Source organism: Neobacillus sp. NPDC093182 (genome assembly GCF_044754045.1).
This window is the reverse complement of the sequence record NZ_JBIVOI010000009.1, coordinates 115,344-173,014: the sequence shown is the minus strand read 5'-3', so window position 1 is coordinate 173,014 and position 57,671 is coordinate 115,344. Positions and strand designations below refer to the sequence as shown.

45 protein-coding genes and 2 pseudogenes (1 of these 47 only partly in view) are annotated in these 57,671 nt (G+C 37.5%); 38 read left to right on the top strand and 9 right to left on the bottom strand.

From position 1 onward, the window contains the following. Positions 1 to 34 precede the first annotated feature (34 nt). The 4 genes from ACIQAA_RS17580 (at position 35) to ACIQAA_RS17565 (ending at position 8,418) form a co-directional block, all read left to right on the top strand. Complete coding sequence (locus ACIQAA_RS17580) at positions 35 to 2,560, top strand: glycoside hydrolase family 3 N-terminal domain-containing protein (RefSeq protein ID WP_402621856.1); 2,526 nt, start codon at positions 35 to 37, stop codon at positions 2,558 to 2,560. Between the two features lie 26 nt (positions 2,561 to 2,586). Further along, a complete protein-coding gene (locus ACIQAA_RS17575) occupies positions 2,587 to 4,863 on the top strand; it encodes a glycoside hydrolase family 3 protein (RefSeq protein ID WP_402621854.1) in 2,277 nt (758 codons plus the stop codon). A gap of 458 nt (positions 4,864 to 5,321) precedes the next feature. Continuing rightward, entirely contained in the window at positions 5,322 to 7,070 is a 1,749-nt protein-coding gene (locus ACIQAA_RS17570) for a DUF5605 domain-containing protein (protein WP_402621852.1), read from the top strand. A 22-nt stretch (positions 7,071 to 7,092) separates the two neighbouring features. Then, positions 7,093 to 8,418: a prolyl oligopeptidase family serine peptidase gene (locus tag ACIQAA_RS17565; protein WP_402621850.1), complete on the top strand. Its 1,326-nt coding sequence runs from the start codon at positions 7,093 to 7,095 to the stop codon at positions 8,416 to 8,418. A gap of 617 nt (positions 8,419 to 9,035) precedes the next feature. Here ACIQAA_RS17565 and ACIQAA_RS17560 read toward each other — a convergent pair. After that, positions 9,036 to 10,073 (bottom strand): LacI family DNA-binding transcriptional regulator, encoded by a 1,038-nt coding sequence (locus tag ACIQAA_RS17560; protein WP_402621847.1) that lies wholly within the window; start codon positions 10,071 to 10,073, stop codon positions 9,036 to 9,038. Positions 10,074 to 10,396: 323 nt separating this feature from the next. On the opposite strand from ACIQAA_RS17560, the gene ACIQAA_RS17555 reads away from it, so the two are divergent. The 9 genes from ACIQAA_RS17555 to fbp all read left to right on the top strand — a co-directional run bounded on the left by ACIQAA_RS17555 (position 10,397) and on the right by fbp (position 23,564). After that, positions 10,397 to 11,833 (top strand): L-fucose/L-arabinose isomerase family protein, encoded by a 1,437-nt coding sequence (locus ACIQAA_RS17555; RefSeq protein ID WP_402621845.1) that lies wholly within the window; start codon positions 10,397 to 10,399, stop codon positions 11,831 to 11,833. Positions 11,834 to 11,851: 18 nt separating this feature from the next. After that, positions 11,852 to 12,682 carry a transketolase gene (locus ACIQAA_RS17550; RefSeq protein ID WP_402621843.1) on the top strand — a complete coding sequence of 277 codons (831 nt, stop codon included), beginning with the start codon at positions 11,852 to 11,854 and terminating at the stop codon, positions 12,680 to 12,682. Next, complete coding sequence (locus ACIQAA_RS17545; protein ID WP_402621841.1) at positions 12,679 to 13,644, top strand: transketolase family protein; 966 nt, start codon at positions 12,679 to 12,681, stop codon at positions 13,642 to 13,644. The genes ACIQAA_RS17550 and ACIQAA_RS17545 overlap by 4 nt, the downstream gene beginning before the upstream one ends. A gap of 11 nt (positions 13,645 to 13,655) precedes the next feature. Then, entirely contained in the window at positions 13,656 to 15,146 is a 1,491-nt protein-coding gene (gene glpK, locus ACIQAA_RS17540) for a glycerol kinase GlpK (protein WP_402621840.1), read from the top strand. 192 nt (positions 15,147 to 15,338) lie between these two features. Further along, positions 15,339 to 16,823, top strand: a complete 1,485-nt coding sequence (locus ACIQAA_RS17535) for a glycoside hydrolase family 140 protein (RefSeq protein WP_402621838.1) — start codon at positions 15,339 to 15,341, stop codon at positions 16,821 to 16,823. Positions 16,824 to 17,270: 447 nt separating this feature from the next. After that, a complete protein-coding gene (locus tag ACIQAA_RS17530) occupies positions 17,271 to 17,696 on the top strand; it encodes a MarR family winged helix-turn-helix transcriptional regulator (RefSeq protein WP_402621836.1) in 426 nt (141 codons plus the stop codon). 101 nt (positions 17,697 to 17,797) lie between these two features. After that, positions 17,798 to 19,558: an ABC transporter ATP-binding protein gene (locus ACIQAA_RS17525; protein WP_402621834.1), complete on the top strand. Its 1,761-nt coding sequence runs from the start codon at positions 17,798 to 17,800 to the stop codon at positions 19,556 to 19,558. Next, positions 19,551 to 21,383: an ABC transporter ATP-binding protein gene (locus ACIQAA_RS17520; protein ID WP_402621832.1), complete on the top strand. Its 1,833-nt coding sequence runs from the start codon at positions 19,551 to 19,553 to the stop codon at positions 21,381 to 21,383. Before ACIQAA_RS17525 ends, ACIQAA_RS17520 begins: the two co-directional genes overlap by 8 nt. A 249-nt stretch (positions 21,384 to 21,632) precedes the next feature. Continuing rightward, entirely contained in the window at positions 21,633 to 23,564 is a 1,932-nt protein-coding gene (fbp, locus tag ACIQAA_RS17515; protein ID WP_402621830.1) for a fructose-1,6-bisphosphatase, read from the top strand. Positions 23,565 to 23,722: 158 nt separating this feature from the next. On the opposite strand, the gene ACIQAA_RS17510 is transcribed toward fbp, so the two are convergent. The 3 genes from ACIQAA_RS17510 to melA form a co-directional block, all read right to left on the bottom strand. Then, positions 23,723 to 24,463: an SH3 domain-containing protein gene (locus ACIQAA_RS17510; protein ID WP_402621828.1), complete on the bottom strand. Its 741-nt coding sequence runs from the start codon at positions 24,461 to 24,463 to the stop codon at positions 23,723 to 23,725. Positions 24,464 to 24,468: 5 nt separating this feature from the next. Beyond that, positions 24,469 to 25,389 carry a hypothetical protein gene (locus ACIQAA_RS17505; protein ID WP_402621826.1) on the bottom strand — a complete coding sequence of 307 codons (921 nt, stop codon included), beginning with the start codon at positions 25,387 to 25,389 and terminating at the stop codon, positions 24,469 to 24,471. 909 nt (positions 25,390 to 26,298) lie between these two features. Continuing rightward, on the bottom strand, positions 26,299 to 27,624 hold the full coding sequence (melA, locus tag ACIQAA_RS17500; protein ID WP_402621824.1) for an alpha-glucosidase/alpha-galactosidase: 1,326 nt from the start codon (positions 27,622 to 27,624) through the stop codon (positions 26,299 to 26,301). A 178-nt stretch (positions 27,625 to 27,802) separates the two neighbouring features. Between melA and ACIQAA_RS17495 the strand changes: the two genes are divergently transcribed. From ACIQAA_RS17495 to ACIQAA_RS17420, 16 genes and pseudogenes are all read left to right on the top strand, one after another. Further along, positions 27,803 to 28,708, top strand: a complete 906-nt coding sequence (locus ACIQAA_RS17495; protein WP_402621822.1) for an AraC family transcriptional regulator — start codon at positions 27,803 to 27,805, stop codon at positions 28,706 to 28,708. A gap of 737 nt (positions 28,709 to 29,445) precedes the next feature. Continuing rightward, positions 29,446 to 30,474 (top strand): LacI family DNA-binding transcriptional regulator, encoded by a 1,029-nt coding sequence (locus ACIQAA_RS17490; RefSeq protein WP_402621820.1) that lies wholly within the window; start codon positions 29,446 to 29,448, stop codon positions 30,472 to 30,474. Between the two features lie 121 nt (positions 30,475 to 30,595). Continuing rightward, a complete protein-coding gene (locus ACIQAA_RS17485) occupies positions 30,596 to 31,834 on the top strand; it encodes an ABC transporter substrate-binding protein (protein WP_402621818.1) in 1,239 nt (412 codons plus the stop codon). A gap of 140 nt (positions 31,835 to 31,974) precedes the next feature. Then, the gene (locus ACIQAA_RS17480) at positions 31,975 to 32,841 is read left to right on the top strand and encodes a carbohydrate ABC transporter permease (protein WP_402621992.1); all 867 of its coding nucleotides are present in this window, start codon (positions 31,975 to 31,977) and stop codon (positions 32,839 to 32,841) included. Continuing rightward, on the top strand, positions 32,841 to 33,659 hold the full coding sequence (locus tag ACIQAA_RS17475; RefSeq protein ID WP_402621816.1) for a carbohydrate ABC transporter permease: 819 nt from the start codon (positions 32,841 to 32,843) through the stop codon (positions 33,657 to 33,659). Before ACIQAA_RS17480 ends, ACIQAA_RS17475 begins: the two co-directional genes overlap by 1 nt. Before the next feature lie 26 nt (positions 33,660 to 33,685). Then, positions 33,686 to 35,881, top strand: coding sequence for an alpha-galactosidase (locus ACIQAA_RS17470; RefSeq protein ID WP_402621814.1), 2,196 nt, complete (start codon positions 33,686 to 33,688; stop codon positions 35,879 to 35,881). 515 nt (positions 35,882 to 36,396) lie between these two features. Continuing rightward, positions 36,397 to 37,446, top strand: coding sequence for an NAD(P)-dependent alcohol dehydrogenase (locus tag ACIQAA_RS17465; RefSeq protein ID WP_402621813.1), 1,050 nt, complete (start codon positions 36,397 to 36,399; stop codon positions 37,444 to 37,446). A 318-nt stretch (positions 37,447 to 37,764) separates the two neighbouring features. Continuing rightward, positions 37,765 to 37,875, top strand: coding sequence for a hypothetical protein (locus tag ACIQAA_RS17460; RefSeq protein ID WP_402621811.1), 111 nt, complete (start codon positions 37,765 to 37,767; stop codon positions 37,873 to 37,875). Positions 37,876 to 38,157: 282 nt separating this feature from the next. Beyond that, complete coding sequence (locus ACIQAA_RS17455) at positions 38,158 to 39,396, top strand: multidrug effflux MFS transporter (protein WP_402621809.1); 1,239 nt, start codon at positions 38,158 to 38,160, stop codon at positions 39,394 to 39,396. A gap of 427 nt (positions 39,397 to 39,823) precedes the next feature. Continuing rightward, the gene (locus ACIQAA_RS17450) at positions 39,824 to 40,021 is read left to right on the top strand and encodes a hypothetical protein (RefSeq protein ID WP_402621807.1); all 198 of its coding nucleotides are present in this window, start codon (positions 39,824 to 39,826) and stop codon (positions 40,019 to 40,021) included. Positions 40,022 to 40,086: 65 nt separating this feature from the next. Beyond that, positions 40,087 to 40,991: pseudogene (locus ACIQAA_RS17445) on the top strand (NAD(P)/FAD-dependent oxidoreductase). 196 nt (positions 40,992 to 41,187) lie between these two features. Beyond that, complete coding sequence (locus ACIQAA_RS17440; RefSeq protein ID WP_402621805.1) at positions 41,188 to 41,484, top strand: ATP-dependent DNA ligase; 297 nt, start codon at positions 41,188 to 41,190, stop codon at positions 41,482 to 41,484. Positions 41,485 to 41,607: 123 nt separating this feature from the next. Then, positions 41,608 to 41,874, top strand: a complete 267-nt coding sequence (locus tag ACIQAA_RS17435; RefSeq protein WP_402621803.1) for a hypothetical protein — start codon at positions 41,608 to 41,610, stop codon at positions 41,872 to 41,874. A 166-nt stretch (positions 41,875 to 42,040) separates the two neighbouring features. After that, positions 42,041 to 42,829 (top strand): hypothetical protein, encoded by a 789-nt coding sequence (locus ACIQAA_RS17430; protein ID WP_402621801.1) that lies wholly within the window; start codon positions 42,041 to 42,043, stop codon positions 42,827 to 42,829. A gap of 431 nt (positions 42,830 to 43,260) precedes the next feature. Next, positions 43,261 to 43,938, top strand: coding sequence for a GNAT family N-acetyltransferase (locus tag ACIQAA_RS17425; protein WP_402621799.1), 678 nt, complete (start codon positions 43,261 to 43,263; stop codon positions 43,936 to 43,938). Positions 43,939 to 44,093: 155 nt separating this feature from the next. Further along, positions 44,094 to 44,984, top strand: a complete 891-nt coding sequence (locus ACIQAA_RS17420; RefSeq protein ID WP_402621797.1) for an aminoglycoside phosphotransferase family protein — start codon at positions 44,094 to 44,096, stop codon at positions 44,982 to 44,984. A gap of 308 nt (positions 44,985 to 45,292) precedes the next feature. On the opposite strand, the gene ACIQAA_RS17415 is transcribed toward ACIQAA_RS17420, so the two are convergent. After that, on the bottom strand, positions 45,293 to 45,976 hold the full coding sequence (locus ACIQAA_RS17415; RefSeq protein ID WP_402621796.1) for an NAD(P)H-dependent oxidoreductase: 684 nt from the start codon (positions 45,974 to 45,976) through the stop codon (positions 45,293 to 45,295). 255 nt (positions 45,977 to 46,231) lie between these two features. On the opposite strand from ACIQAA_RS17415, the gene ACIQAA_RS17410 reads away from it, so the two are divergent. Next, on the top strand, positions 46,232 to 46,819 hold the full coding sequence (locus ACIQAA_RS17410; RefSeq protein ID WP_402621795.1) for a TetR/AcrR family transcriptional regulator: 588 nt from the start codon (positions 46,232 to 46,234) through the stop codon (positions 46,817 to 46,819). Between the two features lie 822 nt (positions 46,820 to 47,641). On the opposite strand, the gene ACIQAA_RS17405 is transcribed toward ACIQAA_RS17410, so the two are convergent. Then, a complete protein-coding gene (locus ACIQAA_RS17405; RefSeq protein WP_402621793.1) occupies positions 47,642 to 47,845 on the bottom strand; it encodes a TetR/AcrR family transcriptional regulator in 204 nt (67 codons plus the stop codon). Positions 47,846 to 48,077: 232 nt separating this feature from the next. Here ACIQAA_RS17405 and ACIQAA_RS17400 point away from each other — a divergent pair, with 232 nt between their 5' ends. From ACIQAA_RS17400 to ACIQAA_RS17380, 5 genes and pseudogenes are all read left to right on the top strand, one after another. Beyond that, entirely contained in the window at positions 48,078 to 49,559 is a 1,482-nt protein-coding gene (locus tag ACIQAA_RS17400) for a spore germination protein (RefSeq protein WP_402621791.1), read from the top strand. Then, the gene (locus ACIQAA_RS17395) at positions 49,552 to 50,643 is read left to right on the top strand and encodes a Ger(x)C family spore germination protein (protein ID WP_402621789.1); all 1,092 of its coding nucleotides are present in this window, start codon (positions 49,552 to 49,554) and stop codon (positions 50,641 to 50,643) included. The genes ACIQAA_RS17400 and ACIQAA_RS17395 overlap by 8 nt, the downstream gene beginning before the upstream one ends. Beyond that, the gene (locus ACIQAA_RS17390) at positions 50,640 to 51,728 is read left to right on the top strand and encodes a GerAB/ArcD/ProY family transporter (RefSeq protein WP_402621788.1); all 1,089 of its coding nucleotides are present in this window, start codon (positions 50,640 to 50,642) and stop codon (positions 51,726 to 51,728) included. The genes ACIQAA_RS17395 and ACIQAA_RS17390 overlap by 4 nt, the downstream gene beginning before the upstream one ends. 175 nt (positions 51,729 to 51,903) lie before the next feature. Continuing rightward, positions 51,904 to 52,056 (top strand): annotated as a pseudogene (locus ACIQAA_RS17385) (NAD(P)H:quinone oxidoreductase, type IV); the annotation flags it as partial. 129 nt (positions 52,057 to 52,185) lie between these two features. Beyond that, positions 52,186 to 52,674, top strand: a complete 489-nt coding sequence (locus ACIQAA_RS17380) for a CBO0543 family protein (protein ID WP_402621786.1) — start codon at positions 52,186 to 52,188, stop codon at positions 52,672 to 52,674. Positions 52,675 to 53,389: 715 nt separating this feature from the next. On the opposite strand, the gene ACIQAA_RS17375 is transcribed toward ACIQAA_RS17380, so the two are convergent. After that, positions 53,390 to 53,740, bottom strand: coding sequence for a winged helix-turn-helix transcriptional regulator (locus ACIQAA_RS17375; protein WP_402621784.1), 351 nt, complete (start codon positions 53,738 to 53,740; stop codon positions 53,390 to 53,392). 123 nt (positions 53,741 to 53,863) lie between these two features. Here ACIQAA_RS17375 and ACIQAA_RS17370 point away from each other — a divergent pair, with 123 nt between their 5' ends. From ACIQAA_RS17370 to ACIQAA_RS17360, 3 genes are all read left to right on the top strand, one after another. After that, a complete protein-coding gene (locus ACIQAA_RS17370; RefSeq protein WP_402621782.1) occupies positions 53,864 to 54,490 on the top strand; it encodes a nitroreductase family protein in 627 nt (208 codons plus the stop codon). Between the two features lie 340 nt (positions 54,491 to 54,830). Further along, positions 54,831 to 55,247, top strand: a complete 417-nt coding sequence (locus ACIQAA_RS17365) for a VOC family protein (protein WP_307309852.1) — start codon at positions 54,831 to 54,833, stop codon at positions 55,245 to 55,247. A 548-nt stretch (positions 55,248 to 55,795) separates the two neighbouring features. Further along, positions 55,796 to 56,245, top strand: a complete 450-nt coding sequence (locus ACIQAA_RS17360; protein WP_402621781.1) for a hypothetical protein — start codon at positions 55,796 to 55,798, stop codon at positions 56,243 to 56,245. A 110-nt stretch (positions 56,246 to 56,355) separates the two neighbouring features. On the opposite strand, the gene ACIQAA_RS17355 is transcribed toward ACIQAA_RS17360, so the two are convergent. Together ACIQAA_RS17355 and ACIQAA_RS17350 are read right to left on the bottom strand one after the other, a co-directional pair. Continuing rightward, positions 56,356 to 56,925, bottom strand: coding sequence for a recombinase family protein (locus tag ACIQAA_RS17355; protein ID WP_402621779.1), 570 nt, complete (start codon positions 56,923 to 56,925; stop codon positions 56,356 to 56,358). Positions 56,926 to 57,542: 617 nt separating this feature from the next. Beyond that, on the bottom strand, positions 57,543 to 57,671 hold the 3' portion of the coding sequence (locus ACIQAA_RS17350) for a tyrosine-type recombinase/integrase (protein ID WP_402621777.1). 924 nt of this gene lie beyond the right edge of the window; 129 of the gene's 1,053 nt are visible here — the last part of the coding sequence; its start codon lies off the right edge, out of view — the gene reads right to left on this strand; the stop codon is at positions 57,543 to 57,545.

The following is a 57,671-nucleotide window of genomic DNA, read 5'->3' as shown; positions in this document are numbered from 1 at the left end:
GGAAATTACAAGAAACTGAAGGGAGAAACGGAGCATGCTTGGAATTTGGAACACGATAGTAGAAACTCCACTAGCTAAAATGAAGGTTGTTTTTAACATTGATAATAATGAGACATATAGTTTACTAGTTAAAACGGAACCTATTCCTATGAATATTATTTTCGATGCAGTAACAGTAGAAGGAAATCGCCTGCAGGCATCAGGTCGATTTACCTTATTATCAGAAAATAAAGCAGAGATAAACCTTCTGTTTGCGGAAGAAACGTTTACAGGTTCTTTAACTCTCCATCCTTTTGGCGAGCTTAAAATAGAGGGGCAAAGAGGCGAGGGTGTTTCTTTATCCGATGCACTGTTAAAAGAAGTAGAAAAATACCGAAAACCGGATTCGATTAAAGAAAGAACAGAGGATGAAATCCGGGACGAAGTAGAAAAGCTACTTGGAAAAATGACCATCCAGGATAAAGTTGGGCAGATGAGCCAATGTCAGGCTTCGAATTTTTCGTTTGGCGGGGATGTTGAATCAGATCCGCCTCAGAAATTAGTTGCCGAGGGCAAGGCAGGTTCTATATTAGGTGCTTTTGATATTAATAGAGTTTTTGAACTGCAAAAAATTGCCGTTGAACAATCACCACTGGGGATTCCGCTTCTTTTCAACGCAGATATTATCCATGGACATCAAACGATTTTCCCTGTGCCGCTGGCCTGGTCTTCGAGCTGGGATATTGAGGCCATTAAACGAGCTTGTGCGGTTTCTGCAAAAGAGGCGGCTGTATCAGGTATTACATACAACCATGGCCCAATGGTGGATATTACACGAGATGCACGATGGGGCAGGGTAGTGGAAGGTGCGGGCGAAGATCCGTACTTAGGATCCTTAATTGCAAGGGCACAGGTGGAAGGGTTTCAAGGCGACAGCCTTTTTCACGAGGAAACAATCATCGCCTGTTTAAAGCACTTCATTGCCTATGGTGCAGCAGAAGGCGGACGGGACTATAATACCGTTGATATTTCTGAGGGGACATTAAGAAATGTTTATCTGCCACCTTTTAAAGCGGGACTTGAGGCTGGTGCCGGTTCTGTTATGAATGCATTCAACATTTATCAAGGAGTTCCGTTAGCGGGAAATAAAACATTATTAAAAGATTTGTTGCGTGAAGAACTTGGCTTTGATGGCATGATCATTTCCGATTATGGTTCCATCGAGGAAATTGCGATTCATGGAGCAGCAAGGGACAATAAAGAAGCAGTAAAAATGGCCGTTGATGCGACAATGGATATTGAAATGGTTACCACTGCTTATTTAAAACATTTACCTGCCTTGGTTGAAGAAGGAACCGTAAAGGAAGAGCAATTGGATGAGGCTGTAAGAAGGGTTCTCACCTATAAGTTTAAGATTGGGATTATGGATGATCCTTTTCGCTATGTGAGACCAGAGTTGGAGAGTGAGTATCATTTCTCTGCTGAGCATTTACAGGAAAGCCGGGAACTTGCAAAAAAGTCAATTGTCCTACTAAAAAATAATGGTGTCCTCCCTTTGCAAAAGGACCATGGAAAAATTGCTGTTATCGGTCCGTTCGCCAACAGCAAGGATCTTTTGGGCCCATGGCAATTTTCAAAATATGGTGATAAAACGGTAACTTTAATGGAAGGTTTATCGGAAAAATCCTTAAAGAAAGAGAATCTATTATTTGCCGAGGGCTGTATGGCAGATTGTGAAATCGAGGGCGGACTCGAGGAAGCTCTTCGTCAAGCTAAAGCAGCAGATACAATTATTCTTGCTCTTGGAGAATCTAGCGGTATGTCCGGTGAGGCTGCTTCAAGAATGGAAATTGAACTTCCTGAAGTCCAAAAAAGACTGGCTGAAGAAGTTAGTAAATTGGGTAAGCCTACTGTGCTTGTATTGACTAATGGACGGCCGCTGGTTCTGGAATGGTTTGAGAGACATATGGAAGCCATCGTTGAAACATGGTTTTTAGGCTCTGAGGCAGGACATGCCATCGCCGATGTATTGTTTGGGGAGTATAATCCGGCAGGAAAATTGACCATGAGCTTCCCGTACAAAACGGGACAAGTACCAGTTTACTATAATCATTTCAATACCGGCAGGCCATTAACAGTAAAAAATCAACAGGAAAAATTTATCTCCAAGTATTTAGACGGACCCAACCATCCTCTTTATCCATTTGGGTATGGTTTAAGCTATACCACTTTTACTTATTCTGAAATTGAATTGAATCAGAACACCATGAGAAAAGATGATGCCATTCAGGCGAGTGTTACTGTGACTAATAGTGGAAGTATGTCTGGTGAGGAAGTTGTACAGCTTTATTTACAGGACCTTTATGGAAATGTTGTACGTCCGGTTAAAGAATTAAAAGGATTTAAAAAGATACATTTGAACCCTGGAGAATCGGAGAAAGTTACGTTTTCCATTACCGAAGAGGATTTGAAGTATTACACCACAGGGATGAGCTATAAAGCTGAAGAAGGGGAGTTTAAAGTATATATAGGTACTGATTCGAAAGAAGTGAAGGAGGCGGCTTTCGAATTCATTGTTTAAGTGAAAAAGTAGAGGGAGGATTATTAATGGAAGATATTAAAACAACCATCACAACTGAAGAACAGATTAAATATGTATCTAACAACGGGGGGCCTGTGTTAGGATATTCTGAAACATCAGGTGTTACCATTATCGAAAAAGATGGCTTCTACTTTAAAGATCTTAACAAAGATGGAAAAATAGATAAGTATGAAGACTGGAGGTTCTCTCCAGAGGAAAGAGCAAAAGACCTGGCTTCGAAAATGACAATCGAGCAAATAGCAGGACTCATGTTATACAGCAGGCATCAAGCAGTTCCTGCAGGAAGTAAAAGCTGGTTTACGGGTAAATATAATGGTAAGTCCTACGAAGAGAGCGGCGCAAATCCCTGGGATTTAACGGATGAACAAATTGATTTTCTTTCAAACGATCATTTAAGGCATATTCTCATTACGACTGTTGAAAGTCCAGAAACTGCGGCACGCTGGAATAACAATATTCAAGCTTATGCAGAAGGTATGGGGCTTGGGATCCCTGCAAACAACAGCTCGGATCCGCGTCATGGTTCGGATTCAAGTACAGAGTTTAATGCTGGAGCTGGCGGTACAATTTCCATGTGGCCCGAGCCGCTTGGACTTGCGGCAACATTTGATCCGAATATTACAGCTAAATTTGCGGAAATTGCATCAAAGGAATACCGGGCATTAGGGATAACTACTGCACTTTCGCCGCAAATCGATATAGCAACAGATCCACGCTGGTTCCGATTCAATGGATCATTCGGTGAAGATTCACAGCTGTCCGCTGATATGGCCAAAGCATATGTCGACGGTTTTCAGAATTCTGCAGATGAAAAAGAAATTGCAGGGGGCTGGGGCTATGATAGCGTAAATGCAATGGTAAAACATTGGCCGGGAGGCGGCTCCGGTGAAGCTGGAAGGGATGCACATTATGGATATGGAAAATTCGCCGTTTATCCAGGCGGAAACTTTGAAGAGCATTTACTACCCTTTACAAAAGGCGCCTTTAACTTATCTGGTAAAACGGAAATGGCTTCTGCAGTGATGCCCTATTATACGATATCGATTGACCAAGATCAGGTAAATGGAGAAAATGTCGGAAATTCCTACAACACTTATATTATTCATGATTTGCTTCGGAACAAATATGGTTATGACGGTGTGGTTTGTACAGATTGGGGTATAACGGCCGATGAACCGGAGAATATTGATACGTTTATCGGAGGAAAGCCTTGGGGTGTAGAAAATCTGACTGTTCCAGAGCGGCATTATAAACTAATTCTTGCTGGGGTTGACCAATTCGGCGGAAATAATGAAGCCGGACCAATCCTTGAAGCATACCAAATGGGTGTTGCTGAACACGGGGAAGCATTTATGCGGAAGCGCTTTGAGGAATCTGCGATTCGATTGTTAAAAAATATCTTTCGCCTTGGCCTTTTTGAAAATCCTTATGTAACAGCAACGGAAAGTGTTCAAGAAGTTGGCAAGCCAGAGTATATGCAGGCAGGCTATGAAGCGCAGTTGAAGTCGATCGTTATGTTGAAAAACAAGAATGGCGTCCTGCCGCTTAGAAAGGAAAGCGTCGTATACATCCCTAAGAGATATACGCCTGCAGGTAAAGATTGGTTTGGATTTCCAACACCTGAGAAACTTGAATATCCAGTCAATATCGATATAGCTAAAAAATATTTTAAGATAACCGAAAATCCTGAAGACGCGGATTTTGGTCTGGTTTTTATTTCAACTCCGAATTCAGGGACAGGTTATAGTCATGATGATATAAAGGATGGAGGAAATGGATATGTACCAATCAGCCTCCAGTATAAACCATATACTGCGATTGACGCACGTGATGAAAGTCTTGCCGGTGACGCACGTCCGGGTGATGTGTTAAATCGTACCTATAAAGGAAAAACGGTTACCCCGAGTAATACAACGGATCTAGATTCTGTGTTAGAGACTGTTGAGATATTAAAAGGGAAACCAGTTATTGTTTCACTCCTGCTATCAAACCCAACGGTTGTGGAAGAATTCGAAGAGAGTATCGAAGCCATTATTGCAAATTTTGGCGTACAAGATCAAGCTGTATTTGACATCCTGACAGGGAAAGTTGAACCTGCAGGTCTTCTGCCAATGCAAATGCCGGCGAACATGAAAACAGTTGAAGAGCAATTTGAAGATGTTGCGCACGACATGGTATGTCATAGAGATTCTGAAGGAAATGTTTATGACTTTGCTTTTGGCTTAAATTGGGCTGGGATAATTCAGGATGATCGAACAGAAAAATATAAAAAGGAAAAATAGAAAAACAATAATCAGAGCCAGGCCGCAGCTGCCTGGCTTTATCAATTTTTAGGATTTCATTTTGCTTTCCGTTTGTGTGGAAACTACACATGACCAACGTTTCAAAACAAGTATCTAGAACAACGATATTGGGTTGTACACTTGCTACTAGATTAATTTGCTCTGGTGTTAAGTTCATTGAAAATAGAAAAGTCGGATAAACAAAAATAAGAAGTCGTATTTTGGATAGTTTCATTATTACTAGTTTTATAAAATAATGATATAAGTTGAAAGTGAAAAATGTAAGCGGAAACAAAATCTTGTTATAAGGGGTAAAACTTTTTGATTTACTTATAAAAAAGAATTCGTCAAAGGTAATTAAAAAAAGAGAACTGAAAGGATCGTTCTCTTTTTAATTAATGGTATAAATCTAGTCTAATAGAACCAAAAACTCTTTAGTGAAAGGGGATAACAGTTATATGAGTTATTCACCAAAAATGAAAATGGGTAAGATTCTGGCAAATAAAAATGCAAAAGCAGTATTGCAAAAACATATGCCGCTATTATTGGAACCTACTGAATTTCCGATAATGTTTGTTAAATTAAGTACGTTGGAACAACTAATTTCACGCCTGCCTGAGTCCTTACGTACAAAGGAGACTATAGAAAAACTGTATTCTGAGCTGGCTGCTGTAGAAGAGTTGGAAGAAGAAACTGGTTGTATTGCACCGGTTTCTAATTATGAACCTGAAACAGTCATTTTGGGATCGGCGAAAGTTTCTACACTTAGAGAAGTGGAGAAATGGTCCGTATTTGAGGTGGAACTTCATGGCCCAGCACACGGCAACCCTTTTACAGACGTCACTTTGAAAGCAGAATTTATTTTTAATGGAGAGAAACGTCATAAAACTCTTGGATTCTATGACGGAGATGGTATCTATCGAATTAGATTTATGCCGGATGCCGAGGGAATCTGGACATTTCAAACAACGAGCAACGCTAGATCTTTGGAGGGTATAGAAGGTAGGTTTACATGTGTCAGCCCTTCTAAAAATAACCATGGTCCCGTCCGAGTTAAAAATACATATCATTTTTCGTATGAGGATGGAACCCCATATTTTCCTGTAGGAACTACATGCTATGCATGGATTCATCAAGAGGAAGAATTAATCGAACAAACCTTGGAAACTTTGCAGGCATCTCCATTCAATAAGATACGAATGTGCGTGTTTCCTAAATCGTATCAATTCAACTCGAATGAGCCTTTATACTATCCATTTGAAGGTTCTCTTGATGAAGGTATGGACTTTACACGCTTTAATCCAAAGTTTTTTCAGCACTTAGAGCAAAGGATCGCAGATCTTGGCAATCTAGGAATTGAAGCCGATTTAATCCTTTACCACGCCTATGACAGATGGGGATTTGCAGAAATGAAAAAGGCGGAGGATGATCGATATTTAAGATACCTTACCGCCCGTCTTTCAGCCTATCGAAATTTATGGTGGTCGTTAGCCAATGAATATGACTTAATGTGGTGTAAGGAAATAGAGGATTGGGAGCGCTTTGCTCAGATTATCACGGAAAATGACCCTCACCAACACCTCATTTCCATTCATAACTGTTTTGGATTCTATGATTATTCACGGCCTTGGGTTACACATTGTAGTGTGCAACGCATTGATGTGTATAAGACGGCAGAAAGTACAGATGAGTGGCGGAAACAATGGAACAAACCTATCGTTATAGATGAATGTGCGTATGAGGGAGATATTGACCAAGGATGGGGAAATATCACCGGGGAAGAAATGGTACGCCGGTTTTGGGAAGGTGCAGTCAGAGGCGGTTATGTTGGACATGGTGAAACCTATCTTCATCCAAAAGATATTTTATGGTGGTCCAAAGGTGGACAGTTGTATGGGGACAGTCCAAAGCGAATCGGTTTCTTGAAGCGGATCATGGAAGAGGGGCCGCAAGAAGGATTGAATCCTTTAGAAACCGCCTGGGATGCGCCTTCCGCTGGGATTCCTGACCAATTTTATTTATATTATTACGGGTTTAATCGACCTAGTTTCAGAGAGTACCGGATGAAACCTGGCACTCAATATAAAGTAGAAGTCATCGATACTTGGGAAATGACAATTAATGAACTCGAAGATGTGTATGAAGGAAATTTTAGAATAGAACTTCCTGGTAAACAATTTATGGCAGTTAGGATGACTAAAATTTAATATAACAAAAGGAGAGGTAAAAATGAAACGTTCTTACAGGACTATTACTGAGGTTACTGACTTTGGGCCTTATATAACAAAAATCATTCTTCCGTTATCCAAATCTATCAAATCAGATGCATTATCAGAAGATACCTTCAACGTTTATGTCGAGAGACGAAGCAAAAAAACGGGCGAAGTGTTGCAACTCAGAAAAGATTGGAATTCGGTAGAACTATATCCGTCAAAGGGCTATTGTTGTGTTACAAATGCGTATACATCTGACAGTGAAGGGAACAAAAATGAAAAAGGCAGTCACGCAACGCTGGAACTTGAATGTGAGGCAATCCACCGTTTGAACTCGGAAACTGCTTTTGAGCAGGAACATAATGTTTATGTTTTCTGCGATTTTCGTATAACGCAGGTAAAAGAAATACAAACCGATAATGATACCATTTCAGGACTTGTCTTTGATCATTTCGGAGGCGGAAAAATGGAGCAAATTAAAGGCTGGGTAAACAGCGAGTCATCCTATGCTGAGATGCCTCTCTGTTTCGGCTATTATTCACCAAATATGAATAAAGAAAAACGCCCTTTGATCATTTGGCTGCATGGAGCAGGTGAAGGCGGATATGACACGTGGATAGCTTATACAGGAAATAATGTTGTAAACCTGTCAAGTGAAAAAGTACAAGAAATATTTGGGGGCGCTTATGTCCTTGCTCCCCAAGTACCTACAATGTGGATGGACGATGGCAGCGGTGAGTATACTAAAAGCGGAAATTCAATGTACGTGTTAGCACTTAAAGCGCTCATTGATGAGTTTATTCATTTACATCCGGATATAGATACAAATCGAATCTACATCGGTGGCTGTTCCAATGGAGGCTTCATGACAATGCGCATGATTATCGATTACCCCGGTTTCTTCGCAGCAGCATATCCTGTATGTGAAGCACTCTATGACAATGTGATTACGGATCAAAATATTGAAAATATTAAAAATACCCCTATCTGGTTCACGCATGCAAAAAATGATGAAATAGTGAAACCTGAGATTACAGTGATTCCAACATATGAGCGGCTCCTTAAAGCCGGTGCTCCTAATGTTCATTTTTCATATTTTGATAAGGTAGTAGATACCTCAGGAATTTTTAAGGATAAAGAAGGCAATCCCTTTGAATTTTTCGGTCATGGTACCTGGATCTACATGCTCAAAGACGAATGCGTACTGGACTATGATGGTTCTCCAGTAAAAGTAAACGGAAAAGATGTCACTCTACTACAATGGCTGGCGTTGCAGTCAAAACAAATAACGGACCAAAATCGTAAATCATATGTAGAGTTTAACAATGGAGGGGTAAGATGATCATTAGTAATCCAAGAACAAACCATGTGGTAAAGCCGCTGGGATTTGAATTTAATTGATTAAACATTCATCTAGCTATTCGGCAAACCCTGATGGTAAAGAAATTCGAGTTTATGATTCTATTGATACAAGGATGTCCATGAGTGATATGTTTTCAAAACTTGAATTATGTTATGGAGTAAAGTAACTTAGAGCGATACGGGTAAATGCGAAACGCAAGTTTGGATATTTAAGAGGCATTATCCAGTACAATTAAAATATATTGTTTTTCGGCAAATTTTCGGCAATAAGGGAGATTGGTGATGTAGAGTTTAAAATGTCCACTTTAGCTATAGATAGATATAAAAGTGATCAAAAATTTTTTCGGCTCCTACAAACGCTATCAAAAAGTACTTGCTATAAGGATGGAACATAATAGAGAGGAAATCACGAAGAATTGTTACAGAAGAAAGGCTTTTAGACTAAGCGTTCAAGAGTCAGTAGAAAATCACCATAGTTCCCACTCAAATAATATTTAAGCCCGAAGGAAATGAAAAAAATTCCTCGGGCTTTATATTTTTTTGCACCATACTTAATTCAATTATTGTAAATGTAATAAAAAAGTCATTTACCAGTCTTTAAAGTTCTAAACATGAATTTCTGACAATGAGTTCTGTATCAACAAGTAATTTTATTTTATCTTCATCGTTGTTCTCAATCAGCCTGATTAGCTTTTCAACAGAAAGTAGTGCAATCTTATCTTTTTTTACATGTATGGTAGTCAACTCGGGTGTAATTACCCTTGATTCAAAAATATTATCAAATCCTATTATCGAAATCTCATCTGGTACTTTAATCCCTAATTCAGTTAGGGATTTTATTACGCTAATAGCCATATAATCTGTTTCACAAAATAATGCTGTTGGCAGATGGTCCATCCTGTTTTTTAGCTTTTCAGTAAAAGCCTCTTGGGGTGCAATGGTAGTTGGTGATATGGAAAAATAATTGCTTTCATCTATCCTCAGATTACTTTCTGTTAGTGCCTGGATAAATCCTTTTTTCCTCATATCAAAGTTATACATTCTTATTTCTGATTCAACATAACCAATTTTTTTGTGTCCTAACTTAAGTAAATATTGTCCAGCTTGATAAGCTCCAAAGAGATTGTTCATCACTACAAAGTTCGCATCAATTGTTTCAAAACAGGTATCCAATACAACTAAATTTGGTTGTATGTCTGCTATTATTTTTATTTGCTCCGGGGTTAAATTGGTACCCAACAATAATATACCTGCAGATTTTTGTTCGTTTTCAAGTCTTGATATTTCCTCTTGCAAGCACTCTATACTTATAGATGAAACCATTAAGGAATAACCACTAGATCCGGATTGAGTATCAATATATTTTATTAACTCCATAAAAAAAGGAAGCGATTCAAATTCTTCTGATACAATACCAGCATTTGTGACAGCGACAAATCTCAATATCTTTGTATTTGAATTGGTTTGAAAATACTGTTCTGCTTTGATAATAGGTCGAGGAATATATCCGTGTTCTTCAGCAATTTTTAATATTTTTTCACGAGTCTTCTGACTAACTCCGTTTTTCCCGTTTAGTGCTAAAGAGACCGCTGATTTTGAAACGTTAGCCAATTTAGCAATTTCATCTATCTTCATAAAAACCATACACCTTCCTAATACTACACATCATTTATAAATGAATTATAACACATTATCATTTTGTTTAGTTTTATTTTTAGTTTTGTTTAGTAAATAATAAATATTCCTTTTCGCTAAACTAATAGATTATCCGATAGGTAATTAGTAGTTTAGTTTAAATTTGCTAAATTTATTTATAAAAATAATTGACTGATAATTTATTAATTGATAACATCTTATTATAAACTAAATTAATTTAGTTATTAATAAGGTTTTTTAGATAGGAACAACTAAAATTTTAGTCTTTTACTAAAAAAGGCGTGTATATTGGAGGAATAGTGATGGAAAAAATTAAACTTGGATTTGCTCCAACTCGGAGATTTGTGTTTAGTAAAGAAGATGCTTTAAAATATAAAAATTTAATAAAAGAAAAGATTGAAAGTTTTGGTCTGGAAATGGAAATTGTTGATTTAGAGGGAATCAATGAAGAAGGGCTCCTATACAGTCGCTCTGAAGAATCGGCCATAATAAAAAAATTTAGAGAGGCCGAAGTAGATGCTGTATTTTTCCCTCATTGCAACTTTGGGACAGAAGACATTGTCGCACGTGTGGCAAAAGCAATTGGAAAGCCCGTTTTACTTTGGGGTCCTAGGGATGAAGCGCCATTAATAGATGGGATGCGACTTCGTGATACACAATGCGGACTTTTTGCAACTGGTAAGGTTCTAAGAAGGTTTAATGTTAAGTTTACATACATCACGAACTGCAGTGTTGATAGCCCTGTTTTTGAAAGAGGCTTTAAAAATTTCATTGCGGCAGCTAATGTTGTTAAGCAATTTACGAATCTACGAATCTTGCAAATCTCAACAAGGCCATCTGATTTTTGGTCGGTAATCTGCAATGAAGGAGAATTATTAGAGACTTTTGGAATTCAAATTCATCCAATCACGCTTGATGAATTGAAAAAGGTAACATTAAAAATAGAAAAAACAGATAGCCCTGAATTAAATGAAGCAATTGGCTATATCAAGGAAAAACTCGACTGGAGTGGGGTTACTGAACAGGATGTTCGACGAATTGCTTCATTAAAAGTAGCGATGAAACAAATGGCTGCTGATACAAGAAGTACTGCGATTGCTATTCAATGCTGGTCGACCTTACAAGACATTATCGGTATTATGCCATGTTTGGCCAATGCAATTCTGACAGACGAACAAATCCCAGTAACTTGTGAAACCGACATTCATGGTGCGATTACTTCAATTATGGTTCAAGCGGCTACGTTAAATACGAAACCAACGTTCTTTGCCGATATTACCGTTCGTCACCCTGAAAATCCAAACGGCGAGTTATTATTCCACTGCGGTAACTTCCCTGTTTCGTTAAGTGTGGAAGAAAAGCCAAAGCTAAACAAACACTTCCTATTTGAAGATCATTCTCCTGGAACTCATGAAGGGGAAATTAAGGGCGGAGAAATGACACTTGCACGCTTTGATGGAGATCATGGTGAATACTCCATCTTCCTCGGAAAAGCAAAAGGGATTCAAGGTCCGTTCACAAGAGGTTCCTATGTTTGGGTGGAAGTGAACGATTGGCCGTTATGGGAAGAAAAGTTGGTAAAAGGTCCATACATTCACCATTCAGTAGGTGTCCATGCAGACGTTATTCCGGCTCTATTTGAGGCATGCGAATATATTCCTGGTTTGAATCCTGATCCAGTAGATCCAACTGAAAGTGAAATTAGAGCATGGCTTCGCGGCAGCGACCTTAATAAATAATGCAGGGGGTTAAAAAGGATGAATAAAATTGAGTTTCTAAAACGAAAAGCTACCGAAATTCGTATAGAACTTCTAACCATGATTTATGAAGCGGGAACGGGCCATACAGGTGGTTCCCTATCCAATACGGATATCCTAACTGTTCTTTACTATCATATTATGAATGTTGATCCAAACAATCCGAAATGGGAAGACCGTGACCGTTATGTACAGAGTAAAGGACATGCGGTGGAGTCGTATTGGGCGATATTAGCAGATAAAGGATTCTTCCCAAAAGAAGAATTAAAAACGTTCTCTCAATTTAATACAAGATTAATTGGGCACCCGAACAATAAAGTACCAGGTGTAGAAATGAATACAGGAGCATTGGGACATGGGCTTCCGATCTCGGTTGGTATGGCCTTGGCTGCCAAAATGGATGGGAAATCGTACAGGGTATATACGTTAATGGGAGACGGCGAGCAGGCAGAAGGATCGGTTTGGGAAGGAGCTATGGCCGCTGCGCATTACAAGCTTGATAATTTAGTTGCCATTATTGATCGCAATGGATTGCAAATTACAGGAGGTACAGAAGATGTTATGTCCCTTGAACCATTTGGCGCTAAATGGAGAGCGTTTGGGTGGGAAGTAGTAGAGGTAGATGGAAATAATATCGAACAGTTGGTAGAAGTACTGGAAGGAACTCCAAAAGCTGCTGGAAAACCAACTCTCATCGTTGCCAATACAGTTAAAGGCAAGGGAATCTCATTTGCTGAAAATGTAACTAAATGGCATCATCATGTACCAAGTAAAGAAGAATATCAATTAGCAATGGAAGAACTTTCAAAGCAACTGGAGGTGCTACAATGAGTAATGTTGCTTTAAATAGTGCAAAAGGCAATAAGATTGCCAATCGCCAAGCAATTAGTGAGGTTTTATTAGATTTAGCTAAAGAAAATAAAGATATTTTAGTAGTAACAAGTGATTCACGAGGATCAGCCTCTCTTGTGGAATTTGGCAAGCAATTACCGGGTCAAATCGTCGAGGTCGGAATTGCAGAACAAAATCTAGTCGGAGTTGCTTCAGGCTTGGCGGCATCTGGTAAAAAACCATTTGTGGCATCACCGGCTTGTTTTCTAAGCATGAGAAGTATTGAACAAATTAAAGTTGATGTGGCGTATTCTAACACCAACGTTAAGTTAATCGGGATAAGCGGTGGGGTTAGTTATGGTGCATTAGGTATGTCTCACCATTCTCTTCAGGATCTTGCGGTAACCCGTGCCATCCCTGGTTTGGATGTGATGATGCCGGCAGATCGTCACGAGGCGAAGAAAATGATTGAAGCGTTGGTTAAGTATGAACGCCCAGTCTATCTACGAATTGGCCGTAATCCAGTAGAAGATTCATATGTATCAGAAGATTATGAGTTTCAAATTGGTAAAGCCGTGACGATGAAAGAAGGTATAGACATCACGATTATTGCAACAGGGGAGACAGTCAGAATTGCATTAGATTCTGCAGAAACTCTGAAGCAGGATGGCATAGATTGCAGAGTGATTAACATGCATACGATTAAGCCACTAGACAAGGAGGCGATCATAAAAGCAGCCGAGGAAACAGGAAGAATTATTACGATCGAAGAACATAGCATTTATGGTGGGTTAGGTTCAGCGGTTGCTGAAGTTGTGTCACAAAGTCACCCGGTTCCTGTGAAGATTCTTGGTTTGCCAGACGTACCAGCTATTGCTGGAAAAACAGCCGAAGTTTTTGAATACTACGGATTGAGTGTTAAAAATGTAAGGAATATCGCCATTCAAATGGTTGGTAAATGATGAGGAATCTTATGGGAAAAGAGAAATATCTCCTCGCGATTGACCAAAGTACAGCTGGAACAAAAGTATTGCTTGTGAATACGAGAGGGCGAATAACACATAAATGTTCTAGAAGTCATACGCAATACTATCCGCAAACTGGATGGGTAGAGCATGATCCGGATGAAATCTATGAAAATGTTAAAAACTTGTTAAAGGAATTGCTGCAAACTTCTGGTGTGTCCCAAGAAGAATTAGCTGTTTTAGCCATTACCAATCAAAGAGAGACGGTTATCGTTTGGGATAAAGAAACAGGAATGCCGATTTATAATGCGATTGTTTGGCAAGACAGAAGAACGTCTGACTTTTGTAAAGAGTTAAAAGAACAGGGTTATGAAGAAATGATCCAATCCAAGACCGGCTTAAAAGCAGATCCTTACTTTTCTGCCTCTAAGATTAAGTGGATTTTAGATCATGTCGATGGAGCCAGAGAAAGAGCAAGAGAAGGCCGGCTTTTGGTAGGAACGATTGACAGTTGGCTCATTTGGAAATTAACACAAGGGAAGGTTCATGCAACAGATTATTCGAATGCAAGCCGGACGCTTCTCTTTAATATTGAAACTCTTCAGTGGGATGATGAGTTATTGGACTTATTTGAAATACCAAGAACGATGCTTCCTGTTGTAAAGAGTTCCAATGAAATCTTTGGTGTAGCGGAAGATCCTAATCTCCCGTTCACCTCCCTTCCTATCTCCGGTGTAATCGGAGATTCTCAAGGTGCTTTATTTGGGCAAAAATGTTTTGAACCGGGGATGACAAAAGCCACTTATGGAACAGGAACTTCTGTCATGATGCACACGAGAGAGTTGGTGAAAGGTACCAATGGATTAGTAACTTCTATTGCTTGGGGCTTAAATGGTAAAATAGAATATGCGCTTGAAGGGATTATTAACAGTACCGGCGATGTGATCAAATGGTTAAAAGAACAGTTAGAATTGATTGATCAAATTGATGAGGCTGAAGCGTTGGCAAGCTCTTTACCAGATAATCAAGGGGTTTACCTTGTTCCTGCTTTTGTCGGCTTAGGTGCTCCGTACTGGAATCCTTATACTCGCGCTGCGATTTTGGGAATGAGTCGAAATACAGGTAAAGCGCATATTGTGCGGGCAGCATTAGAAAGCATTGCTTACCAGGTTAAAGATGTAGTTGAATTGATGCAAACCGAATCCAATATTCACATAAAAAGTTTAAATGTGGATGGGGGAGCAACCAGTAACCGATTCCTAATGCAGTATCAAGCGGACATGTTGGATACAGAAGTAACCGCTTCCATAGTAGCAGAATTATCTTCAATGGGAGCTGTTTATTTAGCTGGTTTAGGAGTAGGAATCTGGAAATCTACTGATGAAATCTATCATCTAAATTCCGAACACGAATTATATCATCCGTTAATGGATCGTGATCTAAGAAATAAGTTTTATCAAGGGTGGAAGGATTCAGTACTTGGGATATTAGTTAAATAATGAACTTTTTCGTGGATATTCAAACCAGAATTGTAAACGTATCGCTATGTGTGTAACACGTTTAAGATTCAAACTTAAATATCGGTCTTTAGCGAACACAGAAGTGATAAAAGGTATAGATGGAGTTTAACCGCCTAATCACTATAGTAATGATATCTGAACAAACTAAATTTTTTCTAAGGTGGAAGAAAAATGGAAAGGTTAAAAATCTCAAAGAATAGCAGATATTTTGCACATCAGGATGGCACACCATTTATCTGGTTGGCAGATACTGATTGGACTATCGCCCAGAGATTAAAATGGGACGACGCAGAATACTTGATGCAAAAAAGAAAATCACAAGGGTTTACAGTACTTCAAATTGTTGCACTGGATCCAGAGCAAGATAGGGAAATGAGAAATCCTGCCGGAGAAAAGGTTCTATTAAATGATAATCTGAACACTCCGAATGAAAAATATTTTGAGTATTTGGACTGGATAATAGACAAAGCAGAAGAATATGGATTTTATGTGCTTTTACTTCCTGTATGGGGAGAACTTGTAGTAGGTCATAACTGGATGGGGGAGTTTTCAGAAAAAATTGTTACGAAAGAAAATGCTTTTCAATACGGAAAATGGATTGGTAGTCGCTATAAAGATAGAACCAATATCATTTGGTGTCTAGGCGGGGACAGGCAGCCTATTCATCTAGGAGTAGATTATAAGGATGTTTGGCGCAATATGGCAGAAGGGATTGCAAACGGGGTTCTACAAAAGGATGTTAAACATAACGAAAAAGATCCTGATTGGCAAAAGCTTTTAATGACTTATCATGCATGCCATGAAGCGGAGACTGGTGAATGTTCAACAATGTCTTATTGGACTGATGACGATGCCTGGATATCATTTATTATGATTCAATCTGGACATGGGTTAACACCGAAAAATTATGAATTAGTGCAAAATGATTATAATCGAAAAAATCCTATGCCAGTTTTTGATGGAGAACCTGCTTATGAGCAAATGCCAACAACTTGGCCAATTGGTTCTGATTTTCACGGAGGATGGATGGTTAGGAAACGTGCCTATTGGAGTTTATTTGCAGGGTCCTTTGGTCATACATATGGGCATCCATCCGTGTGTTGGATGATTTCAGAAAAGGAAAGAGATAACTTTAGAAGATATTCTTGGTATGAAGCTTTAGACCAACCTGGCGCATGGCAGATGAAAATTTTGCGTGATTTTTTGGAATCCAGAGATTTAAGTCAGTGTATTCCGGGTCAGGATATACTAATTGAACAGCGTGTTAAGTTGGATGATGTTACAGATGAGCACATTCAAGCATGCATCGAAAAGGAAGGAAAATTCGCTTGTTTATACTTCCCATCAGGCGGAGAAGAAACTGTCGATTTAAGTAGATTGAAAGTAAATCATTTGCAAGTTTGGTGGTTTAATCCTAGAGATGGACAATGTTATACACAAGAGAATGTTATTACAGATAAAGCAATTAGTTTAGAAGCAATAAAACCAGATGTAGAGATAGGTGTATTAAAATTAATAACACCAACTCGTGGAAATGAGCAGGATTGGGTATGTGTGATAGAAAACAGAAATAATCAATCAACAATTCCTGGCAAATCAAAAATTTATGGAGAACTCCCTGTACCTCCTGAAATCAAGAAAACATTTATGTGGTGACTAAAGTTAAAAGGAAAGTCGTTTGTAACTTTACTAATTTGAAGTTCATCTTTTGATGAACTAATCCCTCTAAGGGAAAGAATGTGTTGCCATGCTGATGCCTAAATTTTATTATTACAAATCACATGAAAACAATTTTTAACAAAAATAAAAGCCTTGAAAAATCAAGGCTTTTTGACGTCCCGAAGAGGATTCGAACCTCCGACCTACAGTTTAGGAAAAGTATGAAAAAGGTAATACTGATCGTAATAAACACTCCAGAATGCTAATTTATCAAGCTTTTTAGTTATTAAAAAACAATCCAGTTCAATTATAATAATATGGTTTTACTGAGTTTTTCGGCAAACTTTCGGCAATCAAGGTAATCTACAACCAAACAACTTGACATTGTAATCTCCACATAATATATTATCTAATAGTATTAGATGTTTTCGAAAGGTGAAATGTATGGATTATAGAGCGTTAGCAAATGAATTGCTTAGTAATATGACGAAAAATCCTAAAATGCAGTTTCAAAAAAAAGTAGACGATCTTTCTAATGGGGAAAAGAGGATATTAGGGCACCTTGTTATTTGGAAAAAAGGAGTGACATCTGGTGAAATAAGTGAAAAACTGGTTATGAGTACTCCGCGTGTTGCATCTGCCCTTAACAGTTTATCCAAAAAAGGATTTATCGAACGGCATCGGGATGAACATGACAAACGTATTGTCATCGTCACCATTACAGAAGCTGGACATAGCTTTGTTATGGAAGAATATGAAGAAGCATTATCAATGCTTGAAAAAACACTACAAAAATTAGGAGAAAAAGATGCAAAGGAATTTGTTCGAATTTTAAAACGGATTACCGAAATCGGTACGGAGGATGAATGATTTTTAATGCAGGCTTATAGGAAAGGCTGCATTTTTTTTAATAAAGTATCTAACACTATTAGATTGTGTTCCGTATGAATTCTTAGGAGGGTTTACTTTACATGCTGAAAATTTTTAAATATCTTCAGAAAAAGGAATGGCTATTAGTCTTATGCAGTTTAGTTTTTATCGTTACTCAGGTGTATCTCGATTTAAAGCTGCCTGATTATATGCGAGAAGTCACCGTGCTCGTACAGACGGAAGGAAGTAAGATGAGCGAAGTTCTCCTTAATGGTGGATATATGATTTTATGTGCTGTGGGCAGCATGGTTGCGGCTATGATTGTGGGGTTCTTTGCAGCCAAAGTCGCCGCTAGTTTTTCCGTACGGCTGCGGGCGATGGTATTTGAGAAGACCATGTCTTTTTCAATGGAAGAAATCAATGGCTTTTCAACTCCTAGTTTGATTACACGTTCCACAAATGATATCACACAGATTCAAATGCTGATTGCAATGGGACTACAGGTAGTGATCAAAGCACCAATTTTAGCGGTGTGGGCAATCTTTAAAATTATGGGGAAAAGCTGGCAGTGGACGGCCACTACCGGGATTGCCGTTGCCATCCTGATTCTCATGTTAACGATCCTTATTTTTGTTGCCATGCCGAAATTTAAGGTGATTCAGAGTTTAACAGATAACTTGAATACTGTTTCAAGAGAAAACTTGTCTGGTATCAGGGTGGTTCATGCCTACAATGCCCAAAAGTACCAGGAAGCGAAATTTGAAAAAGCAAACGACGAACTGACCAAGACGAATCTTTTTACCAGCCGGACAATGGCCATTATCATGCCGACAATGGGTATCATTATGTCAGGTATGAGTCTAGCTATCTATTGGATTGGTGCATACTTAATTAATGATGCGGCTCTGCCGAATCGGTTATCACTGTTTTCGGATATGGTGGTTTTCTCATCCTATGCCATGCAGGTGATTATGGCATTTATGATGCTTTCCTTTGTGTTTATCATGCTTCCAAGGGCATCGGTGTCTGCACGGCGAATTAATGAAGTCCTCGATATAGAGGCAACAATCATTGATGGGAATGTGACAGAAGGAAGTAAGGGTCACTCCGGCGAGGTTGAATTCCGGAATGTGAGTTTTAAATATCCAGATGCCTCCGATTATATTCTTCGAGATGTAAGCTTTACAGCACACAAAGGAGAAACAGTGGCATTTATCGGCTCCACCGGCAGTGGGAAGAGTACACTGCTTAATCTGATTCCTCGATATTTTGATGCAACAGAAGGGGAAGTATTGGTTGATGGTGTCAATGTGAAATATTATCAGCAGGAGGCATTAAGGAATAAGCTTGGCTATGTTTCCCAAAAAGCCGTATTGTTCAGCGGTACCGTTTCTTCCAATGTAGCTTATGGAGAAAGTGGAGAGAATTCAGCAGAGGATCATATTAAGAAGGCAGTGGATATTGCACAAGGTACAGAATTTGTTGAGAAAATGGAAAACCAGTACAATTCTTCAATTTCTCAAGGTGGTACCAATATCTCCGGCGGACAGAAGCAAAGACTGTCCATCGCTCGTGCGGTGTATAGACGGCCGGAAATCTATATTTTCGATGATTCTTTTTCAGCACTAGATTATAAGACTGATAGAACATTGAGATCTGTACTAAAAAAAGAAACAAGCGACGCAACTACATTAATTGTTGCACAGCGAATTGGTACCATTAAAGATGCAGATAAAATCGTTGTATTGGATGATGGTGAAGTGGTGAGTATTGGCAGCCATCATGAGTTAATGAGAAATTGTGAAGTTTACCAGGAAATTGCCTATTCTCAGTTGTCAAAGGAGGAACTTGAAATTGGCTGAAAATCGTCAGGAACAGAATAGAACGACACCACCAGGCCCGCCACATGGAAGCGGCCCTCGCGGTGCAGGCGCAAAACCAAAGAATTTTAAGAAAACGTTTAGGCAGCTGATATCTTATTGCAAAGTCTATTTACCACTTATTATCATAGCCTTGTTACTGGCAATGGCAGGGGCAATCTTCAACATCATTGGACCAGAGTTCTTGAATCAGATTACCGATTTGATTACAGAAGGAATGCTGACCAGCATCGATCTTGACGCAGTAGTTAATGTCGCAGCCATTCTTGCCTTTCTATATAGCTTAGGTGCTTTGTTTAATTACATTCAAGGTTACATTATGGCCACCGTCACACAGCGGGTGTCTAAAAATTTACGGACAGATATTTCAACTAAAATTAATCGTTTGCCATTAAAATATTTTGACTCGACCAGTACTGGGGATGTTTTAAGTCGGATAACGAACGATGTTGATATGATTGGACAGACGATGAACCAAAGCTTAGGTGCACTAGTTTCAGCGGTCACCATGTTCCTTGGCTCTCTGATTATGATGTTTTACACCAACTGGATCATGGCGATTTCAGCCATTGTATCTACTTTTATTGGCTTTGCTTTAATGACTTTTATCATCTCAAAGTCGCAAAAGTACTTTGCTCAGCAGCAAAAAGAGCTAGGTAAATTAAACGGTCATATTGAGGAAATCTATTCTGGCCACCATGTTGTGAAGGTTTATAATGGAGAGAATAATGCGAAGGAAACCTTCCATGAAATTAACACAAGACTATATGATAGCGCCTGGAAATCTCAATTTATGTCAGGGCTGATGATGCCATTAATGATGTTTGTTGGGAACTTTGGTTATGTCGTTGTAAGTATTGTCGGTGCCGTGCTAGCCGTGAATGATGTCATTTCATTTGGTGTGATTGTTGCATTTATGATTTATATCCGACTATTTACGCAGCCTCTTACACAGATCGCGCAGGCTGCTACCAACCTGCAGTCTACCGCTGCAGCAAGTGAACGTGTTTTCGAATTCCTTGCTGAAGAAGAGCTTGCAAACGAAAGTGAAAAACACGAAAGACTTGAATCCGCCATTGGTGATGTGGAGTTTAAAAATGTTCGCTTCGGCTATAGTGAAGATAAAATGGTCATTAACAACTTCTCTGCTACGGCAAAGTCAGGCCAAAAAGTTGCGATTGTCGGACCTACCGGTGCCGGTAAAACAACCTTGGTCAACCTGCTGATGCGATTTTATGAAGTAAATGGCGGGGAGATTTTGATTGACGGAGTACCAACAAATAAACTCACAAGAGCAAACATTCACGACGTGTTCAGTATGGTTCTTCAGGATACGTGGTTGTTTGAAGGCACGATTCGCGAGAATATTGTTTATTCCAGAAATGGAGTTTCGGATAAGGAAATAGAGGAAGCCTGTAAAGCAGTGGGCCTTCACCACTTCATTAAAACTCTGCCAAAAGGCTATGATACGATTCTCGATGATAAAGCAAATCTTTCCGCTGGTCAAAAACAGCTGATTACCATTGCTAGGGCAATGATTGAGCATAAACCATTACTTATTTTAGATGAGGCCACTAGTTCAGTTGATACCCGTACAGAAGTATTGATTCAGCAGGCAATGGATAAACTGACAGTCGGCAAAACCTCATTTGTGATTGCGCATAGACTTTCAACCATTAAAAATGCTGACTTGATATTGGTTATGAAGGATGGCGACATAATCGAAAGTGGAAATCACGAGGAATTACTACAGAAAAATGGTTTCTATGCCGAACTTTACAATAGTCAGTTTGAAAATGCTTCATAGCTAGCCTTAAAGTAGAATTGCCCGGGGAAAAATTTTCTCCGGGTATTTTTAATAAGTGTATAATGCAGTTATATGAAAATTACATAATGCTAAATGCGACTTACTGATAATAGGTGTACTAGTGTGTCAAATCTATCCAACTCTAAATAGTACAATAACTATTATTTGTCTTTTCTGATATAATACATAATTAATCTCAATCTATTACATAGAAAATAAATGGTGAATTTTGAAAGGGGATACATGGTTTTGAACTCAAAATATCTAGATTTACTTCTCCATAAATATGATAGTGAAGAAAAAGTGGTAACTGAAATTATTAATCTGGAAGCCATTCTTAATCTACCAAAGGGAACAGAACATTTTGTCAGTGATTTACATGGAGAGTATCAAGCATTTCAACATGTGTTAAGAAATGGTTCAGGGAATGTAAAAAAGAGAATCAGAGACTTGTTTCAAGATGTTTTATTTGAAAAAGAAATAAATGATTTTGCGACATTAGTTTATTATCCTGAAGAAAAATTAAAATTAATGAAAAGTCATTTTGGCAATGAACAAGAATTAAACCAATGGTATATAGTAATCATCGAGCGGATGATAAGACTTATTTCTCATGCTTCCTCTAAGTATACACGTTCGAAATTACGAAAGGCATTGCCGAATCAGTTTGTATTTGTTATAGAAGAGCTGTTATACAAAACCAATCAATCTGAAAATAAGGAGCAATATTATAAAGAAATTGTTGAGCAGATTATCTCCTTAGGTCAGGCTGATAAACTGATAACAGGGCTTGCGTATACCACCCAAAGATTGGTTGTCGCTCATCTACATGTAGTGGGGGATATTTATGATCGTGGACCCGAACCTGATAAAATCATGGATACTCTAATTAATTATCATTCCGTTGATATTCAGTGGGGAAATCATGATGTATTATGGATAGGTGCTTTTGCTGGTTCAATGGTTTGTCTCGCTAATATCATTCGAATCTGCGCAAGATACGACAATCTGGATATTATTGAAGATGTATATGGAATCAATCTTAGACCCCTCTTAAATCTTGCGGAGAAATATTATCAGGACAATCCTGCTTTCAGACCTAAGGTACATTCAGATAAGAAACAATCTGATCAAGAAAAATTACAAATAACGAAAATTCATCAAGCCATTGCGATGATTCAGTTCAAACTCGAAATGCCTATTATTAAGAGACGCCCGTATTTTAATATGTCAGACAGGCTTTTGCTTGAGAAAATTGATTATGACAAGAACGAAATAACGATTTATGGGAAAACCTACCCTCTAGAAAATACTTGCTTTGCCACGGTAGATCCTGAGCAGCCTGATCAATTATTAGATGAAGAAAAGCAGGTGATGGAAAAATTATTATTTTCAGTCCAGCATTCAGAAAAGCTAGCCAGACATATGAATTTCCTTATGAAGAAAGGGAGTCTTTATTTAAAATATAACGGGAATTTATTAATACATGGTTGTATTCCTCTAGATGAAAAAGGGAATATGGAAAAAATGGTTATCGAAAATAAAACCTATTCAGGTCGTGAATTACTTGATGTTTTTGAACGATACTTACGGCATGCTTTTGCACACCCTGAAGTGACAGATGATCTTGCGATGGATATGGTTTGGTATTTATGGACAGGAGAATATTCATCACTCTTTGGAAAAAGAGAAATGACCACTTTTGAGAGGTACTTTATTAAGGACAAGGCAACTCATAAAGAGAGAAAGAACCCATACTACTATTTACGTGAAAATGAAGAAATTTGCTGTAAAATCCTAACAGAATTTGATCTGAATCCTGACCAGGGTCATATTATCAATGGGCATACACCAGTTAAAGAAATTGAGGGAGAAGATCCAATTAAAGCAAATGGTAAGATGATTGTGATCGATGGGGGGTTCTCCAAAGCTTATCAATCAACAACAGGAATAGCAGGATATACGTTACTATATAATTCCTTCGGTATGCAACTGGTCGCCCATAAGCATTTTAATTCAAAAGAAGATGTTTTACTTAACGGGACAGACGTTTTATCAATTAAAAGAGTGGTAGATGAAGAATTAAAGAGAAAAAAGGTTAGAGAAACGAATGTTGGAGAGAAATTATTACAAGAAATCTCTATTTTAAATAGTTTGAGAGAATACCGCTATATGAATTAACACCAATTAGGAAGAGATATAAATAAGGAGAGGGGACTATACACCTTGAAGTCAACTCTCCTTAAATGGGTTGTTCTATGAACTGGAAAAAGGATGATAAAATCATGGAAATGGTTCAATTCATTGCGGCTTAGATAGTAATATCCCTGTTCAATTTTTTATTTTTCCCTGACAATCAAGGCTGAGATCCAGCCTTCGATCCCGTTTGCAGTTTGAACTTTTAGCCACTTAATTCCTTTGGAATCTACTTGTTCTTCATTCAAAAAATGCATGATTTCTCCATTTGTAATCGTATATAGATGGGGCGCGGTTAGTGCAGGAGCTTCACGAATATTTCCGCCTTCTTCATAATTCTTATTTAAAATTAAGACTTTTTGATCAGGAGTAGTCTCGGATGCTTGTGTGTACACGGGTTCTTGGTTTAACCATACCTCAGCATTTTTCCATTTTTGTGAATACCACTCATTTGGATTGTTCATGATTGCAGCAGTAAGCAAAATCACTAATCCTGTGGCAGAATAGAAAGTCCATCTTTTAATCCCTGTTTTATTCCTTTTCCTTTTCCTTTTCATTAAAAGCTGAATCATTTTGTTGAAAAAACGTTCGAACAAGGCAAACATTCCTTCAATGATATCAATCCAAACAGGAATGCCAGATTTTCCTGTATCTCTCCGGCTCCTTTGCATTGTGCAAAGAAGTGCCATGATTGGGTAAGAAATGAGATGAAGCATTTTTTTCAACAAACGGCAAAATAAGTTTAAGAAGGGAGGAACAATGTACAACAAAACCAGCCTTGTGAACTGTAGGAGCAAAAAGAGAGCCAAAAAAATACGCAACCAATCCGGCAGAACAGAAATAAGTGACCAGATCCAAAACAGCTGATTTAAAATGGATTCCACAACCGCTATTCTCCTTTATTTAAATAGGATGAAAGTTCTCTTCTTGGACCAGATATTTGTTTTTTTCTATTGATGTTTTCCAAATTGACAGGGAGATAGGGGAATAGCTTTTTTAGCTTGGCCAATCTTTGTTCTGCCTCAAACTGGTCAATAGAGTGATCGTTGATCAAGCTAAAGAGTTGTTTGTTTACCTCATATTTGAAGGCTTGATTTTGGCTAAACTCTGATTCCACTAAGCGCTTTGCCATTTCATTCTTTTCTCCAAGCTTCCCTGCAGTGATAAAATCACCTGCTTGAAGGGCTTCTTTAATCGAGGCAGAAATCCGGCGGGCTTCCTCCAAGTCGAGAGCCTCTTGATAGGCAGATAGTTCTGCGTTCCGGTCTAAATCGGCGATCGCCTCATCATGGCGCTGGTCCCGAATACCTTGTCGGATCAAGACACGGACATTTCGAACCACAATACCAGCCTCTCTTAACACCTTGACTAATGGTGAGGTTTGAAAAAATTCTTCAATATGCCGGGCAAAACTCAGATCCTCTTCAATAGGATAAAATCTTGCTTCCGACTCGACCCAGAAGGGCAGATTATTGTTAATAATGGTGCCAATTTCTCCTGCATTTTGTTGAACTAACCGTTCGGGGTATTCAACAGCAATATCGATAAATAAATTGACAGTAAACCTTCTTCCCCTTGTTGCCGAAGGGACTTCCTCCTTGTAGGTGATGGTTTGTTGCTGCATATTGACTGTATAAACCTTTTTATATTTGCCAATCCGCAATTCACTACGTGACAAACGCTCTCCATTTTTAACGGCATAGTATTCGTTTTGATTATTAACATAAACAAAGGCATAGGTCATAGACGACGCCGGCGGCTTTTCCAAAAAACTAAATTTCACGTCTTTAACATCTTCAATAAAATGCATTTGGTTATTCCCTCCAGGTTCACTATTTTCATTGAGAGATCACATTCGCTTGTCTACATTCTATGCAGACATTCAGAAGAAAAGCCCAAATCATGCAGAAATCGGGGGGTGAGAGAGTTGAAGTAACATAATCTAAAAGGAGTAAATATAACGGGGGACTTTGTTTAATGTATTTCTTCTATTGACTACCATAAAAGTAATCGTTTTATTATAGTAGTTTCTCAAGGGATAAAAACAGCCCGGAGAAAAGAATATTTTCTTCGGGCATTTTATTTGATATTTCTTCCAACGAACTGTGTAGTATATTTATTCAGAATTTAAACTATTTTTGATGTAGACTCAAATAATTGAAATAAATTCTCCTTAATATGATTAGCTGAAATATAACCAAATACTGTTGTTGGTCCCAATGTTGAACCTGGACTAGGATTTGATGTTCACCTTTTTTTCGAGACGAATGAAAAACAATGTGGTTCATTCACTGAGGTCTACAAAACAGGCTGACCTATCTTAACCATTAATAGAAAAATAGAAGGAGTCTATAGTGGTTGTATTGCTACGAATAACGGCATTAGAGAAATAGCTTCCGAATTAAAATTGACTTACATTGATCTTTATTCTAAGTTGGTCGAGAAGGAGGGGAATTTAAATAAAAATTATTCGTATGATAGTTTACATTTGAATACTCAAGGATACTATATCGTCTCAGAAGAGTTGCAGAATTACCTGTAAAGTAGACTGTTTATGTAGTAAGCAAATGACTCTGGTATTGTACCAGAGTCATTTCTAATTATTCATTTTGTTTTTCATATTTAGGCAGATTAATTTATCCACTTGTTAACTGCGTTGAATGGTTTGAAAATGGGTAAGTCCATATATTTTACTTAGATGAATGAGTTGCTCTTTTTGTTATATGAACGAAATTGTTTTACGATCTTCGAATTTTGGAATCCAGTCACCGTGTGCTTCAATTAAATCATCGCACATTGCAATGATGTCGTCCATTGATAATTCAGCGGCCGTATGAGGGTCCAGCATTGCTGCCTGATAAATATGTTCTCTCTTTTTCGTTACTGCTGCTTCAATTGTTAAAAGCTGTGTATTAATATTTGTACGGTTAAGTGCGGCTAACTGTTCTGGAAGATCTCCTACATAGCAAGGAGTGATTCCGCTGCGGTCAGCGACGCATGATACTTCAACAACAGCTTTTTCCGGTAAATTGCTGATTAAGCGACCCGTATTTAAAATGTTGCCGCCAAATTTAAATGGAACATTCGTCTCAATCGCTTCAATAATACGCGAACCATATTCGTGAGAACGGGTATGGGTAAGCTGTGCATTGTTGACCATCTCGTCCCGCATTTTGTCCCAGCGTTCAATTTGCTCTACACAACGACGCGGATACTCATCAAGAGGGATATTGAATTTCTCGATTAATTGCGGATAATTCCGTTTAATGAAGTACGGATGGTACTCGGCATTATGCTCAGATGATTCCGTTACGTAGTATCCGAATTTGTCCATTAATTCGAAGCGAACCATATCATCGTGTTTTGTTTGTTGTTTTTCTCTCGCACGGCGTTTAATTTCCGGATATAAATCTTTGCCGTCGCGTTTGATCTCAAGAAGCCATGCCATATGGTTGATACCTGCGATTTTTTCTTCCACTCCTTCATGATCCATTCCTAAGGATTTGAACAGGTGCTCGCTGCAAACTTGTACGCTATGGCATAATCCGACTGTTTTAACATTTGTATAGCGAAGCATTGCCCCAGTTAATGTTGCCATCGGATTTGTGTAGTTTAAAAACAGGGCATCCGGACAAACCTCTTCGATATCCTTGGCGAAATCCCACATAACCGGAATGGTGCGAAGGGAACGGAAAATACCGCCAATCCCGATTGTGTCAGCAATTGTTTGACGAAGGCCATATTTTTTAGGAATTTCAAAATCTATAACGGTGCTTGGTTTGTAGCCGCCAACTTGAATGGCATTAATAATGTATTTTGCTCCTCGCAATGCTTCTTTGCGATCAGAATACGCTTTCACTACTATGTTTGCCTGTAGGCTTAGTTTTAAATTGTTTAACATATTTTCCGAGTCTTTTAAGCGTTGCTCATCAATATCAAATAATGCGAACTCGAACCCAGCTAATGCCGGAACATGTATGCAGTCACCAAGAACATTTTTTGCAAAAACTGTACTTCCTGCCCCAATAAATGTGATTTTTGACATAATATTACCTCCTGTAAAGTGAAATTGGACTACTATCGATTCTTATAATAGGATAAAAAATTGTTTTTAGAACAACTTAACGTCCCATATTCATCTTTGTTTTTTTGTTGTTATAATAATAGTAAGTTGTTTATATACGAACCTCAATGGTAAGTTAGTGTGATTGGAGGGTAAAATATTGTCTTTGACTTATAGGGATAAACATGTGAAGGATTATGGAACGTACGGTTTTCGTTTTCAAGATGTGCTTCCTAACGATGTGGCAAACATTTTCTCGCTTGGCCGGGAAGAGAAAATGCCCGGTGTAGTTTATGATTGGCATGGGTTAAAGAGGAAAGATGTCGGCACATATGTGTTTCAATACACTCTGTCAGGATCGGGAAGGCTTGAAATACCGGATAAAAGTTATACCGTGAAGGCAGGAGAAGCATTCATTGTCGAGATTCCTAGCGATCATCGTTATTACTATCCAAAGGATAGCACGGGATGGGAGTTTATGTTTATTACATTAGTGGGACGAGAAGCCGCCGATTGCTGGCGGTTTATGGAGGAACAGAACGGTCCTCTCTTGAAAGTGTCTCCGGATTCGAAGCTGATTCAGCTTTTGCTGAAAATCTATCAAGAAACATATAATCAAAAGATTACCGATACATATTACGCTTCTGCAAAAGCTTATGAGTTTATTATGGAGTGTTACCGTTTCATCAGGAATATTGAAAAAACAACGAACGGTTTCTCTCTTCAGATTACTAACGCTTTATCCTTTATCCAAACACATTATCATGAACCGATTACACTCGACGAAATAGCGGCAGTATCCGGTTTCTCGAGATATTATTTTATTAAACAGTTTCAACACCAACTAAATATGACACCTGTGCAATACCTTACCAAAATCAGGATTCAAAAAGCGGCAGAGCTTCTTCGCTCAACGAGCTCCTCTGTTACAGACATTGCTGCCCAGGTAGGATATGCAAATGCCAACTATTTCAATAAAGTATTCCGCAAAGCGGTGGGTGTATCTGCCGGGACCTTTCGTAATAGTAAAGACGTTGTCGGAATTGATCATTTGATCATTGATTAAGACTTGTGGCAATATGAATTGATTGGTAGAAAAAGGAGTAATAAGGGCACTTAAACAGGAGACTAACCATGAGTGTCTTAATTTCACTTTCGGCAAATGCTATTTTATAAATTTTCACAAATATAAAAAGCATTGAAAAATCAATGCTTTTTGACGTCACGAAGAGGATTCGAACCTCCGACCTACAGTTTAGGAAAAGTATGAAATTGGTAAAACTGACGGCAATAAATTCTACATAATGCTTAAATAACTAGTTAAATTAACTAGTTATTTAAAGAGATCGAACAGTCGCTTGGTAATCCCGTCGTACAAAGACTAATAAAGTTGATGAAGTTTCGAGATGTGTACCCTGCTTTTAACGGTAAATTTAACGTACTTGATTCTAGCAGTGATGAAATTCTCCTGTCTTGGCAGGAGAATGATGCCTAATGTACCCTGTTTATTGATTGAAAACCAATAAGTCTGTCATCTTTTATGTAGACGAGCATGGTCTGGAAACAGAGTATCTTGTGTGAAAAATTGTAATTAGGTAAAATAACTATTCAGTCAGGTAAAGTGGATATCGTTCATTTTACCTTTTTTGTTGAATGATAGTTAAATTTTCTTAGTTACGTTTACTAAAATAGAATAAAAAGTGAGAAATAATCAAAAAAACACTTGTATGTAAGCGTATAACATGATATATTTCAAATACAGAGTTTAGTTAAGTTAACTAAACTAGGAATGATGGTGAGAAAATGGTAACAATAAAAGATATAGCAAAACGAGCAAATGTTTCAACTGCTACGGTATCAAGGATCTTAAATAATGACCCAACCTTATCTGTATCAGATGAGACGCGAAAAAAGATTTTAGATCTCGTAAATGAATTAGATTATAAGCCATTGCGGAAAAAGAGTGTGAAAGCGGAAAAGAGTATAGAGTCATTTAATATCGGTTTGATCTTTTTAAATGATGAATCTATTGATCCATATTTCCAGTCGATTCGGCTGGGGGTTGAAAGTACATGTCACCAGTTTCCATTAACTATCGTTTCGACGATGGTGGTTGGAAAGAGCGCCATTACTTCTGAGACTTTAAGTGACCTGGATGGCCTTATTGTAATAGGTGATATCGATACAAAAGAAATTAAAGAAATCTACTATAAAAACAATAATATTGTCGTAGTAGATTATCTTCCCCCAAACGATAGCGATGTTGATGTGGTCATCTCTGATTTTGAAGGCGCGACAAAGCAGGTCATCAATCATTTACTAGATCTTGGACACGAAGAAATAGCGTTTGTTGGCGGAAAAGGACTTGTTCATGGTGTTGTCAGCGAAAAAATGGTGGAAAAGGTAGATGTTCGTAAAAGCACTTTTGAAAAAGTAATGAAGGAAAAGGGTCTGTATAATCCCTCATACATATTGGAGGAAGATTGGGGACCTGCAAGTGGTTATTCATTAACCCAAAAGTTGATCAAAAATGGCAGGATGCCGAGTGCCATCGTGGTGGGTAGTGATCCGACAGCTTTAGGAGTGCTGCGAGCTTTGCATGAATCAGGGATTAATGTTCCGAACGATGTGTCGGTCGTAAGCTTCGACGATATCGAGGCGGCTGCCTACGTCAATCCTCGGCTTTCAACTGTAAAGGTTCACGGTGATGAAATGGGGAGGACGGCTGTTAAACTCCTATATGATCGATTAATGGGTAGAAAGATTGCGATGAAGGTCACGCTGCCAACTGAATTGATCATCCGGGATAGCATCAGTGTCAAAAAAGAATAATTCTCAAAAATCATAAATCGAAGGGAGGTGGATGGGAGAGTCTTTTGAAACCGATAACATTTAATAGTTTAATAGAACTCTGCTTAATAGATAAAAATATGCGATTAATGGAGGAATACATATGAAAAAGACAGTTTCATTACTTGCTGCGGGTGCTCTATCAATGTCCCTGCTAGCGGGATGCGGGAGCGGAGATAGTGCAAGTGGCGGGGATAACGGGAAAGTGGAAATTGAATTTTTCCATTATAAACGTGAAGCAATGGATACGTTTGATAAATTAATTGAGAAGTTTGAGAAGGAAAATACAAATATTGATGTTGAACAGGCTAGCCCCCCTGATGCAGGAACTGTTATCAAAACAAGAGTATCAAAAGGCGATATTCCGGACATTATCTCGGTTGGAGGGGATATGGGCTATAATGACCTGTCTAAAGCAGGAGTCTTTACGGATATTTCAAATGACAAAGTTCTTGACAAGGTTCAGCCTGCCTATGTCCAAATGCTGAAAGATATAACTGGCCAAGAGAAGGTTTATGCCGTTCCATTTGCGACTAATGCAGTTGGTGTCATCTATAATAAAGCAATCTTTAACGAACTAGGTTTGGAAGTTCCGAAAACGTGGGATGAATTTGTTGGCTTATCCGAGACAATTCAAAAGGCAGGAAAAGTTCCTTTCTACCATACGTATAAAGAATCTTGGACATTATTGCCTTCCTTCAATGCTTTGGCCGCAAATACACAGGGAGCTGACTTCTACGAACAACTGAATAAAGGAAAAGTACTCGCTGGAGAAAGGTATAAAGAAGCTATTGAGAAAATGGTTGTATTATCAAAATATGGTCATAAAAATCAGCAGGGTGTCGCCTATACGGATGGAAACACTGCTTTTGCCAAAGGGGAATCTGCTATGTACCTGCAAGGCATCTGGGCAATTCCTGAAATTAAAAAAGCAAATCCTGATATTGAGTTAGGTGTATTCCCGTTCCCGGCAACCAACAATCCTGATGAAAACAAGGTTGTTTCCGGTGTCGATTTACTTTTTGGTTTGGCTGCTAAGTCTGAGCATCCGGAAGAAGCAAAGAAGTTTATTGAATTCATGCTTCAAGATGAGAATGCAAAACAATATCTAGAAGAACAGAATGCTTTCTCCGCATTGAAGGGCATCGCTCAAGACAATCCAACTGTTTCTGACATAAAAGTAATGATAGAAAACGGATCAGTAACGGATTTCCCGGACCACTATATTCCAACAGGTGTATATCCTGATAAAACATTACAAACGTTAGTCCAAGATAAGGACGTTGATGCGGCCCTTGAAAAAATCCAAAAGGATTGGGAAAAAGTCCAAAGTCGTAAATAACTATCTAGGAGAAATTGGAGGCACCTTCTCCAATTTCTCTATCTTTTTAAGGGAGTGAAACATGAATGAAAAGTGACCAACTTATTTTGAATAACCCCCAATCGTCTCCCGCTGACTCGGCCAATAGTAAGAAAAAGAAAATGAACGCAAGAATGTTGACATATTACCTTATGGTTATTCCAGCAGCCCTACTTTTCTTTGTTTTTCATACGTTTCCGGCCATTCAAGGGATTTATTATTCCTTTACCAACTGGAATGGAATGAACCTTGATTACGATTTTGTAGGGCTAAAAAACTATATTAATCTATTTAAGGATACCGCTGTTCGAGATTCCTATTTATTTACCTTTAAGTTTGCTATCTTTGCAGGCATCTTAGTCAATATTATCAGTTTGGCGGTTGCTATTGGCTTAAATGCAAAAATCAAGGGAAGGAATTTTTTTAGAGCTGTATACTTCCTGCCTAATATTTTGAGCGTGTTGATTGTAGGTTTCATTTTTAACTACGTTTTTACAAACATTATGCCTAATCTTGGAGAGAAGTACCATATTGAATTTTTAACAAAAAATATCCTAGGGAATGCTGATTTTGCCTGGATTGGAATCTTGATTGTATTTGTTTGGCAGTCATGTGCCTTCAATGTTATTTTGTACCTATCAGGACTGCAGACGGTTCCAAACGAGCTATATGAAGCATCCGGTCTTGATGGAGCCAATCGCTGGCAACAATTCTGGAAGATTACCTTCCCGGTGATTGCACCTTTTTTTACCATTAATATGGTATTGGCAATGAAAAATTCCTTAATGGTGTTTGATCAAATTGTCGCAATGACAGGAGGAGGACCTGGTACGTCTACGACATCTATATCGTATCTAATCTATACCGGTGGATTAGCAGGCGGAGAGTTTGCCTTCCAATCTGCAAACGGCGTTATTTACTTTATTGTGATTATGGTTATCTCGGTATTCCAGCTTAAAGTTCTACAAAAAAGGGAGATGGATATGTAATGAGAGAAAGAACAAACTGGCCTGTCACGATACTCATAGCATTAGGTTCCTTGCTTATTCTAATCCCTTTGTATATTTCGATTTCAATTGCACTAAAAAATCCGCAGGAACTCGCAGAGTCTGCTTTATCACTCCCGCTTAATCTCCATTGGGAGAACTTTACAAAGGCGATTGAAGTGACCAATTTCTTTAGTGCCTTCAAAAACAGTGCCATGATTACGATTTTCACATTGATATTTACTCTACTATCTAACTCACTGGTAGCCTATGGGGTTGCCAGAAATATGCACCGGAAACTGTTTAGAAATTTGTACTATTACTTTGTAAGTGCGTTGTTCATTCCGTTTCCAATTATCATGCTGCCAATTGTGAAACAAACCTCAGCACTTGGTCTCAATAATATGGTTGGATTGATTTTGCTATATGTGGTATATGGTATGGCGATGAATATCTTTATTTATGTTGGTTATATCCGGTCCATTCCTATTGAACTCGAAGAGGCTGCTATTGTTGATGGCTGTAGCACTTGGGGTGTATTCTGGAGGGTGATTTTCCCACTCTTAACACCAATCAACGCGACAGTTGGAATCTTAACTTGTTTATGGGCATGGAATGACTTCCTCTTGCCGCTAGTTATTTTGAGTGATTCAGCGGATGCTACACTGCCGCTAGTTCAATACGTTTTCCAAACAGAGTTTGGTGCAGATTATAATCTAGCATTTGCATCTTACTTAATGGCGATGGCTCCGATGGTTATTATCTATCTGTTTGCCCAAAAGTGGATTATTGGCGGAGTTGTAAAAGGGGCAATAAAATAATCAGATTTAGGAGTTGTTTTTTGTAAATGGGAATTCATTATAATTCTGAAACGAAAACGTTTCATTTAAAAGCGAAAGATACAAGCTATGTACTCGGAGTCTTGCATGATGGCTATCTTGTTCATTACTACTGGGGTAAAGGAATTGGCGAATATCGCCACTCTAATTTCCTTCAGTTTGTTGATCGTGGTTTCTCTGGGAATCCGTACCAGCAAAAGGATGATAGGACGTTTTCACTGGATACGCTGCCACAGGAATATCCGCAATATGGGAATACCGATTTTAGGAAACCTGCTTATCAGGTTCAATTAGAAAATGGTTCGACCGTGTCTGATTTACGCTATGAGTCCCATACGATTTTTCAAGGGAAATCGCCGCTAGAAGGACTGCCGGCCACCTATGTTGAAGCGGTGGAAGAGGCAGAAACTCTTGAAATTACTTTGGAAGACTCGTTGATCGGCTTAAAAGTTATTTTAAGTTATACAGTCTTTGAGGGGTTAAATGTGATTACTCGCTCTGTACGATTTGTAAATGAAGGGCAACAGTCCGTAAAATTACTTCAAGCGTTAAGTGTAAATGTTGATTTTCGTGATGACGACTTCGATTTCTTACACCTCCATGGTGCCCATGTAAAAGAAAGACATATTGAACGAAAACCACTGAGACATGGAATTCAGTCTGTGGAAAGTACTAGAGGGGCGAGCAGCCATCAGCATAATCCATTTATAGCCCTTCTTAGAAAAGGTACGACAGAAGATAGCGGCGAGGTGTATGGATTCAACTTTGTTTACAGTGGAAATTTCCTTGCCCAGGCGGAAGTTGACCAATTTAGTAACACGAGAGTTACAATGGGAATCAATCCCTTTGATTTTAGTTGGAAATTAGATGTGGGAGAGAGTTTTCAAGCACCAGAGGTAGTAATGGTTTATTCATCTGAAGGTCTTGGACATATGTCACGGACGTATCATGAATTATACCGAACCCGCTTAGTGAGAGGAACTTACCGGGACAAAGAACGTCCGATCTTGGTAAACAACTGGGAAGCGACTTATTTTGATTTTAATGAAGAGAAAATCCTAGAAATTGCCAAAGAAGGTAGTGTACTAGGAATCGAATTATTTGTTTTGGACGATGGGTGGTTTGGAAAGCGTGATGATGACCGATCATCGCTGGGAGACTGGTTTGTAGATCATAATAAATTACCGAATGGATTGGGGACCCTTGCGTCCAATGTCAAAGACATGGGATTGGAATTCGGCCTCTGGTTTGAACCGGAAATGATTTCTGTCGATAGTGATTTGTACCGCGAGCACCCTGATTGGTGCCTTCACGTCCCTGGCCGAAGCCGTTCTGAGAGCCGCAATCAGCTTATATTAGATTTCTCTAGAGAAGATGTATGCGAAGAAATAACGAAGCGAGTTTGCAATATTTTAGCAAGTGCTCCTATTTCCTATGTAAAATGGGACATGAATCGACATATGACGGAAATTGGTTCCGCTCTACTTCCTGCTGATCGGCAAAGGGAAACGGCGCACCGTTATATGCTAGGGTTATATAATGTAATGAATAAAATAACAACTAGCTTCCGAGATGTTTTATTTGAAAGCTGCTCTGGCGGAGGAGGAAGGTTCGATCCGGGAATTCTCTACTATATGCCACAAACGTGGACTAGTGATAATACGGATGCAGTTTCACGGTTAAAGATTCAATATGGTACTAGCCTTGTTTATCCTATTGTTTCCATGGGATCGCATGTTTCTGCGGTGCCTAACCATCAGGTTCATCGCAGTACTTCAATGGAGATGCGCGGTGATGTGGCGATGTCTGGAAATTTAGGGTATGAACTTGATTTAACGAAGTTGTCTGAAGAGGAAAAAGAAATTGTCAAAAAACAGGTAGCATCATATAAGGAAATCAGAAGGTTGATCCAGTTTGGTGATTTCTATCGCCTAAAAAGTCCATTTGAGGGCAACGAAACAGCATGGTTATTTACGAATAAGGAAAAGACCGAAGGAATGGTTTATTACTTCCGAGTGTTGGCAGAGCCGGCTGCGCCATTTGCCTTTTTGAAGCTAAGTGGTATCGATGTAGATAAACAATATCAAGTTATCGGCACTAATAATGTATACGGCGGGGATGAACTCGTCTACGCTGGATTAAGTATTCCTTTAGAATTGAATGGTGATTTCCAAAGTCATACTTGGCATTTAAAAGTGATTTAGCAGTCAATAAAAATGTTGTCAACACAGAAAACTTCAATAATAGAGCTGACTTTATTCTTTTCTAAAGTCAGCTCTTTCTATTATAAAAATTACATAGCATCATTAGTGTTAATTGCGACATCAATATTCTTAAAGAAGGGCGATTGGTGGTTAGTAAAAATACTAGTGAGAAGGTCATCGACAGCTTCACAATTCGTGTAACCGCATTTAAGAAAAATAGGATACTACATTGCAATTTTAATCGTGAGAAGAAGACGATCTTTATATATTCTAAAGATTATCGACAATTTTGATTGATTTGTTGGATAATCAACGAATTGCTTTCTTTTAACCATTGAAAGCAACTATGTTCTATTTATAATTATAAACAGATGTTGGTTTTTCTTATTATGATAGATATGTATTTTATATAGAAACACACCGAACATGGGTAGTGTGTCCTCAATGGAAATTATCTGGAGTATCTCTTTCCAACAAGATTCAAAAAAGTATTAATAGATTGCAGGAGGTATATAATGATTACTGCTAAAGCACGTGCTACATTCAGTGAAGAAGGTCCGTTCAAACTGACCACGATAGAGCGCAGGGAGCTCCAACCGCTTGATGTCCTCATTGAGATTAAGTACGCTGGTATTTGTCACTCTGATATACATTCAGCTCGCGGCGAATGGGGTCCAGTAAACTATCCTTTCGTACCTGGGCACGAAATCGCCGGAATTGTTTCCCAGATTGGATCGGAAGTCACAAAGTTTTCTGTGGGCGACCGAGTCGGGGTGGGCTGTATGGTTGACTCTTGTGGAGAATGCGTTCACTGCCATGAGGGTGAGGAGCAGTATTGCCTCAATGGAATGACAGGCACCTATGGGTCTATTGACAAGTACGGTCAATACACACAGGGCGGATATTCCTCTCACATCGTTGTAACGGAAGGTTTCGTAGTCCGAATTCCAGACAACATCGAGCTTGATGCCGCCGCTCCACTCTTGTGTGCAGGTATCACGACGTACTCACCGCTGCACCATTGGGGAACTGGTCCTGGCAAAAAGATAGCTGTCGTAGGGCTTGGCGGACTTGGACCCATGGCTGTGAAGCTCGCTCATGCCATGGGGGCAGAAGTAACTGTGTTATCACAAACATTGAAGAAGAAAGAAGACGGTTTGCGTCTTGGTGCGGACCATTATTATGCCACAAGCGATCCGGAGACATTTAAGAAACTGGCTAGTTCGTTTGACCTCATCATAAATACAGTAAGCGCGAAAATTGATATTAGTGCTTATCTTTCGTTGCTGGCAGTGGATGGTACATTGGTCAACGTCGGCGCACCAGCGGAGCCGTTACCAGTTCACGTATTCTCACTTATCCCTCAACGTCGTTCGTTTGCAGGATCGTCTATCGGAGGAATTCGCGAAACGCAGGAAATGCTGGACTTTTGCGCAGAACACAACATTGTTCCAGAAATCGAGGTTATTTCCGCAAATCAAATTGATGAAGCTTGGGAGCGGGTACTAGCTTCAGATGTACGCTATCGATTTGTAATCGACATCAGCACGATGGGGAATGAGTAACGATTAGTCCTAGCTCCAGAATGCTTATTTATCAAGCCTTTTTATTAATTAAAATTAATTTAATACAATTAAATTAATATGGTTTTACTGAGTTTTTCGGCAATTTTTCGGCAATTCAGGATTCTACTCATTCAAGACCCACACCCAAAATTACCCCAGCAATCACTGCAAAATTTCTAATGGTCCAAAGGCACCCACACTATGAAAACAGTCTTTCAACTTATTCTTTTTATATTGAAGAATTAAAGTATATTAGAATTATTTTTCCTTTTCCATTTAAACTAGTAAGTGTGATAACAGGGGGAAGGTTTCATTGAAATGAATGGAACCACTTATCCTATTAAAAAAGGGGACCATATTCTTCTTCCTTTTGAATTTGGGGAATTTACGCTTTATGGGAATGCGGAATTCATAAGTTCTCATTTATAAAGATCATTGTGTTTTTTTACCAACGTTATTGTGAAACCGTAAAAATAATGGAGGATCATTTAAAAGAGCAGGATTCTTCCAGCTCTTCTGCTAATCATGAATATTCGATCTGTTTTCCAAAAATTTTTATAAAAATATTCCGCTTGACGAAGTAATTTGTCTTGTGCTATTTTTGAATGCATGTTGCGTTCTTCAAACCAGTTATTTATTAATCGCTTTTTTAATAATGCTGAAATTTTTTAAAAATATATATCAATGGTTTTATAGAAAGGAGAGTAATAGTTGAATACTTTAACAGGCAGGAAACGATTACAACTTGCATTACTATTAGGGTCACTTGGTCTTTTAGGTCCTTTTACGATCGATACTTATTTGCCATCATTTCCTACGATTGTGAAAGACTATGATACAACTGCATCTCTCGTTCAAGTTAGTTTAACGACTTGCCTACTTGGATTAGGATTGGGTCAATTAATTATTGGACCAATGAGTGATGTGCAAGGCCGCCGGAAACCGCTCAGGACTTTCCTCTTTTTATATTTAATCGCTTCTATAATTTGTGCATTTGCACCCAATATTTACACTTTTATTGGTGCCCGTTTCATTCAAGGCTTTGCGGCAGCAGGCGGTCTCGTTATTTCTAGGGCAATCGTTCGCGATCTCTACAGCGGAAGAGAACTGACTAAGTTTTTCTCTTTATTGATGTTAGTGGGTAATCTCGGACCGATCGTGGCACCGATTGCGGGAGCCATCATTCTGGCGTTTACAGACTGGTCAGGAGTTTTTCTAGTTTTATCGTGTATAGGAATTGTCTTAGTTTTAATGGTTTCATGGAAACTAGAGGAAACCTTACCTGAGGAAAAGCGTGTCCCAAGTGATTTTTCACAGGTCGTAAAGAATTTTGGTTCCTTGTTCAGGGATCGAGAGTTTACAGGGTATGCATTTACTCAAGGATTAATCGTTGCAGGGATCTTTGCTTATGTTTCAGGTATACCTTTTGTTTATCAAAATATTTACGGTGTATCTCCGCAAGTATTCAGTCTATTATTTGGAGTGAATGGTGTTGCGTTGATTATTGGAAGTCAATTGGTTGGACGTTTAGCAGATTTTATATCTGAAACGACCTTCTTAAAGATTGGGTTATTTACGGCTAGCATAGCGGGTGCTGTGTTACTTGCAGCTCTTCTGTTGAAGGCGCCACTAATTGCCGTTGCGATTCCTATCTTTTTGTTTATTGCATCATTAGCCGTCATTTCTTCAACTTCGTTCACGTTAGCTATGGAGAAACAAGGCCATATAGCAGGAAGTGCCTCTGCGCTTTTAGGGCTTTTGCCATTTGTTCTGGGGTCTTTAACAGCTCCACTTGTTGGAATAGCAGGAGAGTATACAGCCATTCCAATGGGGGTTATTATGTTTGCAACTAGCTTTATCGCTTTATTGATTTATTTTGGTGTGGTCCGAAAAGTTTTCAAGGTTCAGCCAAGAAGGAAGCTGAAGGGGAATTTTCAAATTAAGGGATAATAGAAACGCCTGACTGATCATCGTCAGGCGTTTTCTTTATTGTATTTTTTAACAAAAATAAAAAGCCTTGAAAAATCTAGGCTTTTTGACGTCCCGAAGAGGATTCGAACCTCCGACCTACAGTTTAGGAAACTGTTGCTTTTTGCTATTTACGTATATCCATTGATTTATAAGGGTTTGTATGACTGAAAGTGTGAATTAGTTCCTACAGCCTAGTATGTAGTAAGTCCTACAATCACTATTATTGGTAATTAAGTTATAAATGTCAATGATTCTATGAAATAATTTTTCTATTATCAACCTTATAGATCTTTTTTCGTTTTCTTGGGTGCTACAGAAGGAAATATGCCGTGAGATGAGAATTAATAACTCGGGGTATGGTTTTGGGTAGTGTGAGTCATGTGAAAAGTATACAAGGAGTTGAATGATGCACATGAATTACTCAAAAAATGAAGGAAACAAATTAGATGCTATTGAACAGTTAAAAGAGCAAGAAAAAGAGATGATGAGACGTCTTGCAGCTGGGGAACAAAAGGAACCATCACTAAATGAGCGATTAATCGCACAAGCTATTAATGCTTCAGAGGAACGTTATAAAAGGTCTAATGCTGCTAATTTAGTTTAATTATAGATATAAAAGGTCTTTAATGGTTGTTAAAACAGTTGAAAAAATAAATAGGGAGGTAAAAAATGAATGTTTTTGATTGTATCGTTATAGGTGGAGGTCCATCTGGGTTAAGTGCTAGATTACTTTAGGGAGGGCTAGGAGAAAAATTGCATTATTTGACGATGGAACGAATAGGGATAGAGTCACACATGAGTCACATGGATTTATTACTCGAGATGGGATAAAACCACAAGAGTTTAAAGAAATAGGGTTTAAAGAATTGGAGAATTATCCATCCGTATCATATTTTAATACAACAGTTACTGAAATATTCAAAGATATTGGTAATGAAAGATTTATGGTCAAAACAACGGATGGTCGGGAATTTGTTACAGAAAAGATTATATTAGCAAAGGGTATTCAAGAGGTATTTTCTATTCGAAGTGTAAGAAATTATTATGGGAAAAGCCTTTTTAGTTGCCCGTATTGTGATGGCTGGGAGTTAAGAGATAAACCATTAATTGTAATGGCAGAAAAAGAAGAGCATGCAATGCACATGGCTAGATTAGTCTATAACTGGTCTAAGGATTTAATTGTAATTACAAACGGAGTAGAAATATCTAAAGAAGGTGTTCAAGAGTTAGAAAAACGCAATATCAAAATAAAATCGGAGCCGATAAAAAACTTAATAGGTGATGACGGTTATATACAAAAAATTGAATTTGCATCAGGAGAAACGATTATAAGATCAGGTGGGTTTGTTGTTCCATCTTTTTATCGTCCAAATCAATTTGCTGAGAAGCTTGGGTGTGAAGTTCAAGAAAATGGAACAGTTGTAACAGATGGTGTTGGTAGAACAACACAAAAAAATATATATATTGCAGGAGAAACTGAAAAATCCGAACCCTCCTCATTAATGATTTCTGCTGCCGATGGTAATAAAGCTGCAGTTTCCGTAAATACTGATTTAACTTTGGAACGTTTTTGATTGTTTTAATAATGACCACATCTTATTGCTAAACTGGGTGCTTTAGTTCAAGAGCTGAGGAACCATTTCTGCAGATCAATATTCCGCAAACGGGCGCAATTGTTGAGGAGTATTCCTAATAAATAGGTTGTTTACATATTAGTCATGTATAATATGTTAAACAGCCTATGTTTTTTGCTTTTTTTAAATTTAGGTCTTGATAAATAACGAGGTTACGGCTAAGTTCCCGGAATTATTAACAATAGACATTCCGGACGGAACTGTATTAGATGGCGAGATTATTGTTACAGATCCAACCGGAAAACCGGACTTTGAGGCTATGATGAGCCGGTTCATGTCTAAAGGAAACATTTTAGATAATGGCACTTTAAGTTACGTTGTATTCGACGTAATTAAATATAAAGGTGAGTCAGTTACCGGGCTTCCGTTATCAGACAGGAAGCAGCTGCTAGATGAAAATAACCCAGGTTACGAGTCTAGTTGCGAAAGTTAAATATATAGAAGGTCATGGTTCTGCTTACTTTGAATTGGTTAAAGCGCAAGAGTTAGAAGGAATAGTGCTAAAGGCAAGGACTCACGCTATGAAATTGGTAAGCGCAGTCAGGCGTGGATCAAGGTGATTAATTATCAATATAAGGACATTCTTGTTACGGGCATTAGAAAAGGCGAATTTGGGCTGCTGCTGAGCTTTCTAGATGGAAAACCAGCTGGAGTAATGGAATTTATGCCACTAGCAGAACGTAAGAATTTATCTCGAATGAAGAAATTAGTTGACGAAGATAATAATTTTACTTTTATTGAGCCGATTAAGTGCAAAGTAAAATATAGAAATATAACTAAAGCTGGATTCCTACGGATTCCGTCATTTGTCGAATGGAAGTAAAGTGTTAATGCATTGTTTAGGAGGGAATCACAATCGTTCCGTCCTTTTGTTTAATATACATATAAGAGATTGTGAAGGAATGTACTTAAACTATAGGGGCAGGTTAGTGGCAGAACAGGGATGAGATAAATGTCCACACCTCTTATAATCACCAGCATATTATTCTATGAGATATCAATTATATGAGGTGATTTTTATCGCTAACAATAACCAACCTTTTCAGGGATGCTGTCCACTTACACCTATTCCTAAACCACCAAAGCAATTCTGTCCACCTGGACCAAGAGGACTAAGAGGACCTCAAGGACCTCAAGGAGTACCAGGACCTCAGGGACCTCAAGGAGTACCAGGACCTCAGGGACCTCAAGGAGTACCAGGACCTCCAGGACCACAAGGAGTACCAGGACCACAAGGAATACCAGGACCACAAGGTGTACCAGGACCTCCAGGACCTCCAGCACCCCCTTGTTTGAGTCTTTGTGACTGTTGTGTTTCTCCACTTCAGTCCGTCTTAGAACAACTAGTTGGGCAAACTGTAATTCTTAGCACTATTGCAGACGCACCAAATGTACCTCCTCTCTTTACTTTATTCACTATTATTGAAGTGAATGATTTTTTAGTTACTGTTACAGATGGTGCCACAACCTTTATGGTAAATATTTCTGATGTAACAGGGGTAGGATTTTTACCACCAGGACCTACTATCAACTTGTTGCCACCTGTTGATTCTGAGTGCGAATGTGATTGTCGTGAACGACCGATTAGACAATTACTGGATACACTTATCGGTTCTACAGTGATTCTTTTAGCAAGTAATGGTTCTACTACGGCAGATTTTAACGTGGAACAAACAGGTCTTGGCATAGTGTTAGGTACTTTACCAATAAGTCCTGAGACAATCGCTAGATTTGCAATTTCAACTTGCAAAATTACGGCTGTAGGACAACCTAGTTGAATAAGGAATGATGTTAAAAACCAAGCATCATGCATAAAGCAACTCCTAAGCTGTTTTGCTTAGTATTGACCATAAGTGGATTGTATCAGCATTTTTATATTCCGAAACAACATGAATAAAAAAAGCTACCTAATATAGGTAGCCATAACAGTTAGACGTTTTATAATTTGTTTTCTAAATAAAATATGTGCCTTTGTGATAAATGGTCCCTTCAGCAAAAGAACGAATTATTAGGCATTAATAGGAATACAACTACACATTAACATTGTGAAACAATGTACTTAAACTAACGGGTGCAATACTTAAAGATTCAGCTGCCAATTCAGGCGGCTTTTTTATTTTGGTAACGGGGCAGGATAGTTGAATAAGAAAGGTATCCTTCCATTCATATCGATTATAATGAAATTACTAAGTGTTAGGGGGGTTAGATATTGGTAACAGATCTTGAGCTAATGGAAATCCAGGCAGACGTATTATTTAAAAAAGACAACTTAGGGCGAATTACAGAAATAAATGAGCCAATATGTAAATCTGCACCATTATTTTTTCTAGGTCGTACTAAAGTTGATAACGTCCTTCGTTTCAATGAATCTTTTCCTGAAACAATAATAAATGAAGTAACACAAATTGTTAATCAAAATCCTACAAACGTTGATATTGGAAAAATAGTAATAATTTTAAACAAAGTAAAGGCAATAAGTAAAATCTGGATCGGTCCTGCATACGTTTTTCCCGAAAATTTTAATATGATTTCTGATGCAATTAAGATAACAAATGCAAATAAGAGATTATTACAATCGGGTTTTCCAAACCTATTAAAGCAATTTGAATGGAGACAACCACTTTTTGCCGTTATAGAAGATGGTACAGCTGTTTCTGTGTGTTGTAGTGCAAGAATTAGTAAAAAAGCAGCCGAGGCAAGTGTTGAAACGCTGGAAGCATATCAGGGAAAAGGATATGGCAGGGAATGTGTTATTGCTTGGGCAAGGGAAGTACAAAAAAAGGGTCGTCATTCTCTTTACAGTACGGCTTGGGATAACTTCCCCTCAGAGGCAATAGCTAAGAAATTAAATCTTTATAAATACGGGATAGATTTTCATATAAGTTAAAGTATAAGTCACTAGAACCCAACTTTCTTCTTCAACTAATCGGGTGCGTTTCTTCAATAATGGAGGATTGCTTTTTCATATAGGATACGGATAAATTGTGTTATTTTTAAAAAAGAATACTTCGAAAAATGTAAGATAAAATAGAAGGTGGAAATATGAGCAGAATGCATGACAATGAATTGGACGTTAATCTAAGTTTTGTTAGAGACCTAATCAATGAGCAGTTCCCTGAATTCTCTATGTTACCGATAACACCAGTGCATTCAGTTGGAACGGTAAATCATGTTTACAGGCTGGGGAAAGAGCTTTATATTCGGCTACCCAGGGTTAAGGAGTGGGCAGATATAGAAAAAGAATGGAGATGGATTCCATATCTAGCTCCCCACTTGACACTTAAGATACCCGAACCTGTTGCTTTAGGTAAACCCAATGCCTCGTACCCTGTGAACTGGGCAGTATACAAATGGATAGAGGGCAATAACTATTCAGATGAGTTAATTCATGATGAAAGAGAAGTTGCAAAGGATTTGGCAGATTTTGTAAATGAGTTGCACTCAATTGATGTGCCAGCTGATGCGCCCAGGGCAGGACGATTACCTTTGTTTGAGTTAAATAAAAGAACATTAGAATGTATTGATGAGGCTGATGATTTGCTGGACAGAGACAGAGTATTAGCGGCATGGGAAGATTCATGTAAAGCTTCTGTTTGGAACGGTCATGCAGCATGGATACATGCTGATTTACTTAGAACAAATCTTTTGGTTCATTCCGGAAGTTTAACTGCTGTCATCGACTTTGGCGGAGTGGGAATTGGAGATCCTGCGTTTGACCTAATACCTGCTTGGAGTATATTCAACTCCAAAGGGCGGAAAGTCTTTCAAAATTCCATCCATACCGACAAGGATACATGGCTTCGTGCCCGAGGGTATGCACTTCACCAGGCAGTACTTATCATTCCATACTATCGAGTAACAAACCCACAATTTGTTACTCTGGCAAAAAGAACGCTGGATGAGATATTGGCGGACCTGGATACAGGAGAATAAAATAATAAAGAAGCTAAAGGGTGCAATAATTCAAGATGTGATCGCTGCGGCGGTCTTTTTTTTTTGTTGTGCTAACGGAGCAGTTTAGTTTAAGTACAATGTTTTATCTTTGTTTAACAATCGGTTCATTTAGTTAAAGAACGAAAAGAACTGTAGATTAATTTCTACAGTTCTCAATAAATGTCTAAAGACAATAAAATTTATACAAACACAGACAAGAATCTTCAAGTTATACATCAGTATTAATGATCATTAAAAATAGCATCTTTTATTTTAAAAAAATTCTCTTTCCAACCTGTCTGAAATCATTAATTAATCCACTGCACAATATCCTTCATTTCTCTTCTTCCTCTAGGGAATAATTTAGAATCATTTGCTCGGTATCCAAATGCGACCATAGCCGAAACAGCTAAGTAACCATCCTCTAGTAAGTTTTCTTCCGCAAGGAGTTTTTCTACCTTATCTATATAAAACCCTTCTATTGGACAAGAGTCAATTCCAAGTAACGCTGCTACAGTCATCATATTGGCAAAGGGAAGAAAAGTTTGTCTTTTAGTCCAATCCAACGCTTTTTGCTCACTTTCTAACACATTTAGTTGGTTTACTTGGAAATTTCTTATACTCTCTATTACTTGATCAGACATTTCAGCTGGGAAACCCGTAACATTAAGCACTTGATTTTTCACATATTCTGAGTCGTACCTTGTATCCTTGCTTGTTCTTGAAAGAATGATAACGAAATGGCTCGCAGTTGGCAGTTGACCTTGTGCACCTGGAGAAATTTCTTTTAGCTTTTCTCTGAATTCCTGATTTTGGACAATGAGGAATTTCCAAGGTTCAAGACCACATGAGCTTGGCGAAAGTCGGGCTGCTTCTAAGATTACATTAAAGTCTTCCTCTGAGATTTTTTTTGTTGGATCAAAAGTTTTTATAGCACGTCTAAAATTAAACGCATCAAGAATTTCTTGTCTGTTTACTACTTTTTGTGTCATGTTCAAACACTTCCTTTTCCTAAAATATTTAAAATGGAGAATCTAACAATTACAGTATGACCCATTCATCCATTTCTATTTCCAACAAAGTTAATGATCGGAATTCCCTTCGCACGATAGAACTTCAACAACATATGTTGTATAATTGATTCTAAAATAGAATTCATCTATTCTCAATCATCAATGTTGGTATTTTATTGCTTACACAACAATTAAAGAAAGATGTTGTTTATGTCTAGAAAGAGAGGTATAAATATGCAAGATACGAAAGTAGATCCTCGTATTATTCGAACAAGAAGACTATTAATGGATGCCTTTTCAAAGTTAACTATTAAAAAAGATTTCAAGGATATTACGATAAAGGACATTACAGATGAAGCAACCGTTAATCGTGCTACTTTTTATTCTCATTTTCAAGATAAATACGACTTAATGGATGCTGGCATTATTACTGAAGATATAATAGAGAACATTGTGGAAAACTTGAGCCATTACGATCAGTTAAATGAAGAGTCTATTATAAATATCTTTGTTACTTTGACTAAGTTTCACACAGACTTAGCTACACAATTAGACACAAAATGTAGAAGAAGTTATGCATCTTTTAGTTCAATAATTGAACAAAAATTAAAAAAAGAATTGGAAAAAGTATTTTATTCTCTCCTTTTAAAGCAACAGTCTAAGCTAGATTTGGAAGCCTTAAAAATTGGTGCCGCTGTGTTAAGTTGGGGAATATACGGGGCCTCAGTGGATTGGAAACATAATAGTTCGTTATCAGCAGAACAATATATTAAAATAGCCTTACCTTTTATAGTAACGGAAATAAATCATTTTAAAGGATGATTATTGACCATGTATTACTCACAATATCAGTGTATCTTAGTAAGCGTTACTAAACAATCGGACGCTTTTCTTTAATAAGAAGGCGTCCTTTTCTAATCAATCAGATTCTGGAGCACTACATTTAAATTGGGGTTATAGAAGAGATTGTGAAGGATTTTACTTAAACTAAACCAGCTAATAGTTTGTCAACATTTTTCAATAAAAAGTTTTATAACCTCATGATACTTAAAATGTTCATAACGATATGAGTACATATTAGCCTCTTATATGATAGGTCTTTATTGGTTAGTACCTTCCTAATTTGAAGTAGGACCTTCCCGTCGTTATCTCTGAAAATCTTTCCACAGATGCCAGAACCCATACCCCGGCTGCTCTTACGGTGCTTTTGACCGTTTCTTCCCGTAAGACATCGGTCTTCCCCCGTTAGGCAAAGGTCGACGCTAAGCAAAACATCCCTCGAACAGTTTCTTTGAGGGGCGTAGATTTCGGGATTGCAGTATTCGTTAAATCCTTCTGGCCTCTGTGTTTGCTCGCCACACAGACTGTTCCGACCTTATCCTCTCTGTGTAGAATAGGCCGCCGTGACTATTACTTCCAAGCAGAACGTAGTTCGTTACCTCCCCACGCATTGGATATGCTAGTCATCCGAATCGGTCAATTGATGACAGGAGACTTTCACTCCATAAGATTGTCAGCCTTGACGGCTGCTCCACCTAACTGTCTACGCTTAAAGACTAAAGTTACCTTTAGCCCTCCAAAACTCGCTACGAGCGAATGGCTAGTTCTTACTCGACGGGAATCCCACCCGCTATATGATACGACCTAGGCTCGGGCGCACAAGCACCAGCACCCGTTAGTGTAAGTACAATTATTCACAACCCCCAGCAATACGTAAATGGTTGATGACGAAACATTGGCTTTCTTGGCGATCTTTGACATTGATGTTTCAGCTAAACCAATCTCATTTATAAGATCTATTGCTGCTTGAAATATACTTTCATTTTTTTTTTCATCTTTATGTCTCATGAAAAAATAATAAACGACCATTTGATTAATGTGAAGTAAGCGAGTATATAAGTTAGAAACTTACAAAAGATAACTTAAAGGTAAATTAATTTAATCATAGTGATTTTTAGAATGAAATATAGGCACTAAGAAAATAAAATAATAAACGACTGTTAGATTAAAATTAAACTATGAATGATATTCTATTTCCCTCAAAAACTAAATTATTATTGCTTTCTTGGGGTGGTTTTATTTGTTTAGAAAACAAAATCATAAGAATAAACTAATAAAAAATATAGATGGATTTTTGATACAAGCATCAAAATCTAGTGATTTCAAAACACTTCATTTAGATAAACCTAATATTGAATTATTCTTCTTCAGCACATTAATCGATGAAGAAACACTTAATCATTTTCTATTACTACCACTGCAAGAGCATTCACCTTTTGAGAACCTAAATGATGTAATTAAGCATATACCAATTAGTGAAATTCTCCTATGTTCAGAAAACCCTGAAGCGGGAGAAAAGATTCGCGAAGGTCACATATTAATTCGGTTAAAAAGTGATAAAACAAATTTTGCTCTTGTTAATGTAAAGAACAGCAAACGTGGGCTTAGAGAAAACAACGATACAGAGAATGAATTTAGTGTTGTGGGACCAAAACTTGGCTTCATTGAAGATATCGAGACGAATATGAAATTATTAAGACACCAATTTTCAGGCTCAAAATTAATATTTGAAGAGTTGACAATTGGTTCCATGACTACCACACGGGTTGTTATTGGATATATAGAAGATATAACAAACTCAGAACATGTAAATACTGTTAGGCAAAGACTACATGACCTGGATCTTGATTTTGTCGAAAGTGCCCTGATAGAACAAACGATCACAGATCATACGAATACCCCTTTTCCTTTATTCTTATCCACAGAAAGAGTAGATAGGGTGGCGTATACCTTACTTTTAGGCCAAGTGATTATTATCTGTGATGGCTCTCCCTATGTCATTACAGGTCCCTCCACTATTTTTGATTTCTTTATCTCTCCAGAGGATTACTACTTACCTTGGATTGTGGGGTCTTTTTTTCGAATCATCCGTTTTTTTGGAGTGTTTTTTTCGATCTTTGCTACACCTTTATATGTCGCCGTTCTCACACATCATTACGTTATTATTCCAAAGGATCTTCTCGGTCCAATCATTGAGTCTCGAGCAAATGTACCATTTCCTCCCTTTTTAGAGGTGATATTTCTAGAAATAACGATTGAATTACTACGTGAGGCTGGGGCCAGATTACCTACTAAGGTAGGTCAAACGTTAGGGATTGTTGGGGGGATCGTTATAGGACAAGCTTCAGTAGAAGCAGCATTGTCAAGCAATGTCCTTCTGATTATTGTTGCACTTTCAGCTTTAGCCTCTTTTACCACGCCCATTTTTAAAATGGCAAATACGATTAGGCTACTAAGATTTCCATTGGTATTATTAGCAGCCGGGTGGGGCGGATTCGGAATAATTGCTGGTTTTACATTGATGCTGGGTCATTTATTGCGATTAAAATCATTTGGCACACCATACTTAGCTCCAATATTCCCTTTTAGAATTACTGACTTCAGGGATAGCCTTATTAGATCTCCATTTCGATATACAACTACAAGACCTAGTTTCTTACGCCCCCAAAAGAAACGTAGGTATCAGGTTAACGAGGGTAAGGATGAATTTGACGATGAATAAAACTAATTTTTATGTGTGCTTTCTGATTATACTTTTGTTATTCCCATCAACAGGATGTACACGCGACAAGGTTATAGATGATATTGTAGTTATCTCTGATATGGGATTTGATTTAGAAGACGGAAAAATTCTTGGAAGCGCAACTTATCCAAGTTATGATGTACCAGGCCATAAGGGACCAGAAGTTGTTCATGGTATTGCTAGTACTAATACCGGTATATTAACTTCTTTTAACAACCAAGCCTCTTCTCCTTTAGAGGCTGGTCAAACAAGGATAATTGTAATAAATGAACGATTAGCTCAAAAAGGAATCGGAGATTTAATTACTACCCTTAAGAGAGACCCTATCATTGGAAGTAATACTTATTTGGTCATATCAAAAGATAAGGCTGATCAGATTTTGTCTGTATCAGTTGATCAAACCCCATTTTATCTATCTAATCTAATAAAGCAGAATGAGGAAAACAACAATACACCTCCAACAAACCTCCATTCAGTTTTTTATCAGTATTACGGAACCGGACAAGATGTCTATATACCTTTTATTAAGATAAACAAGAATAAGTTAGCTGAATTGGATGGATTAGCTATTTTTAAACAGGATAAAATGAAAATGAAAGTTAGCCAAACGGACTCATTATTCTTCAAATTATTAAAAAGTAAAAAGAAAAATGGGAATTTTGAGTTCCCCTATTCAGCTAGCGGTGAAAAAAGGATGTTAGATATTCGAACGGTGAATGGTAAATCAAAATTCACAATAAGTGATCAAACATCCAAACAACCAAAAGTTAATGTTACATTAAGACTGAGTTGCTTAATTAAAGATGCACCTGAAGATATTAACCTGAATGACCCCAAAAGAATGAAATCTATTCAGAACCAAATAGAAAAAAGGGTTTCCCAAAAAACGAAAGATTTAATTATCAGCTTACAGTCCAAAAATACAGACCCCTTTGGTTTTGGAGACTTATTTAGAGGAAGAGATCGAAATTGGAACGAGAAAGAATTTTATAGGATTTATCCCGACATTAAATTCAAAGTTAACGTACATGTTAATTTACTACAATCGGGGGTAGGAAAGTGAATGTCACGAAGATAGATGAAAAATATTTAGTATCAACCTTTTATGTTTTTTTCCTTATCCATGCTTCTCAAACTGGTATTGGTATGTTGAACTTTCAAAGGGTTGTCGCCCAATATACGGAACAAGACGCATGGATATCTGTTATTATTATGGGTTTAAGCACACATCTTATTGTATGGATGATTTATAAGATGTTGTTACCCTCCTATGATATTTTAGCTATTCATGACCTATGTTTGGGTAGAATTCTTGGTAAAGTAATTTCAACTGGTCTCGTATTGTATTTTCTTCTATTGTCTGTTGTGGTAGTTAGAACCTATATAGAAATTATCCAACTTTGGATATTTCCATGGATAAGTACTTGGGAGCTGGGCTTATTTATTGGGTTTATTATTTATTACTTTGTGTCTGGAGGATTTCGTAAATTAACCGGGTTAGCGTTTTTTGGTGTAGTACTGCCAAGTATTTTATTTTTCACTCTTTATTTTCCACTCAGGTATGCACACCTAGATAACCTAATACCAATACTTAATCATTCTTTTATAGATATATTAAAGTCTTCAAAATCAGCAAGCCTAGTATTTGTTGGTTTTGAAACTTTGGTGGTCTATCTTCCTTATATTAAGAATCCCGAAAAATCAAAAAAGTGGGCTCATATCGCTCTTTTATATACAACGCTTTTATATGTAGTAATCACACTCGTTACATTAGTGTACTATAGCCAGGGACAGTTACAGGAGACACTTTGGCCAACAATTTCGATGACAAAAATCATTGTATTACCCTTGATAGAAAGGTTTGAGTATATCTTCATTTTCACTTGGTTTTTAGTGATCCTCCCTACTGTTTGCATTCCGATTTGGTCATGTACACGATTATTAAAGAAAATGTATAAAATGAGACCTAAACTATCTTTACCCTGTCTTATGATATTCATATACATTGTCTTGATCTGTATTGAGAATCGTGCAATGGTAGATACCTTAGGGAATCTAACAAACGAAATAAGTTTTTACTTTGTTTTCCTATACATACCGGCCCTTTTTTTCTTGTTTTCCATAAGAAGAAGACTTACTAACAGATAATTACTACAATACGCTATAAACTTTAAGAAATATCAAAATAAAATTCCACGATGCATAATTTTCAAGGTGGAATACTTTAAATAATATAGTCATTCAAAACTAAGTTTGACCAAAATCCTTATAGGGAACTCCTTAAGGGAATTTACTATTCAAAAGATACTTAATGGATAAACGAGCTGGAGGAAACGCTTATGGAACAAGTGTAACGGTTGACCAGAATAGCAAAATGATTGAAGACTTTTCTGCTTTTCAAGCAACTGTAAAGCACCAAGTAAAACGCACCGTTACAGTTGCGGAATGGAATGGGTATAAGAAAGGAAATATATAAAGGTGAAAAGGCTGCTTAAAAAGGTCGATTTGGCTTTTTTATAAAATTAACCCATTTTAAATAATATCTTAGAGAAAATTTTAAAGGATAGTATTGTAAAAATATTTCCATTACGGAAGGATGTTTTTTATGGAGAAAAAACTGTTAAATTTACTCACATCTTTATGTTTTATTTCTTTACCATTTTTATTTAAAGGATCAAAAATGAGAGAAAATCTCGTAATTTTTTTCTCAAAAGGAGTAATAGCAATTCTTATTGATGCTTATGTTGTTGGAACAAAAAGAGTTGAATATCCAGTTCGTCCTTTTCCTAAAATTTTTAATACGAATATTATTTATGACATATTATTTTTCCCGATTTTAAGCGTTATATGGGTTAAGATTTCATACAATGACAATTTTCGGAAAATATTACTAAAAAGTTTAATATTTAGTGTTCCTATGAGTATTGGCCAATGGTTTATGGAAAAAAATACTGGATTATTTAAATGGAAAAAATGGTCACTTTTCCATACTTTTGCCAGCGTTAATTTTTGTTTTTTTACGATTAGAGGGTTCGTTGGTTTATTAAAAATATTAGATAAGTTTAAAGATAAGCAAAATATAACTGAATATTAAAAGTTGATTCTATGAAAAAAACATATCAGTTAGAAGCATTCTCTGAAGTGTGGCTTTTCCAGGCTTTGGTCAAATTGCTTTTGGAGCCTATTTTGCCACAAAAGTTCTTATGTACGAGTTAACTCCCATGAAAATAAAAAATGGAAAAAGGGCATGAAAAAATACGACAAGTTGAAAATTATAAAATAGAACTTGTTGAAGTTTCAGAAATTGAAAAAAATGTTATAACCAAAAAACACGATTCCCTTTTATGGGTTGGATAAAGTTAAAGCTCCTTAAGATCTATTACAACAATGGAAGGGAATTCGTTCAAGTTTGTGAAGTATTGTACTTAAAGTAACGGGTGCAAGAGTTCAAGATCAAGCTGCTATTTTTGGCGGCTTTTTCTTATTGAAGTAACGGGGCAGGTTAGTTTAATAATCGTCTTTAGCTCTTATTAAACAATCGGGACATTATATTGAATCTGAGGTTTAATAAAAATCCATTTTTTATGCAATATCCAGGTTACATCCGAAACTGAAAACGTTGGTTTATCAACATTATATAGAATCATGCATAAACAATAAAAAACGAACAGATGCCAAACCATTGAACCATATGGGTTTGGCATTTTTAGTAACTTCATATAGTTTTTGATCTGTTTACCTAGTTAATAAGTTATTTCTAATAATTGTCTTTAGAATTATAAGAGGAAATCATTATGTGAAATTTAGGTTTAATTATTATTACAATGAATTTGTTGATCTTTTTCTAAACCTTTTATAATTGCATACTCATTACCCCATTCACACATTGTGTTTAATACTGGTACAAATGATCTTCCTAGATCAGTTAAGCTGTATTCTACTTTTGGGGGTACCACTTTAAATATTTCTCTTCGTACAAGTCCATCTCTTTCTAACTGTTTCAATTGATCTGTTAAGACTTTTTGTGTAATTCCAGGTATTAATTCGTAAAACTCTTTAGTTCTTACGGATTTTTGACTCAAGAAAAAGAGTATTAAACATTTCCATTTCCCACCTGCAATGTCCATAAAAATGTTGATTCCAGTATTATAGTTAACCATGTGCTGTCCCTCCTCAATAGGTACTTAAAAGTGGCTATACCACATTTTTGTGCGTTATTTTCTTACTTATTATTGCTTACTATAATTAAAGGTGCAATAAATAAAAATTTCGGAGTTGATATAATGAGTGTAAAAAATATTTTGGAAAAAAGACGTTCAGTTAGACATTATGATTCCAGTTTTAAAATAAGTTCAGAAATTCTAACCTCATTAATTGAAAGTGCAAGTAAGTCACCTAACGGAAATAATATTCAAGCAACTCGATACTTAATTATTGATGATCCAGACTTAAGAAATTTATTGCTACCTATAGCTTTTAATCAACAACAAGTGGTAGAAGCTTCAACTTTAATTGTTATGTTGGGTGATTATGAAGCCTTTAATAAAGATAATATTATTAAGATACATGAAGAAGGCTTTCAAGCAGGTTTTTTTGATGAATCGCTAAGGGATTACCTAGCGAATGCTGCAATAAAATATTATGAAAATAAATCAAATGAAGATCTAAAGCTAGAATTAACTAGAGATGTAAGTCTTGCATCAATGTCATTAATTTTATTAGCAAATGAAGCTGGTTTTGAAACAATTACTATGTCAGGCTATGATTCTAAGAAATTAAAAGCAATCTTAAATATTTCTGAAAGGTATTTAGATGTTATGCTTTTAGCTATTGGTAAAGGTACTAAAGCAGGTCATAATACCGTAAGGCATATTGTAAATAAGGTAATGTATAGAAACAAAATAATTTAGTGTTCTAATAGTATCTGATTATGTAAAATATGCAGACAAAGAAATATGTTATTCTTATTCCGTAATCGGGCGCAAGAGTTAAAGATGGGGACTGCCGCAGTAGTCCTTTTTCTTCTTGTGCTAAAGAAGCAGGATAGTTGAATAAAAACTGTTGCCTAATTTGGTAGGACTGGAACAATATACGTATTCTAAGCACAGAATAATTACAAAAATTTTTTCTAACGATTACCGTTTTAATTACGTTAATCGTTTACAATAAGTATATGAACATCAACTAGGAATCGACCCCTATTTTAAGAGTATAGTTACTTACTCAACATTAAGGAGGAAATCGATTATTATGAGCGACATAGTGACATTACGAGGACTTTCCACAGTCAGTTTTTGGGCAGCTGATCTAGCAGGGGCAAAAAAGTGGTACGCCGAGCTATTGGGTATTGATCCATACTTCGAACGTCCAGGATATGCCGAGTTTCGCCTCGGTGATTACCAGCACGAGCTGGGATTGATTGATAGCCGTTACGCGCCAGATGGTTCAGTGACTAGTCCGGCTGGTGTTGTCGTGTACTGGCACGTCGACGATGTGACATCTACTTTCAAGAAGCTGCTATCAATGGGAGCAAAAGAGTACGAAGCACCTACAGAGCGAGGTGAGGGGTTCATCACTGCTTCCGTTATCGATCCCTTTGGGAACATCCTAGGTATTATGTATAATCAGCACTATTTAGATGTTCTGAGCTTGACCAGAAAAGCCTGAACCATGCCTTCAGCATTCGGCATCTTGGTATTCACTAGCTTCAAATGCATCATTGCTTTTATTAGAATTTACATAAATTAAAGGGTGCAAGAGTTGAAGATGGGGTGCTGCGGCATCCTTTTTTTCTTGTTCCACTAACGGGCAGGTTAATAAAAAAAGCTTTTTGGGTATTTTTGGTATGGTAAAATGTTTTATATAAGGGGGAATTTTAATGGACTTGTTTTTTATTTCAAATATGTTAAGAAATATAATTTCGACATTTTTTGAGAATGGTATTTGGGTAGTAGGCTTTTTTTACTTGTTAATTAAGATATTCGGGGATAATAAAACTCTTAAAAACTTTTCGAAATACGTTATTGTAGTTGTTTTAGGGTTATTATTTATTCATTCAGTAGTAGTAAGTATATAGTTATTCAGAAAGATTGTGAAATAATATACTTAAAGTAACGGGTGCAAGAGTTTAACAAGGGGTTGCTCCAGCAGTTCCTTTCCTTATAAGCAACGGTGGCGTTTAGTTGAACAAGGACGTATAGAAAGGAGAAATACTAATGACTCAATATATTTATATTGCTTCACCCAGGAGATTATCTAAAGGTTCATTTGGGTTAAATCCCGTGTCTCCTGGACAACCAAATGTCTTTAAAACTGAATTGGATGCAACACATTTATATTTTGAAAATAATTATGATAGCAAATCGAAAAGAAGGTTTTCATATAGTCCACACTTCTCATTAAATCATCAAGTAGCAGCTTATTCTAATTCAATCCCATTAAAACATGAAGTGAAAGGAAATGCGATAGAAAACAAATGTTTAGCTTTATTATATTCTTATCTAGAAGAAGCCCTTCAAACTGGTGGTGTTGTAGAGTATTTTACTAGTTGGAACGGTGAGGAAGAGTTACCTATTACTAAGAAGCGAAGCATTCGTTGGAAAGACATAAAAACACCTTATGACCTTGTTCTAGATGACCGTGAGTTTTGGGAAATTACATTGTAGACTTCAATATAAATGCTTGTTATGGATGGCTAATGGGTGCTTTAATAAAAAAGAATAAAAAGTAAAAGAGCCTGGTTAAATCCAAGCTCACTTGCCTCCTGGCACAGATTTTACTTTAAACCTTGCTCTCTTACTTTCGCATAAAGAGTACTTCTGGGAACGTTGGTCATTCGAACAATATCTTGTACGCTTAAACCGTTTGATTCTCTTTCGCTATATAGCTTTAAAGCCTTCTTAATGTCCTTCTCCGGCTTTCCGATACGCCCCATGTGCTCCCCTTGAGCTTTCGCTCTTTCACGCCCTTCTGCTGTTCTATCTGCGATTAGGTCACGCTCAAATTCAGCAATAGCACCCAGCATGGTAAACATGAGTTTTCCAGGTGGGGAAGAGAAATCAATCTGTTCTTTTATAAACACCAAAGCTATACCCCGATCATGCAGCTCTTTTACGATTTTATGTAAATCGAATGTACTCCTAGCCAATCGGTCCAGCTTATAAACCACCAGCTTGTCGCCTTCTCGTAAATAGTCCAGAGCTTTGGCAAGTTCCTCCCGATCACTTTTTGCTCCACTTTGTTTTTCCATAAAAATTTTTTCGCAGCCATATCCTGTTAGTTTTTCGATTTGAAGTTCTAATTCCTGTTCTTTTGTCGATACCCGAGCATAACCAATAATTGCCATAGTTGCTTTCCCTCGCTTGTTGTCTAAAAGTCCCATATCTTTTGTACTTTTTATTTTAGACTAACTTTTAGACAATCAATAGCAATAATAGCAGCAATTTAAGATGTTTTTTTCTTTGTACAAAACTTATAACTTTTAGAATACATGCAAGGTAAAATTTACGGAATTGTTTATACCTAGTTCCATATCCCAACAGCGTAGCCAAAAGTTGCAGTATAAAGACTCTCGTATAGGGCAAGGGAAATGAAGTCAATCTGGCTCAAGATGAATAATATCAATATGGGGAGGTATCCAATTACAGGGCTAAGAATAGCTATTTATGCTACCTAGCTGGATAAATGGAATTATTGCCAATACATATGATTTAAATGTCTAATGTTCTATTTTAGCAGTTACCCCATATAAATAAATATAATGGATAATTATTCCTCTTGTGGAAAAAATGATTGTACAGTCAATTACATAAGTATAAAATATACATTAAAAGAAGGTGTTGGAAAGAGGCGCAATGAAATGGCAGAAGTAAATAAAGTTTGTTAACCCTTAATAGTGAGGTCTGAAGGGGAAGGGAAAAGTCATAAAATATAGCCACCAATCAGAAGACTGGTGGCTTAGTATTACAATCTTTTACCTTTTCGATTAAATAACCTTCTTACAGGTGAAAATTTATTGTGTTGTTGCTTTAGATGTTCGGAATCCATTTGGATGTACTTTCTTGTGGTTTGAATATCGGCATGGTCAAGAAT

Coding starts and splice junctions, on each gene's coding strand:
- ACIQAA_RS17530 (WP_402621836.1), top strand. CDS start 17,271: ATGGATTATAGAGCGTTAGCAAATGAATTGCTTAGTAATATGACGAAA.
- ACIQAA_RS17565 (WP_402621850.1), top strand. CDS start 7,093: ATGAAACGTTCTTACAGGACTATTACTGAGGTTACTGACTTTGGGCCT.
- ACIQAA_RS17375 (WP_402621784.1), bottom strand. CDS start 53,740: ATGGTTAACTATAATACTGGAATCAACATTTTTATGGACATTGCAGGT.
- ACIQAA_RS17380 (WP_402621786.1), top strand. CDS start 52,186: ATGGAGAAAAAACTGTTAAATTTACTCACATCTTTATGTTTTATTTCT.
- ACIQAA_RS17360 (WP_402621781.1), top strand. CDS start 55,796: ATGACTCAATATATTTATATTGCTTCACCCAGGAGATTATCTAAAGGT.
- ACIQAA_RS17415 (WP_402621796.1), bottom strand. CDS start 45,976: ATGACACAAAAAGTAGTAAACAGACAAGAAATTCTTGATGCGTTTAAT.
- ACIQAA_RS17480 (WP_402621992.1), top strand. CDS start 31,975: ATGAACGCAAGAATGTTGACATATTACCTTATGGTTATTCCAGCAGCC.
- ACIQAA_RS17365 (WP_307309852.1), top strand. CDS start 54,831: ATGAGCGACATAGTGACATTACGAGGACTTTCCACAGTCAGTTTTTGG.
- ACIQAA_RS17505 (WP_402621826.1), bottom strand. CDS start 25,389: ATGCATTTTATTGAAGATGTTAAAGACGTGAAATTTAGTTTTTTGGAA.
- ACIQAA_RS17465 (WP_402621813.1), top strand. CDS start 36,397: ATGATTACTGCTAAAGCACGTGCTACATTCAGTGAAGAAGGTCCGTTC.
- ACIQAA_RS17420 (WP_402621797.1), top strand. CDS start 44,094: ATGAGCAGAATGCATGACAATGAATTGGACGTTAATCTAAGTTTTGTT.
- ACIQAA_RS17460 (WP_402621811.1), top strand. CDS start 37,765: ATGAATGGAACCACTTATCCTATTAAAAAAGGGGACCATATTCTTCTT.
- ACIQAA_RS17395 (WP_402621789.1), top strand. CDS start 49,552: ATGAATAAAACTAATTTTTATGTGTGCTTTCTGATTATACTTTTGTTA.
- ACIQAA_RS17475 (WP_402621816.1), top strand. CDS start 32,841: ATGAGAGAAAGAACAAACTGGCCTGTCACGATACTCATAGCATTAGGT.
- ACIQAA_RS17560 (WP_402621847.1), bottom strand. CDS start 10,073: ATGAAGATAGATGAAATTGCTAAATTGGCTAACGTTTCAAAATCAGCG.
- ACIQAA_RS17405 (WP_402621793.1), bottom strand. CDS start 47,845: ATGAGACATAAAGATGAAAAAAAAAATGAAAGTATATTTCAAGCAGCA.
- ACIQAA_RS17555 (WP_402621845.1), top strand. CDS start 10,397: ATGGAAAAAATTAAACTTGGATTTGCTCCAACTCGGAGATTTGTGTTT.
- ACIQAA_RS17570 (WP_402621852.1), top strand. CDS start 5,322: ATGAGTTATTCACCAAAAATGAAAATGGGTAAGATTCTGGCAAATAAA.
- ACIQAA_RS17410 (WP_402621795.1), top strand. CDS start 46,232: ATGCAAGATACGAAAGTAGATCCTCGTATTATTCGAACAAGAAGACTA.
- ACIQAA_RS17355 (WP_402621779.1), bottom strand. CDS start 56,925: ATGGCAATTATTGGTTATGCTCGGGTATCGACAAAAGAACAGGAATTA.
- ACIQAA_RS17370 (WP_402621782.1), top strand. CDS start 53,864: ATGAGTGTAAAAAATATTTTGGAAAAAAGACGTTCAGTTAGACATTAT.
- ACIQAA_RS17430 (WP_402621801.1), top strand. CDS start 42,041: ATGAGATATCAATTATATGAGGTGATTTTTATCGCTAACAATAACCAA.
- ACIQAA_RS17575 (WP_402621854.1), top strand. CDS start 2,587: ATGGAAGATATTAAAACAACCATCACAACTGAAGAACAGATTAAATAT.
- melA (WP_402621824.1), bottom strand. CDS start 27,624: ATGTCAAAAATCACATTTATTGGGGCAGGAAGTACAGTTTTTGCAAAA.
- ACIQAA_RS17525 (WP_402621834.1), top strand. CDS start 17,798: ATGCTGAAAATTTTTAAATATCTTCAGAAAAAGGAATGGCTATTAGTC.
- ACIQAA_RS17580 (WP_402621856.1), top strand. CDS start 35: ATGCTTGGAATTTGGAACACGATAGTAGAAACTCCACTAGCTAAAATG.
- ACIQAA_RS17550 (WP_402621843.1), top strand. CDS start 11,852: ATGAATAAAATTGAGTTTCTAAAACGAAAAGCTACCGAAATTCGTATA.
- ACIQAA_RS17490 (WP_402621820.1), top strand. CDS start 29,446: ATGGTAACAATAAAAGATATAGCAAAACGAGCAAATGTTTCAACTGCT.
- ACIQAA_RS17485 (WP_402621818.1), top strand. CDS start 30,596: ATGAAAAAGACAGTTTCATTACTTGCTGCGGGTGCTCTATCAATGTCC.
- glpK (WP_402621840.1), top strand. CDS start 13,656: ATGGGAAAAGAGAAATATCTCCTCGCGATTGACCAAAGTACAGCTGGA.
- ACIQAA_RS17470 (WP_402621814.1), top strand. CDS start 33,686: ATGGGAATTCATTATAATTCTGAAACGAAAACGTTTCATTTAAAAGCG.
- ACIQAA_RS17450 (WP_402621807.1), top strand. CDS start 39,824: ATGCACATGAATTACTCAAAAAATGAAGGAAACAAATTAGATGCTATT.
- ACIQAA_RS17545 (WP_402621841.1), top strand. CDS start 12,679: ATGAGTAATGTTGCTTTAAATAGTGCAAAAGGCAATAAGATTGCCAAT.
- ACIQAA_RS17535 (WP_402621838.1), top strand. CDS start 15,339: ATGGAAAGGTTAAAAATCTCAAAGAATAGCAGATATTTTGCACATCAG.